Origin of the sequence: Bradyrhizobium sp. CSA112, from assembly GCF_029051645.1 — a bacterium.
Taxonomy (GTDB): Bacteria; Pseudomonadota; Alphaproteobacteria; order Rhizobiales; family Xanthobacteraceae; genus Bradyrhizobium.
In genome coordinates, this window is sequence record NZ_JAACFS010000024.1 from 56345 (window position 1) to 112425 (window position 56081).

The 56081-nt window shown below is 63.2% G+C and carries 58 protein-coding genes (2 of these 58 running past the window's edge); 36 read left to right on the forward strand and 22 right to left on the reverse strand.

The genetic code is table 11. The annotated features are described in order from the left end of the window. The 5 genes from sucC to GWE18_RS29215 form a co-directional block, all read right to left on the reverse strand. A protein-coding gene (gene sucC / locus GWE18_RS29195; RefSeq protein ID WP_275189175.1) for an ADP-forming succinate--CoA ligase subunit beta crosses the window boundary here: on the reverse strand, positions 1-614 show its 5' portion. It extends 583 nt beyond the left edge of the window; only the first 614 of its 1197 coding nucleotides appear in the window; it begins with the start codon at positions 612-614; its stop codon lies beyond the left edge, outside the window. Between the two features lie 133 nt (positions 615-747). After that, positions 748-1716, reverse strand: coding sequence for a malate dehydrogenase (gene mdh, locus GWE18_RS29200; protein ID WP_275189176.1), 969 nt, complete (start codon positions 1714-1716; stop codon positions 748-750). A 252-nt stretch (positions 1717-1968) separates the two neighbouring features. After that, complete coding sequence (zapE, locus tag GWE18_RS29205) at positions 1969-3153, reverse strand: cell division protein ZapE (protein WP_275189177.1); 1185 nt, start codon at positions 3151-3153, stop codon at positions 1969-1971. Between the two features lie 187 nt (positions 3154-3340). After that, positions 3341-3877, reverse strand: a complete 537-nt coding sequence (thpR, locus tag GWE18_RS29210) for an RNA 2',3'-cyclic phosphodiesterase (protein WP_057855043.1) — start codon at positions 3875-3877, stop codon at positions 3341-3343. Between the two features lie 181 nt (positions 3878-4058). Continuing rightward, complete coding sequence (locus tag GWE18_RS29215; RefSeq protein ID WP_275189241.1) at positions 4059-4787, reverse strand: arylesterase; 729 nt, start codon at positions 4785-4787, stop codon at positions 4059-4061. Here GWE18_RS29215 and GWE18_RS29220 point away from each other — a divergent pair. The 4 genes from GWE18_RS29220 to GWE18_RS29235 all read left to right on the forward strand — a co-directional run bounded on the left by GWE18_RS29220 (position 4786) and on the right by GWE18_RS29235 (position 9906). Further along, the gene (locus GWE18_RS29220; RefSeq protein ID WP_275189178.1) at positions 4786-5499 is read left to right on the forward strand and encodes an ABC transporter ATP-binding protein; all 714 of its coding nucleotides are present in this window, start codon (positions 4786-4788) and stop codon (positions 5497-5499) included. The two genes, GWE18_RS29215 and GWE18_RS29220, sit on opposite strands and share 2 nt — an antisense overlap. Then, a complete protein-coding gene (locus GWE18_RS29225) occupies positions 5496-8066 on the forward strand; it encodes an FtsX-like permease family protein (RefSeq protein ID WP_275189180.1) in 2571 nt (856 codons plus the stop codon). Before GWE18_RS29220 ends, GWE18_RS29225 begins: the two co-directional genes overlap by 4 nt. A 243-nt stretch (positions 8067-8309) precedes the next feature. Next, positions 8310-9101 carry a Bax inhibitor-1/YccA family protein gene (locus GWE18_RS29230; RefSeq protein ID WP_275189181.1) on the forward strand — a complete coding sequence of 264 codons (792 nt, stop codon included), beginning with the start codon at positions 8310-8312 and terminating at the stop codon, positions 9099-9101. Positions 9102-9366: 265 nt separating this feature from the next. After that, on the forward strand, positions 9367-9906 hold the full coding sequence (locus GWE18_RS29235) for a GNAT family N-acetyltransferase (protein ID WP_275189182.1): 540 nt from the start codon (positions 9367-9369) through the stop codon (positions 9904-9906). Positions 9907-10002: 96 nt separating this feature from the next. Here GWE18_RS29235 and GWE18_RS29240 read toward each other — a convergent pair whose 3' ends face one another. The 3 genes from GWE18_RS29240 to acnA form a co-directional block, all read right to left on the reverse strand. Continuing rightward, positions 10003-10374: a DUF2794 domain-containing protein gene (locus GWE18_RS29240; protein ID WP_275189183.1), complete on the reverse strand. Its 372-nt coding sequence runs from the start codon at positions 10372-10374 to the stop codon at positions 10003-10005. 636 nt (positions 10375-11010) lie between these two features. Continuing rightward, entirely contained in the window at positions 11011-11772 is a 762-nt protein-coding gene (locus GWE18_RS29245; RefSeq protein WP_275189185.1) for a DUF1223 domain-containing protein, read from the reverse strand. A gap of 168 nt (positions 11773-11940) precedes the next feature. After that, positions 11941-14661 carry an aconitate hydratase AcnA gene (gene acnA, locus GWE18_RS29250; RefSeq protein ID WP_275189186.1) on the reverse strand — a complete coding sequence of 907 codons (2721 nt, stop codon included), beginning with the start codon at positions 14659-14661 and terminating at the stop codon, positions 11941-11943. 224 nt (positions 14662-14885) lie between these two features. On the opposite strand from acnA, the gene ccmA reads away from it, so the two are divergent. The 6 genes from ccmA to GWE18_RS29280 all read left to right on the forward strand — a co-directional run bounded on the left by ccmA (position 14886) and on the right by GWE18_RS29280 (position 18361). Beyond that, positions 14886-15488 (forward strand): heme ABC exporter ATP-binding protein CcmA, encoded by a 603-nt coding sequence (gene ccmA / locus GWE18_RS29255; protein WP_275189242.1) that lies wholly within the window; start codon positions 14886-14888, stop codon positions 15486-15488. Continuing rightward, positions 15485-16153 carry a heme exporter protein CcmB gene (gene ccmB / locus GWE18_RS29260; protein ID WP_275189187.1) on the forward strand — a complete coding sequence of 223 codons (669 nt, stop codon included), beginning with the start codon at positions 15485-15487 and terminating at the stop codon, positions 16151-16153. Before ccmA ends, ccmB begins: the two co-directional genes overlap by 4 nt. A gap of 108 nt (positions 16154-16261) precedes the next feature. Beyond that, positions 16262-16993 (forward strand): heme ABC transporter permease, encoded by a 732-nt coding sequence (locus GWE18_RS29265; protein ID WP_057855054.1) that lies wholly within the window; start codon positions 16262-16264, stop codon positions 16991-16993. Position 16994: 1 nt separating this feature from the next. Beyond that, positions 16995-17174: a heme exporter protein CcmD gene (gene ccmD, locus GWE18_RS29270; RefSeq protein ID WP_275189188.1), complete on the forward strand. Its 180-nt coding sequence runs from the start codon at positions 16995-16997 to the stop codon at positions 17172-17174. After that, on the forward strand, positions 17174-17764 hold the full coding sequence (locus tag GWE18_RS29275) for a DsbE family thiol:disulfide interchange protein (protein ID WP_275189189.1): 591 nt from the start codon (positions 17174-17176) through the stop codon (positions 17762-17764). The genes ccmD and GWE18_RS29275 overlap by 1 nt, the downstream gene beginning before the upstream one ends. 237 nt (positions 17765-18001) lie before the next feature. Then, the gene (locus GWE18_RS29280; protein ID WP_275189191.1) at positions 18002-18361 is read left to right on the forward strand and encodes a helix-hairpin-helix domain-containing protein; all 360 of its coding nucleotides are present in this window, start codon (positions 18002-18004) and stop codon (positions 18359-18361) included. Positions 18362-18533: 172 nt separating this feature from the next. On the opposite strand, the gene GWE18_RS29285 is transcribed toward GWE18_RS29280, so the two are convergent. Together GWE18_RS29285 and ftsY are read right to left on the reverse strand one after the other, a co-directional pair. Then, a complete protein-coding gene (locus GWE18_RS29285; RefSeq protein ID WP_275189193.1) occupies positions 18534-19136 on the reverse strand; it encodes a septation protein A in 603 nt (200 codons plus the stop codon). Continuing rightward, positions 19136-20080 (reverse strand): signal recognition particle-docking protein FtsY, encoded by a 945-nt coding sequence (ftsY, locus tag GWE18_RS29290; protein ID WP_275189194.1) that lies wholly within the window; start codon positions 20078-20080, stop codon positions 19136-19138. The genes GWE18_RS29285 and ftsY overlap by 1 nt, the downstream gene beginning before the upstream one ends. Positions 20081-20300: 220 nt before the next feature. Here ftsY and GWE18_RS29295 point away from each other — a divergent pair, with 220 nt between their 5' ends. After that, entirely contained in the window at positions 20301-20936 is a 636-nt protein-coding gene (locus GWE18_RS29295; protein WP_275189195.1) for an RNA pseudouridine synthase, read from the forward strand. A 157-nt stretch (positions 20937-21093) separates the two neighbouring features. Here GWE18_RS29295 and mtaB read toward each other — a convergent pair whose 3' ends face one another. Both mtaB and dapF read right to left on the reverse strand, forming a co-directional pair. Then, positions 21094-22359: a tRNA (N(6)-L-threonylcarbamoyladenosine(37)-C(2))-methylthiotransferase MtaB gene (gene mtaB / locus GWE18_RS29300; protein ID WP_275189196.1), complete on the reverse strand. Its 1266-nt coding sequence runs from the start codon at positions 22357-22359 to the stop codon at positions 21094-21096. Position 22360: 1 nt separating this feature from the next. Continuing rightward, positions 22361-23233 carry a diaminopimelate epimerase gene (gene dapF / locus GWE18_RS29305; RefSeq protein ID WP_275189197.1) on the reverse strand — a complete coding sequence of 291 codons (873 nt, stop codon included), beginning with the start codon at positions 23231-23233 and terminating at the stop codon, positions 22361-22363. A gap of 346 nt (positions 23234-23579) precedes the next feature. Here dapF and GWE18_RS29310 point away from each other — a divergent pair, with 346 nt between their 5' ends. Together GWE18_RS29310 and GWE18_RS29315 are read left to right on the forward strand one after the other, a co-directional pair. Beyond that, the gene (locus tag GWE18_RS29310; RefSeq protein WP_275189198.1) at positions 23580-24254 is read left to right on the forward strand and encodes a GyrI-like domain-containing protein; all 675 of its coding nucleotides are present in this window, start codon (positions 23580-23582) and stop codon (positions 24252-24254) included. 5 nt (positions 24255-24259) lie between these two features. Then, positions 24260-24964, forward strand: a complete 705-nt coding sequence (locus GWE18_RS29315) for an SIMPL domain-containing protein (protein WP_275189199.1) — start codon at positions 24260-24262, stop codon at positions 24962-24964. Positions 24965-25188: 224 nt separating this feature from the next. Here the strand turns inward: GWE18_RS29315 and GWE18_RS29320 are convergent, their stop codons facing one another. Further along, a complete protein-coding gene (locus GWE18_RS29320; protein WP_275189200.1) occupies positions 25189-26253 on the reverse strand; it encodes an MBL fold metallo-hydrolase in 1065 nt (354 codons plus the stop codon). Between the two features lie 712 nt (positions 26254-26965). Here GWE18_RS29320 and ffh point away from each other — a divergent pair. From ffh to GWE18_RS42365, 8 genes are all read left to right on the forward strand, one after another. Further along, positions 26966-28513 carry a signal recognition particle protein gene (ffh, locus tag GWE18_RS29325; RefSeq protein ID WP_275189201.1) on the forward strand — a complete coding sequence of 516 codons (1548 nt, stop codon included), beginning with the start codon at positions 26966-26968 and terminating at the stop codon, positions 28511-28513. 221 nt (positions 28514-28734) lie between these two features. Then, positions 28735-29064, forward strand: a complete 330-nt coding sequence (gene rpsP, locus GWE18_RS29330; protein WP_275189202.1) for a 30S ribosomal protein S16 — start codon at positions 28735-28737, stop codon at positions 29062-29064. A 149-nt stretch (positions 29065-29213) separates the two neighbouring features. Continuing rightward, positions 29214-29738, forward strand: coding sequence for a ribosome maturation factor RimM (rimM, locus tag GWE18_RS29335; protein ID WP_275189203.1), 525 nt, complete (start codon positions 29214-29216; stop codon positions 29736-29738). 10 nt (positions 29739-29748) lie between these two features. Continuing rightward, positions 29749-30468 carry a tRNA (guanosine(37)-N1)-methyltransferase TrmD gene (gene trmD / locus GWE18_RS29340; protein ID WP_275189204.1) on the forward strand — a complete coding sequence of 240 codons (720 nt, stop codon included), beginning with the start codon at positions 29749-29751 and terminating at the stop codon, positions 30466-30468. A gap of 112 nt (positions 30469-30580) precedes the next feature. After that, entirely contained in the window at positions 30581-30961 is a 381-nt protein-coding gene (gene rplS / locus GWE18_RS29345; RefSeq protein WP_275189207.1) for a 50S ribosomal protein L19, read from the forward strand. 522 nt (positions 30962-31483) lie between these two features. Next, a complete protein-coding gene (gene leuC, locus GWE18_RS29350) occupies positions 31484-32890 on the forward strand; it encodes a 3-isopropylmalate dehydratase large subunit (protein WP_275189208.1) in 1407 nt (468 codons plus the stop codon). 160 nt (positions 32891-33050) lie between these two features. After that, positions 33051-33260, forward strand: coding sequence for a hypothetical protein (locus GWE18_RS29355; RefSeq protein ID WP_275189209.1), 210 nt, complete (start codon positions 33051-33053; stop codon positions 33258-33260). A 244-nt stretch (positions 33261-33504) separates the two neighbouring features. Further along, the gene (locus GWE18_RS42365) at positions 33505-33846 is read left to right on the forward strand and encodes a hypothetical protein (RefSeq protein ID WP_342804307.1); all 342 of its coding nucleotides are present in this window, start codon (positions 33505-33507) and stop codon (positions 33844-33846) included. Between the two features lie 329 nt (positions 33847-34175). Here GWE18_RS42365 and GWE18_RS29365 read toward each other — a convergent pair whose 3' ends face one another. Next, on the reverse strand, positions 34176-34484 hold the full coding sequence (locus GWE18_RS29365) for a hypothetical protein (protein WP_275189211.1): 309 nt from the start codon (positions 34482-34484) through the stop codon (positions 34176-34178). Between the two features lie 18 nt (positions 34485-34502). Here GWE18_RS29365 and GWE18_RS42370 point away from each other — a divergent pair, with 18 nt between their 5' ends. Then, positions 34503-34988, forward strand: a complete 486-nt coding sequence (locus GWE18_RS42370) for a hypothetical protein (protein WP_342804308.1) — start codon at positions 34503-34505, stop codon at positions 34986-34988. Positions 34989-35176: 188 nt separating this feature from the next. Here GWE18_RS42370 and GWE18_RS29375 read toward each other — a convergent pair whose 3' ends face one another. Then, on the reverse strand, positions 35177-35515 hold the full coding sequence (locus GWE18_RS29375; RefSeq protein ID WP_275189213.1) for a hypothetical protein: 339 nt from the start codon (positions 35513-35515) through the stop codon (positions 35177-35179). Between the two features lie 106 nt (positions 35516-35621). Between GWE18_RS29375 and GWE18_RS29380 the strand changes: the two genes are divergently transcribed. The 4 genes from GWE18_RS29380 to GWE18_RS29395 all read left to right on the forward strand — a co-directional run bounded on the left by GWE18_RS29380 (position 35622) and on the right by GWE18_RS29395 (position 37935). Next, positions 35622-36020: a metallopeptidase family protein gene (locus tag GWE18_RS29380; protein WP_275189243.1), complete on the forward strand. Its 399-nt coding sequence runs from the start codon at positions 35622-35624 to the stop codon at positions 36018-36020. An 85-nt stretch (positions 36021-36105) separates the two neighbouring features. After that, complete coding sequence (gene leuD, locus GWE18_RS29385; protein WP_275189214.1) at positions 36106-36711, forward strand: 3-isopropylmalate dehydratase small subunit; 606 nt, start codon at positions 36106-36108, stop codon at positions 36709-36711. Positions 36712-36771: 60 nt separating this feature from the next. Next, positions 36772-37560, forward strand: a complete 789-nt coding sequence (locus GWE18_RS29390) for a hypothetical protein (RefSeq protein WP_275189215.1) — start codon at positions 36772-36774, stop codon at positions 37558-37560. 243 nt (positions 37561-37803) lie between these two features. Beyond that, complete coding sequence (locus GWE18_RS29395; RefSeq protein WP_275189216.1) at positions 37804-37935, forward strand: hypothetical protein; 132 nt, start codon at positions 37804-37806, stop codon at positions 37933-37935. Between the two features lie 169 nt (positions 37936-38104). On the opposite strand, the gene GWE18_RS29400 is transcribed toward GWE18_RS29395, so the two are convergent. After that, complete coding sequence (locus GWE18_RS29400) at positions 38105-38983, reverse strand: CoA ester lyase (RefSeq protein ID WP_275189217.1); 879 nt, start codon at positions 38981-38983, stop codon at positions 38105-38107. A gap of 120 nt (positions 38984-39103) precedes the next feature. Between GWE18_RS29400 and GWE18_RS29405 the strand changes: the two genes are divergently transcribed. Further along, positions 39104-39751: a carbonic anhydrase gene (locus tag GWE18_RS29405; protein ID WP_275189218.1), complete on the forward strand. Its 648-nt coding sequence runs from the start codon at positions 39104-39106 to the stop codon at positions 39749-39751. Positions 39752-39863: 112 nt separating this feature from the next. Here the strand turns inward: GWE18_RS29405 and GWE18_RS29410 are convergent, their stop codons facing one another. Continuing rightward, complete coding sequence (locus GWE18_RS29410; protein WP_275189244.1) at positions 39864-40898, reverse strand: aspartate-semialdehyde dehydrogenase; 1035 nt, start codon at positions 40896-40898, stop codon at positions 39864-39866. 117 nt (positions 40899-41015) lie between these two features. Between GWE18_RS29410 and GWE18_RS29415 the strand changes: the two genes are divergently transcribed. Both GWE18_RS29415 and GWE18_RS29420 read left to right on the forward strand, forming a co-directional pair. Then, the gene (locus GWE18_RS29415; protein WP_275189219.1) at positions 41016-41822 is read left to right on the forward strand and encodes a hypothetical protein; all 807 of its coding nucleotides are present in this window, start codon (positions 41016-41018) and stop codon (positions 41820-41822) included. 216 nt (positions 41823-42038) lie between these two features. After that, a complete protein-coding gene (locus GWE18_RS29420) occupies positions 42039-42416 on the forward strand; it encodes a hypothetical protein (RefSeq protein WP_275189221.1) in 378 nt (125 codons plus the stop codon). 66 nt (positions 42417-42482) lie between these two features. Here GWE18_RS29420 and leuB read toward each other — a convergent pair whose 3' ends face one another. After that, complete coding sequence (gene leuB / locus GWE18_RS29425) at positions 42483-43595, reverse strand: 3-isopropylmalate dehydrogenase (RefSeq protein WP_275189222.1); 1113 nt, start codon at positions 43593-43595, stop codon at positions 42483-42485. Between the two features lie 230 nt (positions 43596-43825). Here leuB and GWE18_RS29430 point away from each other — a divergent pair, with 230 nt between their 5' ends. Next, positions 43826-45010, forward strand: coding sequence for a YbfB/YjiJ family MFS transporter (locus tag GWE18_RS29430; protein ID WP_275189223.1), 1185 nt, complete (start codon positions 43826-43828; stop codon positions 45008-45010). Positions 45011-45133: 123 nt separating this feature from the next. Here GWE18_RS29430 and GWE18_RS29435 read toward each other — a convergent pair whose 3' ends face one another. The 4 genes from GWE18_RS29435 to GWE18_RS29450 all read right to left on the reverse strand — a co-directional run bounded on the left by GWE18_RS29435 (position 45134) and on the right by GWE18_RS29450 (position 48401). After that, complete coding sequence (locus tag GWE18_RS29435) at positions 45134-45919, reverse strand: molybdopterin-dependent oxidoreductase (RefSeq protein WP_275189225.1); 786 nt, start codon at positions 45917-45919, stop codon at positions 45134-45136. A gap of 17 nt (positions 45920-45936) precedes the next feature. Next, on the reverse strand, positions 45937-46566 hold the full coding sequence (locus GWE18_RS29440) for a cytochrome b/b6 domain-containing protein (RefSeq protein ID WP_275189226.1): 630 nt from the start codon (positions 46564-46566) through the stop codon (positions 45937-45939). A gap of 178 nt (positions 46567-46744) precedes the next feature. Then, positions 46745-47299 carry a fasciclin domain-containing protein gene (locus GWE18_RS29445; RefSeq protein WP_275189227.1) on the reverse strand — a complete coding sequence of 185 codons (555 nt, stop codon included), beginning with the start codon at positions 47297-47299 and terminating at the stop codon, positions 46745-46747. A 340-nt stretch (positions 47300-47639) separates the two neighbouring features. Beyond that, positions 47640-48401 carry an SDR family oxidoreductase gene (locus GWE18_RS29450; RefSeq protein WP_275189228.1) on the reverse strand — a complete coding sequence of 254 codons (762 nt, stop codon included), beginning with the start codon at positions 48399-48401 and terminating at the stop codon, positions 47640-47642. Positions 48402-48490: 89 nt separating this feature from the next. Between GWE18_RS29450 and GWE18_RS29455 the strand changes: the two genes are divergently transcribed. From GWE18_RS29455 to GWE18_RS29480, 6 genes are all read left to right on the forward strand, one after another. Further along, positions 48491-50020: a malonyl-CoA synthase gene (locus tag GWE18_RS29455; RefSeq protein WP_275189229.1), complete on the forward strand. Its 1530-nt coding sequence runs from the start codon at positions 48491-48493 to the stop codon at positions 50018-50020. An 815-nt stretch (positions 50021-50835) separates the two neighbouring features. After that, positions 50836-51234: a succinate dehydrogenase, cytochrome b556 subunit gene (sdhC, locus tag GWE18_RS29460; RefSeq protein ID WP_275189231.1), complete on the forward strand. Its 399-nt coding sequence runs from the start codon at positions 50836-50838 to the stop codon at positions 51232-51234. A 14-nt stretch (positions 51235-51248) separates the two neighbouring features. Next, positions 51249-51623 carry a succinate dehydrogenase, hydrophobic membrane anchor protein gene (gene sdhD / locus GWE18_RS29465; RefSeq protein WP_275189245.1) on the forward strand — a complete coding sequence of 125 codons (375 nt, stop codon included), beginning with the start codon at positions 51249-51251 and terminating at the stop codon, positions 51621-51623. Between the two features lie 3 nt (positions 51624-51626). Then, positions 51627-53468, forward strand: coding sequence for a succinate dehydrogenase flavoprotein subunit (sdhA, locus tag GWE18_RS29470; RefSeq protein WP_275189232.1), 1842 nt, complete (start codon positions 51627-51629; stop codon positions 53466-53468). A gap of 126 nt (positions 53469-53594) precedes the next feature. Then, on the forward strand, positions 53595-54380 hold the full coding sequence (locus GWE18_RS29475) for a succinate dehydrogenase iron-sulfur subunit (protein ID WP_275189233.1): 786 nt from the start codon (positions 53595-53597) through the stop codon (positions 54378-54380). Positions 54381-54632: 252 nt separating this feature from the next. Further along, a protein-coding gene (locus GWE18_RS29480) for a hybrid sensor histidine kinase/response regulator (RefSeq protein WP_275189235.1) crosses the window boundary here: on the forward strand, positions 54633-56081 show its 5' portion. The gene runs 693 nt beyond the window's last position; only the first 1449 of its 2142 coding nucleotides appear in the window; its start codon is at positions 54633-54635; the stop codon falls past the right edge of the window.

A 56081-nucleotide genomic window follows, 5' to 3' on the forward strand; every position in this document is an offset into this window, starting at 1 on the left:
ATCGCCATGTCCTTGGCGGTGAAGGCGTTATAGAGCTGCACCACCAGCTTCTCCGCCTGCTTGGCGAGATCGCCGGAAAGATTGAGCGCCTTCGCCACCGTGCGGCCGTGGTGGCCCATGATGCCGGTCGCCGGATCGACCGAGAAGGTGACGATCTTCTCAGGATTGTTGTGCGCGACGTCCTCGATGTTGACGCCGCCTTCGGTCGAGACCACGAATGCCACTTTGGAAGTTTCGCGGTCGACCAGGATCGAGAGATAGAACTCCTTGTCGATGTCGGAGCCTTCTTCGATGTAGAGGCGGTTGACCTGCTTGCCGTGGGGGCCGGTCTGTACCGTGACCAGCGTTGCGCCCAGCATCTGCTTGGCGAATTCGTTGACCTCACCGACCGACTTGGCGATGCGGACGCCGCCCTTGTCGCCGGCGGTAGCTTCCTTGAACTTGCCCTTGCCGCGGCCGCCGGCATGGATCTGGCTCTTCACCACCCAGATCGGGCCGGGAAGCTGCTTGGCGGCAGCCTCAGAATCCGAGGCCTTCAACACAGGCACGCCGCGCGAAATCGGCACGCCGAATTCATGCAGCAAAGCCTTGGCCTGGTATTCATGGATATTCATCTGGACGCTCCCCAAAACCCTTAGCGGCGAGTTCTACAGTTCACCGGCATTGGTAGTTGGCATACCATATACCAACAGAACTGCAACCCTGAAACCGCTTTCGCCCCGGCGAAGGGGCGAAAGCCGAGCAAAATCAACGGCCGAGCAAGTCGGGCGCGATCTTCTTGCAAGCATCGACCAGGCCCTGAACGGCCCCAACCGACTTGTCGAAGGCTTCGCGGTCCTTGCCGGCCAGTTCGATCTCGACGATACGCTCGACGCCCCTCGAGCCGATGACGACGGGAACGCCTACATACATGTCCTTCACGCTGTATTCGCCGTTGAGATAGGCGGCGCAGGGCAGCACGCGCTTCTTGTCCTTCAGGTAGCTTTCCGCCATCGCCACCGCGGAAGCGGCGGGCGCATAGAACGCCGAGCCGGTCTTCAACAGGTTCACGATCTCGGCGCCGCCGTTGCGGGTGCGGTCGACGATCTCGTCGATGCGGGTCTGCGAGGTCCAGCCCATCTTGACGAGGTCGGGTAGCGGAATGCCGGCGACGGTGGAATAACGCGTCAACGGCACCATGGTATCGCCGTGGCCGCCGAGCACGAAAGCGGTGACGTCTTCGACCGAGACGTTGAATTCATCGGCCAGGAAGTAACGGAAGCGCGCGGAGTCGAGCACGCCGGCCATGCCGACCACCTTCTTGTGCGGCATACCCGAAGCCTTCTGCAGCGCCCATACCATCGCGTCCAGCGGGTTGGTGATGCAGATGACGAACGCGTCGGGGGCATATTTCTTGATGCCGGCGCCGACCTGTTCCATGACCTTGAGGTTGATGCTCAGGAGATCGTCTCGGCTCATGCCGGGCTTGCGCGGCACGCCGGCGGTAACGATGCAGACCTTGGCGCCATCGAGCGCCTCATAGGAATTGGCGCCGGTGAGATTGGCGTCGAAACCGTCGACCGGGGAAGATTGTGCGATGTCGAGCGCCTTGCCCTGCGGCACGCCCTCGGCGATGTCGAACATCACGACGTCGCCGAGCTCCTTCAGGCCGATGAGGTGAGCCAGCGTTCCGCCGATCTGACCGGAGCCAATCAAAGCAATCTTGTCGCGCGCCATGGGAAATTTGTCCTTCTGAGACGAAGATGAGGGTGGATAGTCAGCCGGATGGGTGGTTATCCCTTTCGAATGACCGGTTCAAGCCGGGGCGTGCCCAATTCTAAGGCCCAGCCTCGATTTCGGTCAGGTATGCCAGGAAGCGCTGTCATTCCGGGGCGATGCGCAGCATCGAACCCGGAATCTCGAGATTCTCAGGGGCGCAAGGGCGCCCCATAGTTCGCGCTGTCGCGCGCCCCGGAATGACAGAGAAGACTACGTCTCCACCAGCCCCGTACTCGACCCGCTCGCCGCGGAATCCTTCCGGCCATGCGGGAGCGCGAGGTAGGATTCCGAACTCATTTCGATCAGCCGCGAGGAAGTCCGCTTGAACTCGTTGGCCTCGACGCCATCGGTTGCCAGATACAACGACACCGGATCGGCCTCGGCCGACGCCATCAGCTTCACGGCGTTGTCGTAAAGCGTATCGATCAGCGAGATGAATCGCTTGGCGGCGTTGCGCTCGGCGTAGTCCATCACCGGAATGCGGTCGATCAGGATGGTGTGATAATCATGCGCCAGGCGCAGATAGTCCGAGGCGGCGAGCGGCTTTTCGCAGATATCGGCAAAAGAAAATCGCGCGACGCCGTGCGCTGAACAGGGCACGTGCAGAATGCGGCCCTTGATCGTGATGTCGCGCGGCTTGCACGGCGCATTGCCGGTCATCTTGCGCCAGGCGCGATCGAGCGCGGCGCCGGCCTCGTCATCCGGCGGCACCAGCCACATCTTCACACCGGCGAGCTTTTCCAGACGGAAATCCGTGCGCGCATCGAGCCGCAGCACGTCCATGTGATCTGCGATCTGCGTGATGAAGGGCAGGAACAGCGCGCGGTTGAGGCCGCCCTTGTAGAGGTCTTCGGGCGCAACGTTCGACGTCGCCACAACCACGGTACCGAGTTCGAACAGTTTGGCGAACAGCCGCCCGAGGATCATTGCATCGGCAATGTCGGTGACGTGGAATTCGTCGAAGCATAAAAGCCACGCCTCGTCGAAGATCGCGTTGGCTGTCAGCTCGATCACGTCGCCGTCTGCAATTTCACCGCGCGCGATGTTCTGGCGATAGGCGTAAATCTTCTCATGCGCCTCGGCCATGAATTCGTGGAAATGGGCGCGGCGTTTGAGCTGGACCGCGCTTTGCTGAAAGAACAGGTCCATCAACATGGTCTTGCCGCGGCCGACCTCGCCGTGAACGTAAAGCCCGCGCGGTGGCGGCTCGCTCTTGTCGCCGAACAGCCGGCCAAGCAGGCTTAGCTTGCGCGACGGCTTGTAGCTCGACAGCCGCTCTTCAAGCGCAGTGAACGCCTCGGCTGCCTCAGCCTGCGCGGGATCGGCTTCGATCGCTCCGGAGGAAACCAGCGCCTGATATTGCGCGCGGAACGAGGTGGGGTCGGTCGACAGCATGGCCCCCTTTCGGCCTCAAGCGTGCGGAAATTGCAAGCCGTGAATTGATGTTGGGGGTATGCAAACATAGCCTGTCACGCGCAGGCCCGTAGCCCGGATGGAGCGCAGCGCAATCCGGGACGGTCTCGCCAGCCGGCGGATTTATCCCGGATTTCGCTTTGCTCCATCCGGGCTACGTATCGGCATCTCACGCACTCAGCGCGTAGGAATCCTCGACCACATACGGCCCGCCGCCGGTGGAAGCGCGCGAGGAGAACAACACGAAGCGTGAAGCCATAAACGTCCGGCTCGGGAAGTAGCCGCGCACCGAGAGATAATCGGCAACGTCCTGGCTTGAGGCGTCGTGCAGCCGCGCCAGCGTCACATGGGGGATAAATTTTCGCCCCTCCGGATCGAGTCCGAGCCGCTGCATCAGCCGCTCGAGTTCGGCCTGCAGCTCGATCAGCGGCCGGCTCGGCTCGACGGACGCGACCACCGCGCGCGGTTTCTTGCCGCCAAAGCTCTGCAGGCCCTGCACCTTGACCTCGAACGGCTTGCGGTTGATCCGAAACAGCATCGAGGCGATTTCATTCGCCGACATGCCGTCGATATCGCCGATGAAGCGCAAGGTGACGTGATAATTTTCGGGATCGATCCAGCGTGCGCCAGGAAGGCCGCCGCGCAAATTGGAAAGGCTCTGGCCGATCTCGGCCGGAATTTCCAGTCCAGCAAACAAACGTGGCATCGCATGACTCCCGATGCTTGGGCATGACCTTGAAAAGGACCATGTCCTGTAACAGCGCCCGGTGACGAATCACCGATTACTAATTCCTACCCGACTTATATGACTCTGCGAAGCACGCGGGCCGCGCAGACCGGAAAGCTACGGGGAAAACCAGTGGTAACGTTATTCGTTTGCACCTTTTTCAACTCCGCTGCCCGGAGATCGTGCCGAGAAATGCCTCCACCATAGGCAGAATATTTTTGACGATGACATCAATACCCTCCGCGGTCGGATGCAACCCATCGGACTGGTTGAGCTTGGCGTCTGCCGCAACCCCTTCCAGAAAGAACGGGTAGAGCGGGACGCCGAAGGATTTGGAAAGCTCCGGATAGATCGCGTTGAAGCGGGCGGCGTATTCGCTGCCGTAATTAGGTGGCGCGAGCATGCCGCACAGCAGAACGGCGATCTTTCGCGCCTTCAGCCGCGTCAGGATTTCGGTCAATGCAGCACGGGTGACGGCAGGGTCGATCCCGCGAAGCGCGTCGTTGGCGCCGAGCTCGAGAATCACCGCCTCGGTTCCCTCCGGGATCGACCAATCAAGCCGGTCGCGGCCGCCGGACGTGGTGTCGCCGGACACCCCGGCATTGATCATATCGACCTTTATCCCCTTGTCGTTTAACGCTTTTTGCAGGCGGGCGGGGAACGCGGCCGGTGCCGAAAGACCAAGACCGGCGCTCAAGGAATCGCCGAGAACGACCATCTTGACCGGCTTGGCGGGCGCGGTGGCCGGGACTTGAGCCTTATCTTGGGCCTGAGCTTGGGCCAAAACCGCCCCGACCGTCATCAAAGCCATAATCAACACGCGTATGTGCGCAAACATCCGTTTCAAGCCCTCGACCCGAGCGGTGGAAGTGCCATATGACCGAGCCATGGACAGTCTCATCGAACCCTCTTCACTGACCGGCCTCGAGCCGGACACCATTTCCATTTCGAACGTCAACCTCTCGCTCGGCACAGGCGCCGCCCGCGTTCATATCCTGAAAGATATCAGCCTTCGTGTGGCATCGGGCGAGGCGATCGGCCTGATCGGGCCGTCAGGCTCGGGCAAATCGACCTTGCTGATGGTGATGGCGGGGCTGGAGCGTCCTGACAGCGGAGAGGTGGTGGTGGGCGGTACGCCGTTCAATGCCCTCGACGAGGACGCGCTGGCGCGCTTCCGCGGCCGCCAGGTCGGCATCGTGTTCCAGTCGTTTCATCTGATCCCGACCATGACGGCGCTGGAAAACGTCGCGGTGCCGCTGGAACTCGCCGGCAATCCCGACGCGGCGGAGCGCGCTGCGCGGGAATTGAAATCGGTCGGGCTCGGCGATCGCCTGCACCATTATCCGACGCAATTGTCGGGCGGCGAACAGCAGCGCGTGGCGCTGGCCCGGGCGCTGGCGCCCGATCCCGCCATCCTGGTCGCGGACGAGCCGACCGGCAATCTCGACGAAACCACCGGCAAGCAGATCGTCGATCTCCTGTTCACCAAGCATTCCGAGCGCGGCATGACGCTGGTGCTGGTGACGCACGACAGTTCGCTCGCGCAGCGCTGCGACCGCGTGGTGCGGCTGCGCTCGGGCCGGATCGACGGACATTCATGACCACCGTTTCCGAACCCGTCTACCGCAGCCGCGCGTCATCGCTGGCCCTGCGCTACGCGCTGCGCGAACTGCGTAGCGGCCTGCGCGGCTTTTACGTCTTCATCGCCTGTATCGCGCTCGGCGTGATGGCGATTGCCGGCGTCGGCTCGGTCGCCGCAAGCCTCAGCGAAGGTTTGACGCGCGAGGGTCGCACGCTGCTTGGCGGCGACGTGGCGTTCTCGCTGATTCAGCGCGAGGCCAAGCCGGAGGAAATCGCCTTCCTGCGGGCGCGCGGCCAAGTTTCGGTCGCGGCGGCATTGCGCGTGATGGCCCGCAGCAATGACGGAAAGCTGGCGCTGGTCGAACTCAAGGCGGTGGACGGCCACTACCCGATGCTCGGGGAGCTGACGCTCGATCCCAAGATGCCGATGGCCGATTTGCTGGCCGAACGCGACGGCGCGTTCGGTGCGGCGGTCGATTCCACGCTGCTGGCGCGGCTCGATCTGAAGCTCGGCGACCGCATCAGCATCGGCAATGCCGCGTTCCAGATCCGCAGCGTCGTCGGCGCCGAACCGGACAAACTCGCCGGCAATGTCGGGCTGGGCCCGCGCGTTCTGGTCAGCGAAGCGAGCCTGCGCACCACCGGATTGCTGCAGCCGGGCAGCCTGGTGCGATGGATCTACCGCGTGAAGTTGCCGGCCAATGCAGCCGACGACCGCGCCGCCACCCAATTGATCGACAGCGCGCGGAGCGCCCTGCCCGAGGCCGGCTGGTGGATTCGCAGCAGCAGCAATGCCTCTCCGCAACTCGAGCGCACCATCAACCGTTTCACCCAGTTCCTGACGCTGGTCGGCCTCGCCGCCCTCCTGGTCGGAGGCGTCGGCGTCGCCAACGCCGTCAAGAGCCATATCGATCGCCGCCGCGACGTCATCGCCTCATTCAAGGCGCTTGGCGCCACCGGCCGCGACGTCTTCACGATCTACCTGACGCAGGTGATCCTGCTCGCTGCGGTCGGTTCGATGATCGGGCTGGCGGCTGGCGCGGCATTGCCATTCATCATCGTCGGCGTGTTCGGCAAGCTGCTGCCGCTGCCCGTAATCCCTGCCCTGCACGCGGACGAACTGGCGCTATCCTTCGTATACGGCCTGCTCACCGCGCTCGCGTTTGGATTATGGCCGCTCGGCCGGGTGCATGACGTACCGGTCGCGGCGCTGTTCCGCGAGGAGGTGGCCCGCGAGTGGCACCGTCCACGCTGGAGTTACCTCGCGCTGATGGCCGTAGTGATTGCGCTCCTGGTCACAGTCGCCATCGGGCTTGCCTATGACAAGCGGGTCGCGGCCGTGTTCGTCGTCTCTTCGGTCGCGGTGTTCGCGCTGCTCCGCGGCGTCGCCGCCGGGCTGATGGCGCTGGCGCGCCGGCTGCCACGCAGCCGCATTACCATGCTGCGGCTGGCGATCGCCAATATCTACCGGCCCGGCGCGCTGACGCCCTCGGTCGTGATGTCGCTCGGACTTGGGCTCGCGGTACTCGTCACCATCACCCAGATCGACGGCAATCTGCGGCGGCAATTCCTGGCGGCGTTGCCGGAGAAAGCGCCCTCGTTCTACTTCATCGACATTCCGACCGCCGATGCCGACCGCTTCGGCACCTTCCTCAAGCAAGTGGCGCCGCAATCGACGGTGGACGATGTGCCGATGCTGCGCGGACGCATCGTCGGCGCCCGCGGCGTCAAGGCCGACGAACTCAAGCCGTCGCAGGATTCCGAATGGGTGCTGCAGAGCGACCGCGGCCTGACCTATACCAACGAAGTTCCCAAGGGCTCCAAGGTGGTCGAGGGCGAATGGTGGAGCGCGGACTATAAGGGCCCGCCGCTGGTCTCGCTGGAGAAGAAGATCGCCGACGGATTGAAGCTCAAAATCGGCGATGAAATCGTCGTCAACGTGCTCGGCCGGGATATCCCGGCCCGGATCAGCAATCTGCGCAACGTCGACTGGCAGGGGCTCGGCATCAATTTCGTGCTGGTGTTCTCGCCGAACGCGTTCAAGGGCGCCCCGCACAGCCATGTCGCGACCCTGTCCGAGGTCCATCCGGATCCGGCCGGCGACGCCCGAATCATCAAGCAGGTGGCGGACGCCTTCCCGATGGTCACCAGCGTTCGGGTCCGTGAGGCGCTGGAAACCGTCGGCACCGTCGTCACCAACCTGGTGCTCGCCATCCGCGGCGCCAGCGCGGTGACGCTGATCTCGGCGATCCTGGTGCTGGGCGGCGCGCTGGCCGCCGGCCATCGCCACCGGGTCTATGACGCGGTCATCCTGAAAACGCTGGGCGCGACCCGGGTGCGCCTGCTCGGCGCCTACGCACTGGAATACCTGATGATCGGCCTCGCCACGGCGGTGTTCGGCGTGATCGCGGGCTCGATCGCGGCCTGGCTGATCGTGACCCGGCTGATGACGCTCAGTTTCATCTGGCAGGCCGGCAGTGCCGCCGGCGTGGTCGCCGCCGCCCTGATCGTCACGGTGGGGCTGGGACTCGCGGGAACGTTGTTGGCCCTGAACCAGAAGCCGGCCAGCGTGTTACGGAATTTGTGACAATTTGTAGCGGCGGAAGGCGGGGTTAACACTGCATTTACGCGGAAATCTCGGCGAGAAGCGACATTCAGCCGCGCGTGGAAGCTTGCGTCGAATGTGTTAGTTTCCCACATACCAGCCAAGTTCAGTGGCCGGATTCATGACGTAAAAACTAACGTCGGCAGATCGGGACATCTGAGATAGAAATCTAACCGGCGCCGCAAACCCCTTGCGCTCCGCCGGGCAACCAACGGGAATTCGACCATGTCGGACCTAGACCGTAACTACGTTTCTCCTTTCGGCCGGGCCGCCGGGCGCGTTGATGCCGCGACCGTCGATGCCGGTCTGCGCGCCTACATGCTGCGCATCTACAACTACATGAGCATCGGCCTGGCCATCACCGGCCTTGCGGCGCTCGGCGTCTACATGGCCGCTGTGACGCCTGACCAGGCCGGCGCCGCCGCCAGGTTCGGCAACGCCTACCTGACGCAGTTCGGCTACGCGATGTATGTCAGTCCCCTGAAGTGGCTGTTCATCCTCGCGCCGCTGGCCATGGTGTTTGCGATCTCGGCCGGCATTAACCGGCTGCGCCCTGCGACCGCCCAGATGCTGTTCTGGGTGTTCTCGGCGCTAATGGGCATTTCGCTGTCGTCGATCTTCCTGGTGTATACGCACACCTCGATCGTGCGGGTGTTCTTCATCACCGCGGCGACCTTCGGCGCGCTGAGCCTCTACGGCTACACCACCAAGCGTGACATGAGCGGCATGGGGTCGTTCCTGTTCATGGGCCTGATCGGTGTCATCATCGCGAGCCTGGTCAACCTGTTCCTGGCGAGCTCGATGCTGCAGTTCATCGTCTCGGTGGTCGGCGTGCTGGTGTTCGCGGGTCTCACCGCCTGGGATACCCAGCGGCTGAAGAACGACTACATCTACGGGTACGCCTCTGAGGGCGGCGAGATTGCGGAGAAAGCGGCGATTACCGGTGCATTGTCGCTCTACCTGAACTTCATCAACCTGTTCACGCTGCTATTGCAGCTACTCGGCCAGCGCGACTAGGCGCTACCGACCAGGTACGAGTTGAAGCCCCGGCCTCGCGGCCGGGGCTTTTCTTTTGCGCGCTTCCTTCTTCCCTCTCCCCTTGTGGGAGAGGGTGGATCGAATGAGCGTAAGCTCATTCGAGACGGGTGAGGGGTTCTCTCCGCGGATAGAGACCCCTCATCCGGCTCGCCGCCGCTTCGCGTCAGCGATCCACCTTCTCCCACAAGGGGAGAAGGACGAAACCCGCTTCCCTTCTGCGCGAAAAAATCTAATCTTGCTCGGCATGTCCACACCTGAAATCCGGCCCGCCACCGAGGCCGACCTGCCCGCCATCACCGCCATCTACGAACACGCCGTGCGCTACGGAACCGCGACGTTCGAGCTGATCCCGCCCGATCCCGCCGAGATGACAAGGCGCTTCAGGGCGCTATCGGACGGCGGCTTTCCCTATTTCGTCGCCGCGGTCGAAGGCCGGGTGATCGGCTATGCCTATGCCGGCCCATACCGCCCGCGGCCGGCCTACCGCTTCACGGTGGAGAATTCGGTCTACCTGCAGCCCGCCATTCACCGGCGCGGTATCGGCCTGCAATTGATGCAGCGGCTGATCGCCGAGTGTGAGGCGCGCGGCTACCGGCAGATGATCGCCGTCATCGGCGATTCCGCCAACGCCGGCTCGATCGGCGTTCACACCAAATGCGGTTTCCAGATGATCGGGACGCATCCCAGTGTCGGCTTCAAGTTCGGCCGCTGGCTCGACACCGTGATGATGCAGCGCGCGCTGGGTGAAGGCGCGACGACCTTGCCGAAGGATGAGACGGCTTAGGCTTAGCCAGACCTGTAGCCCGGATGGAGCGAAGCGCAATCCGGGCTACGAACTCAAAATCGCGAAAACAACCCCATGCAAAGTAGAATGGGCCGGCTAGACCAGCGCCAGCTTGCGGTCGATCACCAGCAGCACGCGTTCGAGTTCGTGGCCGCGACGCAGAATCAGTCCGGTCGCCGAGATCACGCTGTACATGCCCTGCTTGCGCGCGAGCCGCGGATCTTTCTCGATGCGGTAGATCGGAACTTCGGAGGCACGGCGGAATACCGAAAACACCGCACGGTCCTTCAGAAAGTCGATGGCGTAGTCACGCCACTCGCCGTCGGCGACCATGCGCCCATACAAATTGAGGATACGGTTGAGTTCGAGACGATTGAACGTGACACGATTTGGCGGCGGGACTGCAGTGGCGGCGCGCGCCGCCGCGCGGCTCGCGTTTGGATCAGTGTCCTCCGATATCGAGCTCATGGAGCGCCTCCTGTCATCTCAGGCATGCCCTCGTTCCGAAAACCGGTCCCCACTTTTCGGGAGCATGTCTAATTTACATGATCGCGCTAACCGCAGGACGCCGCAAGAGGGCTGTAAATACAAAGGAAACTGCGGCGGATGGCCCGATATCGCGGAAATATCGATTCACGGGATCGTTAGCGGAATCTTATTGCTGCCCTACTTCCGCCCACCGCCCGCCCCGCTAGATTGAGAAAAGATAATCCTGCGTTGGCCCGGTCCTTTCGGTTCCGGATTCCTCAGCCCCCAGCCCCCCGGGGCCGTCAGGATCGGGCCTGTTCGCAGGAGGGAGTTAATCCCGATACTGGGCCAACGAAAGTTGGTCCTTTTTCGTTTGTGGGTCTGCTCCGGCAGACGCCACGCGCAACTCCGGCCTTGCCGCTGCAGCGCGACAGAAATCTTCAGCAGCGTAGCCTGGATGGAGCGAAGCGAAATCCAGGAATCACACGGGCGGAGAAAAGCGAATCACGCGGGCGGAGAAGCTGTCCCGGATTGCGCGGAGCCTGTCATCACCGTGCGAGCGCAATTGCGCTCGTCGCGGGCGCGCATTCGCGCGACCCGTTGGCTCCATCCGGGCTACGCGAGCGTCAGCGCCAATCAGCGCAGCGCCGTATAGGCGGCGCCGAGCATCGGGCCCGGCTTCTCGCGGTTGCCGTCCTGGACATAGACGACTGCTGCGTCGACCCCGTCGCGGGAAATATTCTCGAGCGGAATGGTCCAGCTTCCCGGACTGCCGTTCCAGTCGCCGACCTTCACGAGATTACGCACCACGTTGTAGTAGGTGACCTCCTGGCCGCGATTCTCGCCGCGCCCGATCATGATTGGGATCGCCTTCGAGACCGAACATATCCAGACTTCGCCGCGCGCCACGGTCGGCACCTTGCTCGCCTCCACCGAGACGTTGAGCAGCTTGCCCGACAACGTCATCGTCACCGGCACCGACATCACGCCATCGGCCTTGCTTGTATTCATGATCGCGCCTTCGATGCTGGCACGATCGCTGCCGATCACTTGCGTCGAGCCATTGACGATCATCTGCGGCGTATAGAGATTGCGATCGCCGCGTGCCTGCGAATAGGCTTTCTGACGCGCGCTGAACCGCTTGTCCGCCAGCGTGTCCTTCCAGCCGAGATAATCCCAATAGTCGATCGGCAGACTAAGCGCGATCACGGACGGATCCTTGGCGAGTTCGCCGATGATCTGGTCGGCCGGAGGACATGACGAACAGCCTTGCGAGGTGAACAATTCAACCACCGCGCGCGGCTCGGCATGGGCTGGGCGGATGACGGCGATGATTGCGCAAACGCCGAGCGCACCGGACCATCGCGAGATACAATTATAAGCCATCATCGCTGTCATAGTGCGGACCGATGGTTGTGTTTTCCATCCGTATTTGTACGGGGCATGATTTGATCCCAAGTGAGTGCCTCAAAGCGTACCCCAAACGCGCGAAAGCGGCCTTGTCATAGGCCGCCTTCTTCCTGCTCGCTACTCACTTCGCAGTGAGGCACTGATCACAAATCCGCGTCAGGCCGCGAGTTTGCGCAGCACATAATGCAGAATGCCGCCGTTTCGGTAGTACTCGAGCTCGTCGAGGGTATCGATGCGGCAAAGCAGCGGCACGCGCTGCAGCGAACCGTCGCCGGACACGATCTCGGCCGTCAGGGTCTGGCGCGGCTTCAAATCGCCCTGGAGCCCGCGAATCGTCACCGTCTCGTCGCCCTTGAGGCCGAGCGATGTCCACGACGTGCCGTCTTCGAAGGTGAGCGGCAACACACCCATGCCGACCAGGTTGGAGCGGTGGATGCGCTCGAAGCTCTGGCAGATCACGGCGCGCACACCGAGCAGCCGCGTGCCCTTCGCGGCCCAGTCGCGCGACGAACCGTTGCCGTATTCGGCACCGGCAAATACCACCAGCGGCACGCTCTCCTGCTGGTACTTCATCGCCGCGTCGTAGATCGACATCTGTTCGCCGTCGGGCCAGTGCTTGGTCAGCCCGCCTTCCGGAATATTGCCGTCGGCGCCCTTCAGCATGAAGTTCTTGATGCGGATGTTGGCGAAGGTGCCGCGCATCATGATCTCGTGGTTGCCGCGCCGCGTGCCGTACTGGTTGAAGTCGGCGGGTCGCACCTGGTGCTCGCTGAGGAATTTTCCGGCCGGCGAAGTCAGCTTGATCGAGCCGGCCGGCGAGATGTGGTCGGTGGTGATCTTGTCGCCGAACATCGCCAGAATCCGCGCATCGACGACGTCTACGATCGGATCGGGCTGTTTCTTCATGCCTTCAAAGTAAGGCGGATTCTGCACATAGGTCGAGCTCATGTTCCAGCGATAGGTCTCGCTCTCGACCGTCTTGATCTTGCGCCAGTTGGTGTCACCCTTGAACACGTCGGCGTAGCGCTTCTTGAAGATGGTCGCGGTGACGAACTTCTTCATGAAGGCGTTGATCTCTTTCGTGGTCGGCCAGATGTCCTTCAGATAGACCGGCTTGCCGTCCTTGCCGGTGCCGATCGGCTCGACCGCGAGATCCTTGGTGACACTGCCGGCCAGCGCATAGGCCACGACCAGCGGCGGCGACGCCAGATAGTTCGCCTGCACGTCCGGCGAGACGCGGCCTTCGAAGTTGCGATTGCCCGACAACACGGCGGCGGCAACGATGCCGTTGTCGTTGATCGACTTCGAAATCTCTTCCGGCAGCGGGCCTGAGTTGCCGATGCAGGTGGTGCAGCCAAAGCCGATCAGGTTGAAGCCGACCTTGTCGAGATCCTTCTGCAGTCCGGAATTGGAAAGATATTCTGCAACCACCTGGCTGCCCGGCGCCAGCGAGGTCTTCACCCACGGCTTGGCCTTCAGGCCCTTGGCGGCGGCATTGCGCGCCAAGAGGCCCGCGCCGATCAGCACGCTCGGATTGGAGGTGTTGGTGCAGGAAGTGATTGCCGCAATCACCACGTCGCCGTGACCGAGATCGAAGTCGCGGTTCTCGACGGCATAGCGGCTCTCGGCGCCCTCCGGCTTCTTGTATTCGCTGGCGAGTGCGGTCGCGAAGCCGGTGGAAACGGCGGGCAGTGCGACGCGGCCTTCGGGACGCTTCGGGCCGGCCATCGACGGCACGACATCCCCGAGATCGAGCGTCAGCGTTTCCGTGAACACCGGGTCGGCGGATTTCGCCGTGCGGAACAAGCCCTGCGCCTTGGCGTAGGCCGCCACCAGCGCGACGCGGTCAGCCTTGCGGCCCGAGGTCTTGAGATAATCGATGGTCGCGGCGTCGACCGGGAAGAAGCCGCAGGTCGCGCCATATTCCGGCGCCATGTTGCCGATGGTCGCCTTGTCTGCGACCGAGAGATAGTCGAGGCCGGGGCCGAAGAACTCGACGAACTTGCCGACCACGCCCTGCTTGCGCAGCATCTGCGTGACCGTCAGCACAAGGTCAGTCGCGGTGACGCCTTCCTTGAGCTGGCCCTTGAGCTTGAAGCCGACAACTTCCGGCAACAGCATCGACAGCGGCTGGCCGAGCATGCAGGCTTCCGCCTCGATGCCGCCGACGCCCCAGCCGAGCACGGCGAGGCCGTTGACCATCGTCGTGTGCGAGTCGGTGCCAACAAGCGAATCCGGATAGGCGACTTCGAAGGTGCCGGTCTTCTTGCCGACCGTCATCTTCTCCTTCTTGGTCCACACCGTCTGCGCGAGATATTCGAGATTGACCTGATGGCAGATGCCGGTGCCGGGCGGCACCACGGAGAAATTCGAGAATGCCTTCTGGCCCCATTTCAGGAATTCGTAGCGTTCCTGGTTCTGCTTGTATTCCTCGACGACGTTCTTGCCGAACGCCTTGTTGTCACCGAAGAAGTTGACGATGACGGAGTGGTCGATGACGAGATCGACCGGCACCAGCGGGTTGATCTTCTCGGCATCGCCGCCCAGCGCCTGCATCGCGTTGCGCATCGCGGCGAGATCGACCACTGCCGGCACGCCAGTGAAATCCTGCATCAGGACGCGCGCCGGGCGGAACGCCACTTCATGCTCGAGCTTGCGCTTCCGCAGCCACTTCGAAACCGCGACGATGTCCTGTTTTTTGACCGTGCGATCGTCTTCGTTGCGCAGCAGGTTTTCCAGAAGCACCTTCATCGAGTAGGGCAGCTTGGAAATTCCCTTCAGACCGTTCTTCTCGGCGGCGGGCAGGCTGTAATAAACGTAGGTCTTGCTGCCGACCTTGAGGGTCTTGCGGCATTTGAAGCTGTCGAGCGAGGTCATGTCAGGAAATCCCAAATTCTAGTTATACCCGGTAAGGGTATTTAAACACCGCCGGCGTTAGGCTGGCCTATCGGCTTGCAGCCGCCGATTGTGTGCTGCATCAAGTTCCGGGCTTATAGAATCTTTCTAGAAGCGCCGCCACACCGACAAGCGTGCTGCAGCAATGCGGTACCCACAAATTCTGACGCGGTACCCATCAATTTCAGAGGGCTGTGACGAAGCAAATGCGGCTCTCCGGGCGCCAAATCGACTGTATCAGGGGTGGCCGCGGCGTGTTCTCCGGGCTCGATTTCGAAGCCTCTTCCGGCGAGGTGCTGGCCGTGGTCGGCCCGAACGGCTCCGGCAAGACCTCGCTGTTGCGCCTGATCGCGGGTCTCCTGGTGCCGGCCGGCGGTTCGGTCGTCCTGGAAGGCGGCGAGGCCGAGCTGACTTTGCCGGAGCAATCCCACTATCTCGGCCATCGCGATGCGCTGAAGCCTGCGCTGAGCGTGCATGAGAACCTGTCGTTCTGGCGCGATTTTCTGGGCGGCAAGGTCGGCGACGTCAGCCAATGCCTCACCGCGGTGGGGCTCGGCCACGCCACGCATCTGCCGGCGGCGTACCTGTCGGCGGGCCAGCGGCGGCGGCTTTCGGTCGCGCGCCTCTTGGTGGTGCGCCGGCCGGTCTGGCTCCTGGACGAGCCGACCTCGGCGCTCGATACCGCCGGTCAGGACCTGTTCGTCGGCATCATGCGCGACCACCTCGCCGGCGGCGGCATCATCATCGCCGCCACGCACGCGCCGCTCGGGATTGGGGCCCGGGAACTGCGGATGGGGGGCGGGAAGTGACCGCCCTCGCCGCGCTGATTCGCCGGGACATCAAAATCGCACTTCGCGTTGGCGGCGGCGCGCTGATCGGCGTGCTGTTCTTTCTCACAGTGACCGTGCTGATGCCGTTCGCGATCGGGCCCGACATGGCGCTGTTGACGCGGCTGGGACCCGCGATCCTCTGGCTTGGGGCGTTGCTGGCGAGCCTGCTCACGCTTGACCGCTTGTTCACGGCAGACCACGAGGACGGGTCGCTCGACCTGATCGTGATGGGCCGGACGCCGCTGGAACTGGCCTGTGCCGCGAAAGCGCTGGCGCATTGGCTCGCGGCCGGCGTGCCGCTGATCGTGGCCACCCCCGTGCTGGGGCTGTTGCTCAATCTCGACGGCACCGCGACCTCGGCGGTGGCGTTGACGCTGCTGGTGGGAACGCCGGCGCTGACCTTCACGGGGATGATCGGCGCGTCGCTCGCCGTGACACTCCACCGCGGCGGCCTCTTGCTGGCGGTGCTGGTGCTGCCGCTGTCGATCCCGGTGCTGATCTTCGGCGTTGCGGCGTCGCAGGCGGCCATATCAGGTCCGCTATCGTTTGGAACACCGTTTTCGATCCTGTGCGCGCTGTCGCTGGTCAGTCTCGTCGTCGGGCCGTTCGCGGCGGCAGCCAGCCTGCGGCATGGTCTGGACTGACATGGCCTGGACTGACAATGACTTGACGCCGATCAACTCTCGCGGAAGGCCAAATGAAACAAACCAAGCCGCATTGCCTGCCCCGCCGCTGACGACTATCAGGATGCCATGACACTGATCGACCTTGCCAATCCCACCAAATTCCTGTCGCTGACGGCGCGCGTGCTGCCGTGGCTGGCGGGCGCGACCGCGATCCTGCTGCTGGTCGGCTTCTATCAGGCCGCGATGGCGCCCGACGATTACCAGCAGGGCGCCACCGTGAAAATCATGTTCGTCCACGTCCCGAATGCGTGGCTTGCGATGTTCGTGTGGGGCGTGATGAGCCTGGCGGCGCTGGGCACGCTGGTGTGGCGGCATCCGCTCGCCGATGTCGCAGCCAAGGCCGCCGCCCCGATTGGCGCGGCGTTTACATTTCTGGCACTGGTCACCGGCTCGCTGTGGGGACGGCCGATGTGGGGCACCTATTGGGAATGGGATGCGCGGCTGACCTCGGTGCTGATCCTGTTCCTGATGTATCTCGGCCTGATGGCGCTGTGGCGCGCGGTGGACGATCCGTCGCGGGCGGCGCGGGCTGCTGCCGTCTTGACGCTGGTCGGCGCGATCAATCTGCCGATCATCAAATTCTCGGTCGACTGGTGGAACACGCTGCATCAGCCGGCGGCCGTGCTGCGAATGGGCGGCCCTTCGCTCGACAAGGCGTTCCTGATTCCATTGCTGGTGATGGCGGTCGGCTTCTCGTTACTGTTCGTCACGCTGCATTTGGCGGCGATGCGCAACGAGATCCTGCGCCGCCGCGTGCGCAGCTTGCAGATGATGCAAGCCAGCCAACAGGCGGCGTGACGTGACATCACTCGGACCCTACGCTTCCTTTATCGTGACGTCCTACACGCTGGTGGCGGCGATCGTGCTGATCCTGATCGGCTGGATCACGCTCGACTATCGCCGCCAGAAGGAGCGCCTGCGCGAACTCGAGGCCAGCGGCGTGACCCGGCGCTCCGGCCGCCAGGCAACGGACATCTGATGACCGCGCCGCCCACAATATCGGATGGACCGCCGCGCCGCTGGCGCTGGCTTGTGGCGCTGCCGCTGGTCGGTTTCATGGCCGTCGCCGGACTTTTCCTGCTGCGGCTCTATAGCGGCGATCCCGCCAGAATCCCCTCCGCGCTGATTGGCCGCCCGGCACCGCAAACCGCGCTTCCAGCGTTCGAAGGCCTAACCCATAACGGGGCGCCGGTCCCCGGGCTCGACCCCGCGATGTTCAAGGGCAAGGTCTCCGTCGTCAATGTCTGGGCCTCCTGGTGCGTGCCATGCCATGACGAGGCGCCGCTGCTGACCGCACTCGCCAAGGACACGCGGCTGCAGATCGTCGGCATCAACTACAAGGATTCTCCCGATAATGCCCGACGCTTCCTCGGCCGTTACGGCAATCCGTTTACCGCCGTCGGCGTCGACGGCAACGGCCGCGGCGCGATCGAATGGGGCGTCTACGGCGTGCCCGAAACCTTCGTGGTCGGTCGCGACGGAACGATTCTGTATAAGCTGGTCGGACCAGTGACGCCGGCCAATCTCGACAGCGTGCTGAAGGTCGAGATCGAGAAGGCGTTGAAGTGACGACGACGTCGTCATTCCGGGGCATCGCGCAGCGATGAACCCGGAATCTCGAGATTCTCAGGGGCGCAAGGGCGCCCCGTAGTTCGATGCTTCGCATCGCCCCGGAATGACCCGTCAAAAATCAGCTTCAAATAATTCTACGCTTTTATCTATCGTTCATTTTGCAGCCATGGCGCCGCCACGAATTCGCAGCTAGCTTTATCGCGTTACTGAAACCGTCCTGGGAGGGACACCGATATGCGTCATTCCACGCTCGCTTCTCTTCTCGCCACTGCGCTGACCCTGGGGCTGCTGACGGCGACGCCGTCGATGGCCCAGACCGCGCAGCCCGCGCCCAAATCCGACAGCAAGATGGCTCCGGCGCCGAAGGGCTCGGAGTCGAAGATGGCGCCCGCGCCGAAGGCCGAGTTGCTGGACATCAATTCCGCGAGCGCCGACCAGCTCGACGCGCTGCCGGGCGTCGGCAAGGCCTATTCAGAGAAGATCATCAAGGGCCGCCCGTACAAGGGCAAGGATGAGCTGGTGCAGAAGAACATCGTCCCGCAGGCGACCTACGACAAGATCAAGGACAAGATCATCGCCAAGCAGAAGAGCTGAGGTGCTTTCTTTAACCTCTCCCCGCGCGTTGCGGGGAGAGGTCGAAATTCGCGCGAAGCGGGAATTTCGGATGGGGGGCCGGGCAGGCGCTCACCACAAGCAAGACTTTCTTCGACGAGAGAGCCCCTCACCCCAACCCTCTCCCCGCAAGCGCGGGGCGAGGGAGCAGAACTCAGCCCTTGCTCACGTCGCCCGCTTCGGCTTCGCTCGCTTCGAGCGAAGCCGGCTCCAGATGATAGCGCTTGATCAGCGGCATCTGGGTCACAGCAAACAGCATCGTCAGCGGCACCATGCCGAACACCTTGAAGCCGACCCAAAAGTCGGTGCTCTGGGTGCGCCAGATGATCTCGTTCAGTACCGCCATCGCAAAGAACCACACCGCCCAGCGCATGGTCAGGATCCGCCAGCCGTGCGGAGTGAGATTGAACATCTGGTCGAACATGATGGCGATGAAGGAGCGGTTGAACAGCAGGCCGCCAGCGAGAATGGCGGCGAACAGCGTGTAGACGATGGTCGGCTTCATCTTGATGAAGGTCTCATCGTGCAGGATCAGCGTCAGCGCGCCGAACACGATCACAACGACCGCCGTGACGATGGCCATCATCGGCACATGCCGCGTCACCATGTATGACGCAACCATTGCAGCCAGCACCGCCACCATGAACACGCCGGTGGCGATGAACAGGTTGGACTTGGCGTTGGCGACGAAAAAGATGAGAAGTGGGCCAAGCTCGGTCGCAAGCTTGAACAGCGGATGCGGTACTTTCTTGTCCATTACTCGATTCCTGCAATCGCGTTGGCGAAATCCCGTGCGGTGAACGGCGCGAGATCGTCGATGCCTTCGCCGACGCCGATGAAGTGCACCGGCAGTTTGAACTTCTCCGCCAGCGCCACCAGGATCCCGCCGCGCGCGGTGCCGTCGAGCTTCGTCATCACGAGGCCCGTGACGCCAGCGGTACGATGGAATGCCTCAACCTGCGACAGCGCATTTTGTCCCACCGTGGCATCGAGCACCAGCAACACCGCATGCGGGGCTGACGCATCGACCTTCTTGATGACGCGAACGACCTTCTCGAGCTCATTCATCAGCTCGGCCTTGTTCTGCAAACGCCCGGCGGTGTCGACCAACAGCACGTCGAGCTTCTGCTCCTTCGCCGCGGTCAGCGCGTTGAAGGCAAGGCTCGCCGAATCCGAACCCTGCGCGCCGGCAATGACCGGCGACCTGGTGCGCTCGCCCCAGACCTTGAGCTGCTCGATCGCCGCGGCACGAAACGTGTCGCCGGCCGCCATCATGACCTTGCGGCCCTCGGCGCTGAGTTTCGCGGCGAGCTTGCCGATCGTGGTGGTCTTGCCGGAACCGTTGACGCCGACCACGAGAATGACGAACGGCTTTTGTGCCGCGTCGATTTGCAGCGGCCTTGCCACCGGCGCCAGTACCTTCTCGACTTCGGTCGCCACTACCGTCTTCACTTCGTCGGCCGAGATCGCCTTGTCGTAGCGGCCGGCGCCGACCGCGTCCGCGATCCGTACCGCGACCGCGGTGCCGAGATCGGCGCGCAGCAGCACATCCTCGATGTCGTCGAGCATGGCGCGGTCGAGCTTGCGCTTGGTGACGAGGTCGGCAACGGCCGACCCGAGCGCACCAGAGGTTCGCTTCAGGCCGCCCGAAAGCCGCCGCCACCAGCTCAGCTTGGGAGTTCCGGGAGTGGTATCGCTCATGTCGGGGACGTGTTAGCGGTTTCGCGCCATGAGCGGAAGTCACAACAAATCCTTTGATGTTCCCGGGCCATCCCTTGATGTGCCCCGGCCATCCCTTGATGTGCCCGGGCCATCCATTGATGTTCCCAGGGCCTCCTTTGATGTCCCCAGGACATCAATTGATGTCCGGGCATTAACGGCAGATGAAATCCAGGCCCGGGTACTCCATCGCGACGGGCTGATGCTGGTCATCGACAAGCCCGCCGGCCTGCCGGTGCATCGCGGCCCCAAGGGCGGCGCCAATCTGGAAGCCTCGTTCGACGGCTTGCGATTCGGCCTGCCGCGGCCGCCGGTTTTGGCGCACCGGCTCGACAAGGATACATCAGGCTGTCTCGTGCTGGGACGCCATCGCAAGGCAACCGCCTCGCTCGGCCTTTTGTTCAAGCACGGCAAGGTCGGAAAGACCTATTGGGCCGTGGTCGAGGGCGGGCCTGCCGAGGACGAAGGCACCATCGACATGCCGCTGGGGCGGCTCAACGCCGAGCGCGGCTGGTGGCAGAAGCCGGATCCGGACGGCCAGAAAGCCGTCACCACCTGGAAAGTGTGCGGCCGCGGCGAGGGCCTCGCCTGGCTGGCGCTGGAACCGATAACCGGCCGCACCCACCAATTGCGCGTGCACACGTCAGCGATGGGCTGGCCGATCGTCGGCGACAATATTTACGGCAACGGTCCGCGCTTCGGCGAACCGATCCTGCATCTGCATTCCCGCGAGATTGTGGTTCCGATTTCGAAGAACAAGGAGCCGGTGCGCATCGTGGCGCCGGTGCCGGAACATATGCGGGAACGGTTGCGAAAGTGCGGGTGGAACGGGGAGTGATGGCGGCGGCTGCTTACTTCCCTTCTCCCCTTGTGGGAGAAGGTGGATCGCTGGCGCGAAGCGGCAGCGAGACGGATGAGGGGTTTGTCTCCGCGGATAGAGACCCCTCATCCGGCGCTTCGCGCCACCTTCTCCCACAAGGGGAGAAGGAAGAGGCTCACACCGTCAACCGCGCGCCATCATGTCCAGTGATCGCAAGCGTTCGTACCGCACCCGGCGCCTCCCCGCTGACCGCAACCGGCAGGAAATGCTCGGTGCGTCCCTGCGTCGCGCTCTCGATCAGCACCTGACGCGTCGCGCCGACTTCTGCCGCCAGCCGCTTCTGTAATGCCGCTTCGCCCACCAAGCGCAATCGCTTCGCGCGCGTTTTGATCGCCTCGCCAGCCACCTGCGGCATCCGCGCCGCCGGCGTGCCCGGGCGCTTCGAGTAGGGAAATACGTGCAGGAAGGTGAGGCCGCACTCATCCACCAGATCCAGCGAACGCGCGAACATTTCTTCTGTCTCAGTCGGAAAACCCGCGATGATATCCGCGCCGAGCGTGATGTCCGGACGCAGCCGCCGCACCTGCGCGCAGAACTCGATCGCGTCTTTCCGCAAATGCCTGCGCTTCATCCGCTTCAAAATCATGTCGTCGCCGGACTGCAGCGACAGGTGCAGATGCGGCATCAGCCGCTCGTCGCTGGCGATGACGTCGAGCAGATCACGGTCGGCCTCGATGGAATCGATCGATGAAATCCGCAGGCGTTTCAGCTCCGGCACATGCCGCAAAATCTGTTTGGTCAGTTGCCCGAGCTTCGGATTACCAGGCAAATCGGCACCGTAGCTCGTGAGGTCCACGCCGGTCAGCACGATCTCGGCATGACCGCGCTCGGCCAGCGCACGAACCTGATCCACGACCGCCCCCATCGGCACCGAGCGTGAGTTACCGCGGCCGTAAGGGATGATGCAGAAGGTGCAGCGGTGATCGCAGCCGTTCTGCACCTGCACGAACACCCGCGGCAGGCCGGCCTTGAATCCGTCAAGCAGATGCGGCGCCATCTCCTTGACTGCCATGATGTCGGCGACCGCGATTTTCTCGCTTGTCCCGATGCCGAAGCCCAGGTCGAACGCCGCGCGCGCATCGCGCCAGGCTTCGCTGCGCATCTTGTCGTCATTGCCGACGACGCGATCGACTTCGGCCATTCCCGCAAACATTTCTGCTTGCGTCTGCGCCGCGCATCCGGTGACGACGATACGCAAGTGCGGCCGCTCGCGCTTCAGCCGCCGGATCGATTGCCGCGCCTGCGCGACGGCTTCGTTGGTGACTGCGCAACTATTGATGACGACGGTATCGGACAAGCCCGCACGCTCCGCCTCGCGGGCAATCACCTCGGATTCGAAGGCGTTGAGACGGCAGCCGAACGTGAGGACATCGACGCTCATCTCACGCGACGTTGGCGAACAGCGCGGGATCGAAGCGGCCTTCATATTCGAAATCGGCCGTGCCGGTCATCAGCACATGGTCGTCGCGTTCGCGCCATTCGATCGAAAGCTTGCCGCCGGGCAGCGTGATCTCGACGCTGCGATCGGCGCGCTTCAGCCGGGCGGCGGCTACCGCGGTTGCGCAGGCGGCAGAGCCGCAGGCCTTGGTCAAGCCGACGCCCCGCTCCCAGGTGCGGATCGTGATGTGGTCGCGGTCGACGATATGGGCGAGCGTGATATTGGCGCGCTCCGGAAAGATCGGATGATTCTCCAAAAGCGGCCCGAAGCGCTCGAGATCGTAGGCGTTGACATCGTCGACCCAGAAGATCGCGTGCGGGTTGCCCATCGAGACCACCGACGGCGAATGCAGCACCGGCGCATCGATCGGGCCGACCTGAAGCTCGATGTAACGGGTGTCGCGAAATTCCTCCGCCAGCGGGATATCCTGCCAGCCAAATTTGGGCGCGCCCATGTCGACGGTATAGAGATCGGGGCCCGGGCCCTGCCAGCAGTTCAACAGGCCGGCGCGGGTCTCGAAGGTCACGGCGGTCTGGCCGGTCTTCTCGAACAGGCGGCGCACCACACAGCGCATGCCGTTGCCGCAGGCGCCGGCCTCCGAGCCGTCATTATTGTAGATGCGGATAAATGCCTCGGTGCCCGAGAGCCGCGGCGGCTGCAATACCATCAACTGGTCATAGGGCACGCCCGCGGGCGAGGCGATCGCACGCGCCTCCTCGGCCGTCACGGTGGCCTTGGAATCGCGCAAATCCACCACGACGATTTCGTTGCCGATGCCGTTCATTTTGGCAAATGCGTGGTTGGCCAGCGCGCCCATGGAATTTCCCAATTATGCCTGCCTTATATGGCGAATCTTGGCGCACTGGCTAGTGAGGTGAATTTGAAGTTCCTATCAGTTTTGCTGTAACCCCTTCATAGGAACTTCAAATTCACCTCACTAGAAACGACAAATTTGCTGGTGCTCCTCTTAATTCCGAAGTTCGCAACAGTGCCCGCCGCATATGCTTGCGAACTTCGGAATTGGAGCACCAGTCCGCAGGAGCATATGACGCATCTGTCATGGGACGAAAATCGACCTTGCGTGTTAGGACAATGGCGCCATTCTGGCGGGTGCGGACCGGGGACATGCCGCCGCCGGGTGGGGTGGATGGAGAATACCTGAAATGAACCGTATCAGCACTTTCCGTGCGGCTCTGGTCGCGCTCTCCATGGTTGCATTGGGCGGCGCCGCACTGGCGCAATCGCCGGCGCCCAGCCCGGCACCATCGGCGGTGCCGGTCCCGCCGCCGGCGGAAACCAAATCGCCCGCGGACGCCCCCACGGCGGAAAAGGCCCCGACGCCCGCGCCCCCTCCTCCGGCCGCCAGCGTCCAGAACGCCGACCCCTTCGGCGAGGAGTTCACGCTCGAGCCCAAGAAAGTCGTGGTGATGAAGGGCACGGCGAATTGGGATGCGGCGTTCGACACCTTGATCGATGCCTTCAAGGCGCTGACCGCCCTGCTCGACAAGCAGGGCATCAAGGCCACGGGCAATTCGATGATCGTCTACACCTCGACCGACGACACCGGCTTCACGTTCCTGGCCCAGCTACCGGTCGACCAGGACGTCAAGAGCCTGACCAAGGACATGAGCATGGGCAAGTCGCCGGAGGGCAAGGCGCTGAAGTTCGTCCATCGCGGCTCCTACGACAACATGGACAACACCTATGAGGCGATCACCAATCACCTCGACGACAAGAAGCTCGAAGCGAAAGACACCTTCATCGAGGAATACATCACCGATCCCCTGAAGACGGCGGAAGACAAGCTGGTGATCAACGTCTACGTGCCGCTGCGGTGATCGGCGTGAAACGTCCGCTCATCCTTGCCGCCGTTGGCGCCACGTTGCTGGCCGCGCCCGCGCTGGCGCAGACCGTGCCGCCGCCGGCGATCTCCGTAACCGGCGAAGCGAGCGTGTCGGTGGCGCCGGATCAGGTGCAGATCGACGGCGGCGTGACATCGGAAGCCAAGACCGCGCGCGAGGCCTCGGATGCCAACAACGCCGCCATGGGCAAGGTACTGCTGGCGCTGAAGGGCGCCGGCATCGAGGAGAAGGACTACCAGACCTCGCGGCTGTCGCTGCAGCCGCAATTTGCGACGTCGTCCAAAAGCGCGGAGCGCGCAGCAGGCATCGTTAGCTTCCGCGCCAGCAACCGTGTCACGGTCAAGATCCGCGATGTGACCAAGGTCGCGAACGTGATCGACGTGCTGGCGGGCGCCGGCGCCAACGACATCGGCGGCATCAATTTCAGCGTTTCGCAGGCGTCAAAACATCTCGACGAGGCCCGCGAGAAGGCGATTGCGGACGCCCGCCGCAAGGCCGAGATCTACGCCAAGGCCGCCGGCGTCACGCTCGGCGAGCCGATCAGCGTTTCCGAGGAAGGTGCGCCCGTGCCGCTACATCGCGGCAAGATGGCAGCCCCCATGGCCGCCGGCGCACCGGTCGCGCAGGGCGAAGAAACGCTTTCGGTGACGGTGAGCGTATCCTGGGCGATCAAGCCCGCGCAGTAATTGCCGTCGTCCCTGCGAACGCAGGGACCCATACCGCGTGATCTATCGGGGGAGCGCGATCGCAGACGCTCTGCCAACGACCGCCGCAGATTGCTGAAGCAAAGCCGTCTCCCCTCCTGCCCCTTTCGCCGGCCGCGGCGTATGGGCCCCTGCGTTCGCAGGGGCGACGAGCTGATGGGTTTCGGCCTTTCCCACAGTCGTTCCTGCTTTCGCAGGGACGACAGTCAGACCTCGAAAACCTGCCCCGGCTTCAGCGCCGCGAACCGCTCCGGCGGAACCTTCGCCTCTTTGAGCGCATCGGCCAGCGCATTGACCGGCGCGTCGATCGCCTCATCGGTGAGCTGGAACGTGCCGTGATGATGCGCCAGCGCCTGCTCGGCGCCGCAGTCGGCGAGCGCCTTCACCGCATCAGCCGGATTCATATGCTGGTCCTTCATGAACCAGCGCGGCTCATAGGCGCCGATCGGCAAAATCGCCAGCCGCAGCGGACCGTGCTTCTCGGCGACGCGCCGAAAATGCTCGCCCTCGCCGTAGCCGGAATCGCAGACGATGTAGAGTTTGCCCGCCGGCGTCTCCAGGACGAAACTCGCCCACAGCGCCTTGTTGCGGTCGAACAGGCCCCGCGCAGACCAGTGCCGCGTCGGCACCAGCGTCACCGCGATGCCATTGCCGAGCTCGACCCGATCCTGCCAGTCGAACCCTTCGGCTTTGATCGCCGCATCCGTATCGCGCATGGTGACGTCGTTGCCGAGCGGCGTGATCACGCGCGGCGAAAACTTTTCCGTAAGTTTCGACAGCGTCGCGATGTCGAGATGGTCGTAATGGCCATGCGACACCAGCACGACATCGATCTTCGGCAGCGCGTCGAAGGCGATACCGGGATCGTTGTGCCGCTTCGGCCCGGCGAAGGCGACAGGCGAAGCCCGCATCGACCATACGGGATCGATCAGGATGTTGAGGTCGCGGGTCTGGATCAGCCAGGTGACATGGCCGACAAAGGACAGCCGCACCTTGTCGCCGCTGACCCGCGCCGGCGGCGTATCGCTGTGCGCGTTCGCTACCCAATCCGGCCAGCTTGCGCGCTTGCGGTCGGCGCCGAACTGCCAGCGCAGCACCTCCGCCAGCGATCTTGGCGGCGCGCCGTCGGGATCGAAGAAGCGCGTGCCGTCGAAATGGTCGGAGACGGGGCCGTCATAGGTTTTCATATTGCTCATCCAGATAGACGGCACTCCGACGGCCGCCGCGGCGCCGGCGAGTACTCCAAAAATATGGCGTCGGGTGATGGGCACGGGGATCAATGAACTGTAAGGGAAGGTGGGCATGTGGCCTATATGGCGTCGGCGGCCGCAACATGGAACCTGCATCGGGATTTCCACTCTCGACTATCGCGCGATTCTCTTCATGCAAATAGGCTCGCTATCCGGAACGCTCTTGCAGTCCCAATCCGGACCAAAGCCCGTCGCGCCTGTGAAACCGGGAAATCGAATGTAGGTGAAGAGCAGAAGGCCGAGCACCGCCAGAACGAACAATGCGGCCACTACATCCCCGCGCTTCGGATACCACGGAATAAATCGCATGGTGTCCTTATACCATATCCAGTCAGCGCCCGGTGGGATCTCCGGCTAGCGGTTAACGACTTGCCAAAGCTCGCGAACGTGCCGTTTTCGACAAGTTTCCTTGACTTTCGCCCCTTCCGGGCGTTTAACCCGCCCACTTCTCGGAAAGATGTTCTTTTCGACCCGCCGCCCGGCCCATGAGACCGGAGGCCAACGCCCGACAGCGCGATGCGCCCTCGGGCGCGAAAGTGTTTGGACGATCGTTTTGGCGTTCCGCGTCGAGACATATTAGGTCGTCGTCACCCGCGAAAGCGGGTGATCCAGTATCCCAGAGCAGCTCGTTTGAACCGAGAGGCTGCGGCGTACTGGATACCCCGCTTTCGCGGGGTATGACGGTGGTGAACCAAGGCAGCGCCTGCAAAGGCAGGACAAAGGACAAACGGCATTGTTCGACAATCTGTCGGAAAAGCTTGGTGGGATACTCGATCGGCTGACGGGCCGCGGTTCGCTGTCGGAGGCGGATGTCGACGCCGCGATGCGCGAGGTGCGCCGCGCGCTGCTGGAAGCCGACGTCTCGCTCGACGTTGTCAGAGGTTTTACCGATCGCGTCCGCGAGCAGGCGGTCGGCGCCACCGTCGTCAAGTCGGTCACGCCCGGCCAGATGGTGGTCAAGATCGTCCATGACGAGCTGATCGCCACCCTCGGCGCCGACGGCCAGACCATCGATCTCAACGCCGTGCCGCCGGTCGCCATCATGATGGTCGGTCTCCAGGGCTCCGGCAAGACCACCACCACCGCAAAGCTCGCCCGCCGCATGACCCAGCGCGACAAGCGCAAGGTGCTGATGGCTTCGCTCGACATCTACCGCCCGGCGGCGATGGAGCAATTGGCCGTGCTCGGCCGCGACCTCGACATCCCGACGCTGCCGATCGTGGCGGGACAAAAGCCGGCGCAGATCGCGAAGCGCGCGTTGGAGGCCGGCAAGCTCGGCGGCTACGATGTGGTGCTGCTCGATACCGCCGGCCGCACCACGCTCGACGAAGAAATGATGAGCGAGGCGGCTGAGATCAAAACCGCAGCCAGTCCGCATGAAGTGTTGCTGGTCGCGGATTCCTTGACCGGCCAGGACGCGGTCAATCTCGCGCGCGCCTTCGATCAGCGCGTCGGCCTCACCGGCATCGTGCTGACGCGCGTCGACGGCGATGGCCGCGGCGGCGCGGCGCTGTCGATGCGCGCGGTCACCGGCAAACCGATCAAGCTGATCGGCACCGGCGAAAAGACCGACGCGCTGGAAGATTTTCACCCGAGCCGCATTGCCGGCCGCATCCTCGGCATGGGCGACGTGGTGTCGCTGGTCGAACGGGCGGCGGCGAATATCGACGCCGAAAAGGCCGCGCGCACCGCCGAGCGGATGCGCAAGGGTCAGTTCGATCTCACGGATATGCGCGAGCAGTTGCTGCAGATGGCGAATATGGGCGGCATCAGCGGGTTGATGGGCATGATGCCCGGCGTCGCCAAGATGAAGAACCAGATCGCAGCCGCCGGGATCGACGACAAGATCATCAAGCGCCAGGTCGCGATCATCGATTCGATGACGCGGGCCGAGCGCAAGAACCCCGACATCCTCAAGGCCAGCCGCAAGAAGCGCATCGCCGCCGGCGCGGGCCAGAATGTCGAGCAGGTCAACAAGCTCCTGAAGATGCACCGGAACATGGCCGACATGATGAAGGCGATGGGTTCGGGCAAGCGCGGCCCGCTCGCCGGCATCGCGCAGGCGATGGGTTTTGGTGGCGGCATGAAGCCGCCCTCGCCGGAAGAGATGAAGGCACTCGCCGACAAGATGCAGGGCGGCGCCGGAGGCGGCCTGCCGAATTTGCCGAAGGATCTTCCGGTTGGCATGCGTCAGGGCCTGCCGAACCTGCCGGGTCTCACCGGCCTCAGCGGCAAGCCGAACCTGCCGGGCCTCGGCGGCTTTCCGGGGAAGAAGAAATGACCTCTTGCCAACACGCGCCGTCATCGTCCGCCTTGTGCGCAATTGCGCACTGGGGCGGACGATCCAGTACTCTGCGCTCCCTCGGTTCAATCGCTGATGCCTGCGATTACTGGATGCCCCGCCTTCGCGGGGCATGACGAGGGCGAGGCAATACGCAGCTCGCAATGACGCGAATTTACATCTTTCACATCACTGAGTTTTACATTTAACAGGAGAACCAAATGTCAGTCGTTATTCGCCTTGCTCGCGCAGGCACCAAGAAGCGCCCGGTCTATCACGTCGTCGTCGCCGACTCGCGTTTTCCCCGCGACGGCCGCTTCATCGAGCGTCTCGGCCATTTCAATCCGCTGCTGCCGAAGGACAATGAGGCGCGGCTGAAGCTCGATATGGACAAGGTGAAGTCCTGGCTCGCCAAGGGCGCGCAGCCGTCGGATCGCGTCACCCGCTTCCTGGATGCTGCCGGCGTCATCAAGCGCACCGCGCGCAACAACCCGGAAAAGGCCGTGCCGCGCAAGGAGCGCAAGGCCGCCGAAGCCGCCGCGAAGGCGTAAGCGATGATCCGGGCCTCGTGCTTCGAGACGCACGGCATTCGCCGTGCTCCTCAGCATGAGGAACTATCCCCTCGTCCCTGCGTAACGGCTTCGCCGTTATCGCTGGAGGAGTGCGCTTTAGCGCACCTCTCGAAGGATGAGGCCCACTGATGACCTCGCAAATTTGCGTCGCCCGTATCGGCACTGCGCATGGGGTGCGCGGCGCGGTGAAGCTGTGGACGTTCACCGAAGATCCGCTGGCCGTCAAACATTACGGCCCGCTGATGACCAAGGACGGCGCGCGCCAGTTCGAGGTGACGCATGTCCGCGAGGCCAGGGATCATCTGGTGGCGACGCTCAAGGGCATCGCCAGCCGCGAGGATGCCGAACGGCTCAACGGCCTCGAACTCTACGTCGCACGCGAAAAACTGCCCGAGACCGACGAGGGCGAATATTATCACGCCGATCTGATCGGGCTTGCCGCGGTCAACGCCGCCAACGAGCCGCTCGGCCGCGTCACCGCGATCCATAATTTCGGCGCCGGCGACATCATCGAGATCGCGCCGCCGCAGGGGCCGACCATGCTATTGCCGTTCACCAATGCGGTCGTGCCGACGGTCGATCTCGCCGGCGGCCGCGTGGTGATCGAACTGCCGCAGGAAGTCGAAGGCGACGAAGCCCCGACGCTCACGTGATGGGTTTGATATGACCTGGCGCGCCACTGTCCTCACGCTATTTCCCGAGATGTTTCCCGGGCCGCTCGGCGTCAGCCTGGCGGGCAAGGCGCTGGCGTCCGGCCTGTGGGAGCTGGAGGCGCGCGATATCAGGGATTCTGCCACAGACCGTCACCGCAGTGTCGATGACACCCCGGCCGGCGGCGGTCCGGGTATGGTGCTCCGCGCCGATGTATTGGCGGCGGCGATCGACGCGGCGGATGCGGACCAAGGCCGGCCCCACCTCCTGATGAGCCCCCGCGGTCGGCCATTGACCCAGTCACAGGTGGCGGAGCTCGCCGCCGGACCCGGCCCGCTGGTCATCTGCGGCCGGTTCGAGGGGGTCGATCAGCGGGTGATCGAAGCACGAAATCTCCAGGAGGTCTCGATCGGGGATTATGTGCTTTCCGGGGGCGAGATTGCCGCGATGGCGTTGATCGATGCCTGCGTACGGCTTTTGCCGGGGGTCATGGGTAAACAGGCTTCGGGCGAGGACGAGAGCTTTTCGGAAGGACTACTGGAATTCCCCCAATACACGCGCCCGCAGGAGTTCGAGGGCCGACCCATCCCGGAAATTCTCACTTCCGGCGACCATGCCAAGGTGGCGGCCTGGCGCCGGGCCGAGGCCGAGGCCCTGACCCGGGCGCGGCGGCCGGACTTATGGGCCGCGAGGGGCGGCCAAAAAGGCACAAAAAGCACGACAGACGGGTGACAAGCGCGGTCCGATGCCTTATACGAGCGCCAAATCCGCGCAATGGCAGGATAAAAGGACGTTCGCGCAGCCCGCGCTGGACCGGCTGGGCGCGCCGCCGATGGAGATTTCAATGAACCTCATCCAACAGCTCGAAAAAGAGCAATTCGAAAAACTGTCGGCGACCAAGTCGATTCCGGAATTCGGCCCCGGCGACACCGTGATCGTCAACGTCAAGGTGGTCGAAGGTGAGCGCACCCGCGTGCAGGCCTATGAAGGCGTCTGCATCGGCCGTTCCGGCGGCGGGCTCAACGAGAGCTTCACCGTTCGCAAGATTTCCTACGGCGAAGGCGTGGAGCGCGTGTTCCCCGTGATGTCGCCGATGATCGACTCGATCAAGGTGGTGCGCCGCGGCAAGGTGCGTCGCGCCAAGCTCTATTACCTGCGCGCCCTGCGCGGCAAGTCGGCCCGCATTGTCGAGAAGCAGGACCGCCCGACCGCCGTCGGCGAGTAACTTTTCCCGAACGGGATGTGACCAAAAGCGCGGGGTTTTGCCCCGCGCTTTTTTTGTTGCCCGGTACCTATATAAGGCTGGCGGCTCGTTCCTCGGTTGTCATGCGCGGGCTTGACCCGCGCATCCATCAGGAAAGAAGCGCTCTTGCTCGGAAGGATGGATTGCCGGGTCCCGGCTACGCCAAGGCTTCGCCGCGGCTTCCCGTGCTGGCGCGCCGAGGCTTTAGCGGAGGCGGCAAGCCCGGCAATGACAGACCGGCCCTGCCGCATCGATTGATTGTGGCGGCCGCGGGCCCTGTGTTAGAAATTCAGAATGGTTCTAGATCGTACCAGCGCCGCCTTTGGCACCGCCCAGCTAGTCGTCATCGACGACCGCTCGCGCCTGCCCGGCCGGTTCTTCGGACGGTTCGCGACCTCGGCGACGTCTGAGCTTACGCGCGCAGCTTGATGCTGCGCTGACGTCAGTTGCTTGCGCGTTCCGCGCTTAACCGCCCACACAGAATTTCTTTTGGAGCTTACGCTCATGTCCAAACCGACCACACTGTACGACAAGATCTGGAACGACCATCTGGTGCACGAAGCCGCGGACGGCACCTGTCTGCTCTATATCGACCGCCACCTGGTGCATGAGGTGACCTCGCCGCAGGCGTTCGAAGGCCTGCGCGCCACGGGGCGCAAGGTGCGCGCGCCGGAGAAGACGCTGGCCGTGGTCGACCACAACGTGCCGACGACCGATCGCAGCAAGCCCAATCCCGACCCTGAAAGCGCCGAGCAGATCAAGGCGCTGGCGGAGAACGCCAGGGAATTCGGCGTCGAATATTACAACGAGCACGACAAGCGTCAGGGCATCGTCCACGTGATCGGCCCCGAGCAGGGATTTACGCTGCCCGGCACCACCATCGTCTGCGGTGATAGCCATACCTCCACCCATGGCGCGTTCGGCGCACTGGCGCACGGCATCGGCACGTCAGAGGTCGAGCACGTGCTGGCGACGCAGACGCTGATCCAGAAAAAGGCCAAGAACATGCGCGCGGTGGTCGACGGCAAATTGCCCGACGGCGTCACCGGCAAGGATATCATCCTGGCCATCATCGGCGAGATCGGCACCGCCGGCGGCACCGGTTATGTGCTGGAATATGCCGGCGACGCCATCCGTGCGCTCTCGATGGAAGGCCGCATGACGGTCTGCAACATGTCGATCGAAGGCGGCGCCCGCGCCGGCCTGGTTGCGCCGGATGAAAAGGCGTTCGAATTCCTGAAGGGCCGCCCGAAGTCGCCGAAGGGCGCCGACTGGGACGCCGCGATGCGCTACTGGGAGAAGCTGCGCTCGGACGAAGGCGCGCATTTCGACCACGAGATCCGGCTGGACGCGGCAAAGCTGCCGCCGATCGTGACCTGGGGCACCTCGCCCGAGGACGTGGTGTCGATTTCCGGCTTTGTGCCCGATCCCGACAAGATCGAGGACGAGGCCAAGCGTCTGTCGAAGCACCGCGCGCTGAAATATATGGGGCTTGCCGCAGGCACGAAGATCACCGACATCAAGCTCGACCGCGTCTTCATCGGCTCCTGCACCAACGGCCGCATCGAGGATCTGCGGGCGGCGGCGAAAATCGCCGAAGGCAAGACCGTCAACGCCAACGTCAATGCGATGATCGTGCCGGGCTCCGGCATCGTGAAGGAGCAGGCGGAAGCCGAAGGCCTCGACAAGATCTTCATCAAGGCGGGCTTCGAGTGGCGCGAGCCGGGCTGCTCGATGTGCCTGGCGATGAATCCCGACAAGCTGAAGCCGGAAGAGCGCTGTGCCTCGACCTCGAACCGCAACTTCGAGGGCCGTCAGGGCTTTAAGGGCCGGACCCATCTGGTGTCGCCGGCCATGGCGGCGGCCGCCGCGATCGCAGGGCACTTCGTCGACGTCCGGGAGTGGCGTTAAAGCGTTTTCAAGCAACCCGGGACCGGGTCGCGTGAAGAAAACGCGTCAAAACGGGAAGTCCCTCCCTTTGTCTAGATAGCGAAGCGTTCTGGCAACGCCGCGTTAACAGGCAAAGGCGCAGACTGATCCCTTGCGAACAGCCTTCGCGAGGGACCCGGCCGTGACGGACAAGTCTGAATTTGTCGATATGATCAGCGAGGCGACGCGGCAGGTGCGGCGCCGCACGACGCCGCGCATCGTCGACCTCGTGCCTGTGGTCAAGGAAGCCTCGCGCCTCAGTCACTGGCCGCCGGCGCACTGGCGACAGTGGCGGATGGAGACGCTGACGCCCTGGAAGCTCAAGCCTTGGCGCGGCAAGGATTGGGATTGAGTGAGTTTTTCCCGCTCGAAAAAACAGGCGCCCGTCTGGGCGCCTGTTTCGTTTCAGCCTGACCTTACCAATACCGGTATGCGTAATAGCGGTGGCGCCACCACGGACGACAGATCTTGCGCGGTCCGTAATAGGTCAAGATGATCCGGCATCGGCGCGGATAATAGTAGGCCGGGTAATAGGCCGCGTAGTAGGCCGGCGCGATGTAGAAGCGGCTGTGGAAGTGGCGCCGGAAGTGCGGCCGATGGTGGAAGTGCGGCCGGTAGAACGCGTGACGATGTGCGAAGCGATGTCCGCCGCCATGGAAGACAGGCGCCGCACGAAAACCGCCACGGTGGATCGCCATCCCACCACCTCTGAACCCACCGCCGTGAAAGGCTGCGCCGCCACCGCGGAAGCCGCCGCCATGAAATGCCGCTCCGCCGCCGCGGAAGCCGCCGCCATGGAAACCACCGCCGCCACCGCCGCGGAAACCAGCGCCGCCGCCGAAACCACCACCGCCGCCGCCGCCGCGGAAACCACCGCCGCCCATTCCGCCGCGGTGTTGAACCTGGGTCGTCAGGTCGTCGGTTGCGTATTTCGCTGACGGCGCCGTAGCGGGACTCGCTAGCGAGAGTGCCTCGGCGCGCTGTTGTGATGCCGCTGCGAACGCGAATACCGCCGCAGCCGTAACGCCCAGACAGCGGACCAGGCCGCGTCCGGGATCCGATATCGACATGGATGAATCCTCCCTAACCGGCGACGGCGCGCCCAAACCGTTCAACGGCTGGTCCCCGTCGCTACTTTGCGGTCGCTCCCAGCGTTACGTTAGAGACAGGCACGTGAACGCGCCATGAATGCGCCGACCGCAAGGATGAATGCGCAGGAAAGTGCGCTGAAGAGATTTTTGCGGCTGACAGAAGTTGTGCACGCTCGCTACCAGAACGGTCCAAAGCCGATGCCGAAGGTGAACGGCGCGGGCGCGTAGTAAGGATACGGCCGGTAGTAGACGGGCCGCCCGTAATAATAGGGCCGGTGGTAGTAAGGGCGATAATACGGACGGTAGTACGGACGATAATATCCGTAGTGACGGTAGTATCGCCGCTGCGCGCTGAAATCGGTGGCGTTGGATGTTCCGGCACTTGGTGCTCTTGCCTGCGGCGCCGCCGCGGCGCTATCGATCGCGCCCGGCCCGGCGACCGCGAACGCGCCGGCGACAAGGGCTGCAGAGATCAGACTCCTCACGATGGACTCCTCTTGCGGATGCTGACGTCAGAGATTACGGGCGGCAATCTCGCCAGTTTCAAGGCGACCGCTGAAATCGAAACAGGCCCGCGACGAAGCGGGCCTGTTTGCATCTGCGCCAAGCTGTCGCACTTACCACCGGTGCCAGTGACGATGATGGTGGTGATGATGGCGATGATGGTGATGGTGCCAGCGATGCCACCGATGATGATGGTGGTGATAGCCGTGATGGTAGCCGTGATGTCGCCAATGCACTTGCGTCGTCGCCAACCTGGCATCCTCCTGAACCGCCGCGGCGGCGCCGGGATTGCTGAGCGACAGCGCATTGGCACGCTCGGCCGGAGCGGCAAACGCCAGCAAGGCGCCAACGGCCGCAAGCCCAAAAACCTTCACTACCTGCATATCCAGTCTCCTCGGGTCGTCGGATGCACGTCTGCGCCGAATGGCTTGCATCAACTAACGGCATCGCCGCGACACGTGCGCAGACTGAAGCAAGCGACTTGAATGAGGTGTGAATGACTGCGCCATGAACATGAAGAATACGCCACGAACATGAACGGATGCTGCTTGCCGCGATCTCGCGCGCACGGTTTGCGCAGATCGCCGTCGGCAACGTCGACAGCGTTTGTCCACAGAGCCCTACTCGGCGCCTGTCGGAAAATGCTCGACAGAAAAATAGAGAGGGGACGAATCTAGCCCGGCCGCCACCAGCAGTTCATGCGCGGGGTGATCACCGTGCCGCTCGGCCGGTACTCCTGCACGTAATGCGCGGTGCAATCCCGCACGGCGTTGGGGCCCGGATTGTAGCGCGGGTAGACGCTGGGCGCCCACTCCTCGCTATAGATCGGCACGCGCCGCAGCGGGCGCCGGCGCTGGGCGGACAAGTCAGTGACGACCGGGCTCGGCGCCTGTGCGATCCGCAGTTCGGATGATACCGCCTGCGCCTCCGCAGCCGCCACGTCCGGGAGCAAAAGCCCGGCCAAGACAGCCGAGAAGGCAGCCGATATGGCGACCGTCACAATCCGCTTCATTGAAGTCCCCAAAACTGATCCCCCGACACGGTCACCGATTGGCGCGCCAAAATCAACTCGCAAAACCAGTATGCGCCCGGGCATAACACACGCTAAATACGACGTGATGTGGACCGAAGCAAAAGCCCCCTCGCTCGCCGAAATGGAAGCCATGGCGCATGAGGTGTTCGAGCGCCTGCCCAAGGGATTTCGAACCCTGTGCGAGGGCGTGATCATCCGCGTCGACGATTTTCCGACCGACGAGGTCTTGGACGAGATGCAGGCCCAGAGCGAGTTCGACCTGCTCGGCCTGTTCCAGGGCATAGGCCTGCCGCAGCAGAGCAACGACGACGTCGCCCGCCTTCCCAACATGATCTGGCTCTACCGGCGGCCGATCCTCGATTACTGGGCCGAACATGACGAGACGCTCGGCCATATCGTCCGCCACGTCCTGATCCACGAGATCGGGCACCATTTCGGGCTGTCGGACGCCGATATGGAGACGATCGAGGCCAGCGCGGGCTAGGATTGCGTATTTGGGTCTTTTGCCGGGGCCATATTCGCGATAAATCAGCGGCCTGTCCCCAGATTTCAACCGGGAAGTGCGATCGATGGAAAAGTTCACCACACTGGAAGGCGTCGCGGCGCCGTTGAAGATCATCAATGTCGACACCGACATGATCATCCCGAAACAGTATTTGAAGACCATCAAGCGCACCGGCCTCGGCAAGGGCCTGTTCTCGGAACAGCGCTACAAGGACGACGGCAGCGAGAACCCGGATTTCATCCTCAACCAGCCGGCCTATCGCAACGCCAAGGTGCTGGTCGCCGGCGACAATTTCGGCTGCGGCTCCAGCCGCGAGCACGCGCCGTGGGCGCTCTTGGATTTCGGCATCCGCTGCGTGATCTCGACCTCGTTCGGCGACATCTTCTACAACAACTGCTTCAAGAACGGCATTCTGCCGATCCGCGTCACCCAGGACGACCTCGACAAGCTGTTCGACGACGCCGAGCGCGGCGCCAACGCGACGCTGACCATCGACCTCGCCAACCAGGAAATCCGCGGTCCCGATGGCGGCAAGGTGAAGTTCGAGATCGATCCGTTCCGCAAGCACTGCCTGATGAACGGCCTCGACGACATCGGCCTGACCATGGAAAAGAAGTCGTCGATCGACGATTACGAGGCGAAGCTGAAGAAAGAGCGCGCCTGGGCCTGATTGTGCTACGAGAGCCCCGACCAAATCGGGGCTCTTTTTATATGTGCGGAGGCGACGCGAATGCGGCCTGACGTCGTCACCTTCTGGCACGGCGCGCTCGACGGACTACGGCTGACCTGCCTGCGGTCGCAGGTCGCCGCCGGCCACAAGGTCACGGTCTACAGTTTCGATCCATTGCCGGGCCTGCCCGACGGCGTCGGCAATGCCGAAGCGGAAGCGATCCTGCCGCATTCCTTTTCCGAGCGGCTTCGTCCGCCCGAGCCGGATGGAAGCTGGCGCGACTGGACCGTTCTGCAGTTCAGCGATTTCTTCCGTATGCGGCTGATGGCAGAGCAGGCCGGGCTGTGGCTCGACGCCGACGTTCTGCTGTTGAAGCCGGTCGAAATTGATCCGGCAAAGCCTTACTTCGCGTGGGAGCGCCGGCGCCAGCTCGGCAACTCGGTCCTGTATCTGCCCGCGAAGGACCCGATCGTGCGGGCATTCGAGGATCTGATGGAGCAGGAGGACCTGACGCCGGACTGGCTGGCGCTGCGTCATCGCCTCACCTTCATGCTGCGCCAGCTACGACGCCGATCGAGCCGTCTCTCCGACATCCGCGTCGCGATCTACGGCCCCGCCGCGCTCACCGCGCTCGCGCGCCGCTCCGGTGCATTGCAGCACGCACTGCCGAAGCAATCCTTCTACGCCGTCCATGCTGAGCCGAAACTGTTCTTCGAACAGACGGATTTTTCAGGCCTGCTCACCGATCCTGAAATCATCGGCCTGCACATCTCGCCAAAGGGCCGCGGCAGCGAGAAGCCGATTCCAGGCAGCCTCTATGCCTGGGCGGCGGAGAAGTTCGGTAAATAGCGGCGGCTTTCTTCCTTCTCCCCTTGTGGGAGAAGGTGCACTCGCGAAGCGAGGGCGGATGAGGGGTTTGTCTCCGCGGATAGAGACCCCTCATCCGGCGCTACGCGCCACCTTCTCCCACAAGGGGAGAAGGAAGACGGAGCGAGCCGCTCACATCGCGTTCCCCAATTTGATCCAGCGCAACGACCCCTGCCCGATTTGCGCTCACCTTGGTCTGTCAGAGCTACCCACGGGAGCCGTGCCATGACCGTTCAGGAAAAGCGCTATCCCGTCGTCGGCTGCGTGATCGACGCCTTCGGCGAATGGCTGAAACACCGCCGCGAGCTCGGCAATGCCGACACGATCGACGGCCTGGGGCAGCGGATCAATTCGTAGCGCAGATGCCCTCTTCCTTCTCCCCTTGTGGGAGAAGGTGGCGCGAAGCGCCGGATGAGGGGTTCTCACCGCGGAGACAGACCCCTCATCCGTCTCGCTGCCGCTGCGCGCCAGCGATCCACCTTCTCCCACAAGGGGAGAAGAAGGAAGAACTCGCCGAGCAAATATTTCAATTCCCCATCGCCGCGATCGCGTCCGCGATCGCAATCGTCCGCCTTGCCATATCGGCGTGCAGCCGCTCCACCATCCGACCGTCGAGCTGGATGGCGCCGCGTGAGGCGTTTTCCGGCCTCTCGAATGCCGCGATGATCTTGCGTGCTTGCTCGACCTCTTCCGCCGGCGGCGTGAAGATCGCGTTGCAGGCCTCGATATGGCTCGGATGGATCAACGTCTTGCCGTCGAAACCGAGGTCGCGGCCCTGCGCGCATTCGGTCGCAAAGCCGTCGATGTTGCTGATATCGCTGTAGGGACCGTCGAGAATTTCCAGCCCATGCGCGCGCGTCGCCAAAACGCAGTGCGTGATCATCGGGATCATCGCCTCGCGGCCCGGCTGCATGCGGATCCGGGTCTCCCGCGAAATGTCGTTCGGTCCGAACACGAAGCCGGCGAGCCTGGTTTCGGAGTCCCTGGAAGCCGCCGCCAGCTTGTCGGCATCCAGCACAGCGCGCGCGGTTTCGATCATGGCCCAGACCCGGATGGACATGTCGGCGTTGATGTCGCTCAGGCGGTTGGCGATGGCATTGAGATCGGCCACGGTGGAAATCTTGGGAACCAGAATGCCGTCGGGCCTGGCCTTGCCGGCCATGGTGACGTCGTCGACCCACCAGGGCGTATCGAGGCTGTTGACCCGGATCAGCACCTCGCGCTTGCCGAATCCGCCGGCCGCGACGGCCTTGGCGATCTGGTCGCGGGCCATCGCCTTGGCGTCCGGCGCCACCGAATCCTCGAGGTCGAGAATGATACCGTCAGCCGGCAGGTTGCGCGCCTTTTCCAGCGCCCGCGCGTTCGATCCCGGCATGAACAACAGGCTGCGGCGCGGACGGGTCATGGCGGATTTCCTCGAAGGTCCTTTTGAACCCCACGCGATACCACCTCGCGCCGCCGCCCGAAAGCCTTGTTCCGGTCATCGGCTTATGGTTAGGCATGGCCCGAGACAGGCACAGAGATTATGGCATCGTCATTCCCGCAACATCTGCTCGACGGCTACCGGGCCTTTACCTCACAGCGTCTGCCGACCGAGCAGACGCGCTACCGGGAACTGTCCGAGCGCGGCCAATCACCGGCCGTGATGGTGATCGGCTGCTGCGACTCCCGCGTCTCACCGGAAGTGATCTTCGACGCCGGCCCCGGTGAACTCTTCGTGGTACGCAACGTCGCCAATCTGGTGCCGGTTTTCCAGCCGGACGGCGGCGCGCATGGCGTCTCGGCGGCGCTGGAATATGCGGTACAGGTCCTGCGCATCAAACACATCGTGGTGCTCGGCCACGCGCAATGCGGCGGCATCCGGGCCTTCATCGACGACATCGATCCGCTGACGCCGGGCGACTTCATCGGCCGCTGGATGGCGATGTTCATCAAGCCGGGCGAGAAGGTCAGCCAGCGCGAGCATGAAACCAGGCAGGACTTCACCACGCGGATCGAGAAGGCCGCGGTGTTCCGCAGCCTCGAAAACCTGATGACGTTTCCGTTTGTGCGCACGCGCGTCGAGCGCGGCGAGATGGAATTGCACGGCGCCTATTTCAGCGTTGCCGAAGGCTCGCTGTTCGTGCTCGACCAGCAGGCGAAGGAATTTCATAGCGTCCGGGACGCGGCATAAATCGGCCGCGTAGGGTGGGCAAAGGCGCAGCGCGCCGTGCCCACCATCCATCCTCGATCGCAATGCTGAACGGTGGGCACGCTTCGCTTTGCCCACCCTACGAAATCTTAACTCATGCCGCCTTCTTTTTCGCGGTGATCAGCTTGCGGTTGATCAGGCATTCGGCGATCTGGATCGCGTTCAAAGCGGCGCCCTTGCGCAGATTGTCCGACACGCACCACAGCGACAGGCCGTTCTCGACGGTGTTGTCCTCGCGGATGCGGCTGATGTAGGTGGCGTCTTCGCCCGCCGCCTCATACGGCGTGACGTAGCCGCCGGGCTCGTGCTTGTCGATCACGAGGCAGCCCGGCGCGTTGCGCAGGATGTTGCGCGCTTCATCGGCCGTGATCGGATTTTCGAACTCGATGTTGACGGCCTCCGAATGGCCGACGAACACCGGCACGCGCACGCAGGTGGCGGTCAGCTTGATTTTGGGATCAAGAATCTTCTTGGTCTCCATCATCATCTTCCACTCTTCCTTGGTGTAGCCGTCCTCCATGAACACGTCGATCTCCGGGATGACGTTGAAGGCGATACGCTTGGGGAATTTCTTGTTGATGAGCTCGCTGTTGGTGTAGACCGCCTTGGTCTGCGAGAACAGCTCGTCCATCGCATCCTTGCCCGCGCCCGAGACCGATTGATAGGTCGCGACCACGACGCGCTTGATGGTCGCCTTGTCGTGCAGCGGCTTCAGCGCCACCACGAGCTGCGCGGTCGAGCAGTTCGGATTGGCGATGATGTTCTTCCTCGCGAAACCGCCGACCGCGTCCGCGTTCACTTCCGGCACGATCAGCGGCACGTCCGGGTCCATCCGCCAGGCCGACGAATTGTCGATCACGACCGCGCCGGCGGCGCCGATCTTCGGCGACCATTCCTTCGACACCGAGCCGCCCGCCGACATCAGGCAGATGTCGACGTCCGAGAAGTCGTAATGCTCGAGCGCTTTGACCTTCAGGGTGCGGTCGCCATAGGACACTTCGACGCCGACGCTGCGACGCGAGGCCAGCACCACGACCTCGTCGGCGGGGAATTTGCGTTCGTCGAGAATGTTGAGCATTTCGCGCCCGACATTGCCGGTCGCACCGACGACAGCGACTTTGTAACCCATCATTCACTCTCCGAGGAAAAATGCCGCCCTGCCGCGTCAAGCGGAAAGGGAGAAGGCAGCGCTTCTATGCGAGAAACGCCGATATGACAACGTTTGACGGTTGCGTTTGGGCGTTTGATGCATTCGTTTCCGGCCGGTCCGGCCCCTTCCTACTATGCGCTGAGAATTCGACCGGCGCTGACCAGCGTCGTGGACGAGGTTTGCGGCACGCTGGCACGGCTCTGCGCCTATCTGATGGCGCTGGCGCTGATCGCTATTGGCGGTATCGCGCTATGGGACCATCTGCCTGATGTCACGGTGCTGGAGACGTCGCCCAAAGACGGCTGGAGCTTGGCCGCCCGCCCGGTGCCGGCGTTTGCCGTAAGCCAGTTCGTTTTTCCAGGCAAAACAGAGATTTACGAGATTCTTCGGCATCCTCACGGCGGCCGCAAGGATGTGTTCCGCTGGAGCGGCTCAGCCGGCACGCCGGTCGCCGAACTCGAGATCTACCGGCCGGGCGGCGAATACGATCAGGCCGGCCCGGCGCTTGGCAACGCCATCGTGCGGATGGAGCCGAACGGTCCGCGCGAGCTGGAGGCCGCGGGTTTCATCGACAGCAAGTTCGGCACTGTATCCTTGTTCCGTCAGGCCGGCGGCACTGGGGCCGCCCGCTCCTGCCTCGGATTTTCCAGGCGCGTCGATGAATTCGGCTTGCAGCTCTCCGGCTGGTCATGCCTCGGCGAAGATTTGCCGACCCGCCGTGTCGCAATCTCCTGCATGCTGAACCGGCTGGTCCTGCTGGCGGCCGGCAACGAAGCGAAACTCGCGCAAACATTCGTCAATGCCGAAGCCAGGCGCGGCGATTGCACAGCTTCCGGCGTGCCGGCGCTGTCGGCCGATTGGCTGACGGGCGCCGATAACCCGCGGCTGCGCGGCGCCATGTAATCCGCCGTTGCCGGGGCCGGCTTTCCGCCGCCCCTCACAATTGTGGCAACAAGCAGCCGAGACACTTGTTTTCATGAAACTTTTTCGCTTCGCACCGCATTATTCCATCGTGGTGTGGCGCAATTGACCTAGCGACGATGGTCCCGCCGTGGCTACAATGCATGCAGATAGATTTGGCGATCCGCCAGCCCATGGGCGGACAATGACGAGGATGCAATGACCCGAAAATTCCCCGCTGCGAGCAAGCTCGCGATGTTGCTTGCCGCGGCCGCCCTCGTCGCGATTGGCACAACTTCCGCCAGCGCCCAGTCCAGGCAGCAATATGACCGGGACGGCCGCCCCTATTACGGCGCGAACGGTCCCAACCGGTCGTACCAGCAGGGCCGGACCCGCGTCTACGTCACCACGCGCTCCTGGCTCGATGCCGGCACCGAAGTGCTGCCCGGCGATCGCAAGTTCCAGGACTACGCCTTCCCGCCGGATCTTGGATATCCGTCGTTCGCGCGCGAAAATCTCAACCGGCCGATCGACCGTCAGCCGCTCAACCCGCCGTCTGACATGGGTGGCTATCCGCAGCGCTTCCCGCTGTATTGAGCGCGCCAACCACTTGACGAAAAATGCCCGGTCTCGACCGGGCATTTTTTTGTGACGTTCGCGCGGCTACGCGTGCAGCTTCTGCAACTCCTGCAGGATCGCTTCGCCCATCTGCGTGGTTGAGGCAGCCGTCGTGCCCTCGGACTTGATATCAGCGGTGCGAAGTCCGCTGGCGAGTACCGCCGCGATTGCCGCGTCGACCTTGTCGGCCAGCGCGCCCATGTCGAAGGAATAGCGCAGCGCCATGGCGAACGAGGAGATCATCGCGATCGGATTGGCGAGGCCCTTGCCCGCGATGTCAGGTGCCGAGCCATGCACCGGTTCGAACAGCGAGCGGCGCTTCTTGGTCTTGGCATCGACTTCGCCGAGCGAGGCCGACGGCAGCATGCCGAGCGAGCCGGTGAGCATCGCCGCGATGTCGGACAGCATGTCGCCAAACAAATTGTCGGTCACGATCACGTCGAACTGCTTCGGCGCCTTCACCAGCATCATGCCGCCGGAATCGGCGAGCTGATGTTCGAGCGTCACGTCCTTGTATTCGCGCGCATGCACGGCCGTCATGACCTCGTTCCAGAGCACGCCCGACTTCATAACGTTGCGCTTCTCCATCGAGGTCACCTTGTTGCGGCGCTTGCGCGCCAGATCGAAGGCGACGCGGCCGATGCGCTCGATCTCATAGGTGTCGTAGACTTGGGTATCGATGGCGCGCTTCTGGCCGTTGCCGAGATCAGTGATCGTCTTCGGCTCGCCGAAATAGACGCCGCCGGTCAATTCGCGCACGATCATAATGTCGAGGCCTTCGACCGCCTCGCGCTTCAGGCTCGAGGCATCCGCCAGCGCCGGATAGCACACCGCCGGGCGCAGATTGGCGAACAGGCCGAGATCCTTGCGCAGCCGCAACAGACCGGCCTCGGGGCGCACCTCGTAGGGCACGCTGTCCCACTTCGGCCCGCCGACCGCGCCGAAGATGATGGCATCAGCGGCCATAGCCTTGGCCATGTCAGCTTCCGAGATCGACACCTTGTGCGCGTCATAGGCCGAGCCGCCGACCAGACCTTGCTCGGTCTCGAATTTCGCGATGCCCTGCTTGCTCAGCCAGTCGATCAGGCGCTGCACCTCCCCCATCACTTCGGGGCCGATGCCGTCGCCGGGGAGAAGCAGCAGTTTATGGGTCGCCATGGAAGGTCCTTGCGATGTTCGTCATTCCGGGACGGCGCAACGCGCCGGACCCGGAATCCAGAGATTGGATGCAACGAGATTCCGGGTTCTCGGCTTCGCCGAGCCCCGGAATGACGGGTCGGCGGAGTGCTAGAGCGGCATTGCGCGATTGGCAAGACACCATTGCGGCCGCACGGCCTGTGCAACCGCCTAATGGCCTGCCAGAGTGCCGAACCGCCGGAGCCCCCTTTTTGCACGTCCCAGACCTTCACCAGACTTACGCCCATCCCGCGCGGCTGATCCTCATCCTGTCGCTGGCGCCGACCGTCGGTCTCGGCATCGGCCGCTTCGCCTATGCGCTGGTGCTGCCCGACATGCGCGATACGCTGGCGTGGTCCTATTCCGCGGCCGGATTCATGAACACGGTCAACGCGGCGGGCTATCTCGCGGGCGCCCTGCTCGCCTCGCGCATGATCAGGACTTTTGGGCTTGCCGCATCGTTGCGATGGGGAACGCTGGCTTGCGTGCTGTCGCTGGCGCTGTGCGCCATGTCAGGCAATTTCTACGTTCTGAGTTTCGCCCGGCTGTTGGCGGGGGTCGGCGCCGCGGCCGGATTCGTCGGTGGCGGCGCGCTGGCTGCGACGATCGCGCAATCGCGCCCCGAGCGGGCGAACTTCCTGCTCAGCCTGTTCTATGCCGGACCCGGCATCGGCATTCTGGCGTCGGGGTTGGTCGCGCCGTTCGTGCTGCAGGGCTTTGGTCCGGGTTCATGGTGGATCGTCTGGTGGGCGATGACAGGGCTGGCTGTCGTCATGACGATCCCCGTGCTGCTCGCGCCGCTCCACGCCGATACCACCGCCACCGAAACAGCAGCGGCCAGATTCGCAATTGCACCGGTGCTGATCTACCTCACCGGCTACTTCCTGTTCGGCGCGGGCTACATCGCCTACATGACCTTCATGATCGCCTATGTCCGCGACGCCGGCGGCGGCGCGGCAGCACAGAGCGCATTCTGGAGCCTGATCGGCTTAAGCGCCTTTGTGACACCATGGGTCTGGCGGCGCGTGCTCGCGCTCGATCGCGGCGGCCTCGCCACCACGATCATTCTCGGCGTCAACGCGGTCGGCGCGGCGCTGCCGATCTTCGGGCAGTCGGTATGGCTGCTGGCGCTGTCGGCACTGGTATTCGGCGTCGCCTTCTTCGCAGTGGTCGGCTCCACCACCGCCTTCGTCCGCTTCAACTACCCGCCGCAAGCCTGGCCGACCGCGATCGCGGCCATGACGATTTCATTCGGCATCGGCCAGACGCTGGGTCCGATCGTGGTCGGCGCGATCACGGACGCGATGGGCAGCCTGTCGTTTGCGCTGAATGTCTCGGCCGCGATGCTGGCGCTGGGGGCGGTGCTGTCGGCGTTTCAGCGGAAGGTGGGGCCATGAGCCGATGCCGTCATTCCGGGGCTCGCGAAGCGAGAACCCGGAATCCATCGCGAGGCCAACCGTGTGGTTGAATGGATTCCGGGTCTGCGCCTCACCGCGCATCCCGGAATGACAGGACGAGCACTAACTCCCGCTGAACGAATTATACCCCTGATCTTCCCAGAAGCCGCCCTTGTAGTCGTTGGTGACTTCCATCGACATCACGTATTTGGGATTCTTGAAGCCGAGCTTGGTCGGCACGCGGATCTTCATCGGAAAACCGTAGGCGCGCGGCAGTATCTCGTCGCCGAATTTGAATGTCATCTGGGTCTGCGCATGCAGCGCGCTTTGCATATCGAGCGGTGAGTTGTAGCCGTCCTTGTCGGCGCACTGGAACCAGACATATTTCGCGCGGGTGTCGGCGCCGATCAGTTTCAGAAAATCGCGCAGCGGCGTGCCGGTCCAGCTTCCGATCGCGCTCCAGCCTTCGACGCAGATATGGCGCGTGACCTGCTTGACCTGCGGCAATTGATAGAGCTCGTCCAGCGTCCACGATTTCTTGTTATCGACCAGACCGCGCACCTCCAGCTTCCACGTCTTGCCGTCGACTTCGGGCGCCTCATCGAGATCATAATAGGCGTTGAACGGAAACGGCCTGGTGATCGCGCTTTCCGGAAAGGTCGGCGCCATCGCATTGGGATTGAACATCCACGCCTGCACGCCGTCATTGAACTTCGAAACCTGTTTCAGCATCTCCTCGGCCGAAAAACTGTCCGTCACGTCGCAGCCGGTGAGCAGCGTCAGCGCGCCGAGGCTGGCGCCGCCGGTGATGAAGCGCCGGCGCGTCAGATCCGGCATGGTCTTGATCGCGTCCCTGACCAGAAGCGTCTTGTCGACGCCGGGGATCAGGAGGTTGCGCATGCGGCCCATGGTCATACTCCCTCGAATTAGCGACCGATGATCATCGCGCGCAGGCTCTTCGGCACCAGAAGCGCAAGCACAACATGAACCACCATGAAGGCGACAATCGCCGCCATGCAGAAGAAATGGACGTAACGGGCGCCCTCGTAGCCGCCGAACAAGGCCGCCAGGTATTGCAGTTGCACCGGCTTCCAGAGAGCCAGACCTGACAGCACGATGAGGATGCCGACGATGATGATGCCGGCGTAGAGCAGCTTCTGCACGTAGTTGTATCTGGTGAGATCGTCGTGCGACAGCTTGCCGGTCAGTGCAGCCTTCGTGTCTGAAATCACGCCCTCCGGCGTGATCGGCAGCAGCTTCTTGCGAAAGCGGCCGGTGACAAAACCCAGCACCAGATAGATCAGGCCGTTGACCATCAACAGCCACATCGCGGCGAAATGCCAAAGTAGCGCGCCCGCGAGCCAGCCGCCCAGCGTGATCGAGCGGGGGAACGTAAAGCCGAATAGCGGCGAGGCGTTATAGATCTGCCATCCCGACATAATCATCAGGACCATCGCAAACGCGTTGGTCCAATGTAGCGCCCGCACCCAGGCCGGCTGAATGACCTTCGCCTTGGTTGAATTAGCTTGCTCGTCGCTGACTGTGACGGCCGACATGGCTCTTCCCCACTCGTAGTTCGGTATCGATTATACGCACGGAACTCGATTTTCGTTACTGCCAAGACGCTATCAGATCGATGCCTGGCGCGTATCGAATTCACAAAAAAGCGAGCCGGGTTGCCCCGGCTCGCCAATCCACACGCCCTGTTGGGACCAGTCAGGGGCGCGCAGGAGTTCAGGACGCCGGCATCAGCACGGTGTCGACCACATGGATCACGCCGTTCGACTGATTGACGTTCGAGATCGTGACCGCCGAGGTTCCGCCCTTGGCGTCGACGATCCAGACCTTGCCGTCCTGGAGCTTGACCGACAGTTGCTCGCCTTCGGCGGTCTTGAGCTTCATGCCGTCCTTCAGGTCGGACGCGGCGAGCTTGCCGGGTACGACGTGGTAGGTGAGGATTTTGGTCAGCGTCGCCTTGTTCTCAGGCTTCACCAGTGTGTCGACCGTGCCGGCCGGCAGCTTGCCGAAGGCGGTGTTGGTCGGCGCGAACACCGTGAACGGGCCCTTGCCTTGCAGGGTTTCGACCAGGCCGGCAGCCTTCACGGCGGCGACCAGCGTGGTGTGGTCCTTCGAGTTGACGGCGTTCTGGATGATGTTCTTGGAGGGGAACATCGCGGCGCCACCGACCATCACGGTCTTTTCTTCCGCGCTGACGGGCGCAGTGATGGTGGCGGTGAAAGCCAGCGCGCTGAACACGGCGGCAGACAGAAGTGCAATACGTTTGGACATGGAATCTTCTCCCGAGGATTGCGATGGCCGGCGGACATCCGCCGGGGATGAAAACAACGACGCTGGTCGATGGACCGGTTGATTTCGTCGTCGTTGGCCGAGCTACGGGAGGTTTTAGGGGTGGTTTCGGGGAATAATTTATCGTGATGCTTGAAACTTTTGAGCAAGCGGATCGTGTGGCGGTGGGGCGCAACCAGATCTCGGTGTCGTCCCTGCGAACGCAGGGACCCATACTGCGTGATCTCACGGTAGAGCGTTGTGGCAGACGCCTTCCGAAAAACCAAGGCTTGTGGTTATGGGTCCCTGCGTTCGCAGGGACGACCGTGGGAGAGAGTTCGCTTTAATCCCGATTATGCGGCGTCTGGATGAACCCGCGATTATGCGTCGGGCTGATCAGGATCTCGTTCACGCAGACCCGCGGCGGCAGGCTGGCGACGAAGGCGATAGTGCGACCGCAATCTTCCGGTTGCAGCATTTTTGCCTGCTCCTCTTCCGACGGCACGACGGGGCGCGATTTGAGGATCGGGGTCGCGACCTCGCCGGGCGACAGGCAGCAGGCGCGCAGGCCGTTGACGCATTCATCCATGTTGAAGGAATGGGTCAGCGCCAGCACCGCGTGTTTTGTGGTGGTGTAGGCCGGGCCCGGCATCTTCGAGACGTGACGGCCGGCCCAGGACGCAACGTTGATGATGCAGCCGTCCTTCTGCTTCCTCATCGCCGGCAGCACCGCGCGCATGCAGTAGAGCACGCCGTTCAGGTTGATATCGACGACCTTGTCCCAGCCGTCCACTTCCATGTCGGCCCAGCTCCGCTTCGGCACGTTGATGCCGGCACTGTTGACCAAGAGGTCGATCCGGCCGTGCTTTTCCAGGATCTGCCCCGCCGCCTTGTTGACATCTTCCTTATTGCTGACATCGAGCGCGATCGCCTCGGCCTTGCCGCCCTTCTTGGTGATGTTGGCCACGACCTTGTCCAGCGCGTCTTTCCGCCGTCCCGAAACGACCACGATCCAGCCATCCGCCGCCAGGAATTCCGCCCCGGACTCGCCGATCCCGCTGCCACCACCGGTCACCCAGGCCACGCGTTTCCCGCTATTTGTCATGCAAACTGTCTCCGTTGCTTTATGAAGGGCGTTCTTGCTATTCCAGCCGGCGAAATTCCGCGGGCCAGCGCCCTCTCAGGGAATGTTGCATGAACACAACCGCCAACGCCAACCTGTTTTCCCGCCTGTTCGATACGCTCGACGATCCGAACCGGCTCGCGATCGAAATGCTCGATGGCACGCGTATCAGCTATGGCGATCTGATCGCCCACGCCGGCCAGATGGCGAACGTGCTGGTTGCGCGCGGCGTCAAGCCCGGCGACCGCGTCGCCGCCCAGACCGAAAAATCGGTGCCGGCGCTGGTGCTCTATCTGGCGACGGTGCGCGCCGGCGGCGTCTATCTGCCGCTCAACACCGCCTATACGCTCAACGAGCTCGACTACTTCATCTCCGACGCCGAGCCTGCGCTCGTGGTGTGCGACCCCTCGAAGGCCGATGGCATCGGCGCGATCGCGGCCAAGGTGAAAGCCAAGGTCGAAACGCTTGGACCGGACGGCAAGGGATCGCTCACCGATGCCGCCGCCAAGGCCGAAGCCGCTTTCGCGACTGCCGCGCGCGCCAATGACGACCTCGCCGCCATTCTCTACACGTCGGGCACCACCGGCCGCTCCAAGGGCGCGATGCTGACGCACGACAATCTGGCATCGAACTCCTACAGCCTGGTCGACTATTGGCGCTTCACGGACAAGGACGTGCTGATCCACGCGCTGCCGATCTATCACACCCACGGCCTGTTCGTGGCGAGCAACGTCACGCTGTTCGCCCGCGCCTCGATGATCTTCCTGCCGAAATTCGACCCTGAAATGATCATCAAGCTGATGGCCCGCGCGACCGTGCTGATGGGCGTGCCGACCTTCTACACGCGGCTGTTGCAGAGCCCTGCGCTTTCGAAAGAATCGACTGCCCATATGCGGCTGTTCGTTTCGGGCTCCGCGCCGCTGCTCGCCGATACCCATCGCGAGTGGTCCGCGCGCACCGGCCACGCCGTGCTGGAGCGCTACGGCATGACCGAAACCAATATGAACACCTCCAACCCCTATGACGGCGAGCGCGTGCCCGGCGCCGTCGGCCATCCCCTGCCCGGCGTTTCCGTCCGCGTCACCGATCCCGAGACCGGCAAGGAACTCGCGCGCGACGATATCGGCATGATCGAGGTCAAGGGCCCGAACGTGTTCAAGGGCTATTGGCGGATGCCGGAAAAGACCAAGGCCGAATTCCGCGACGACGGCTTCTTCATCACCGGCGATCTCGGCAAGATCGACACCAAGGGCTACGTCCACATTCTCGGCCGCGGCAAGGATCTCGTGATCTCAGGCGGTTTCAACGTCTACCCCAAGGAAATCGAGAGCGAGATCGACGCCATGCCGGGCGTGATCGAATCCGCCGTGATCGGCGTGCCGCATGCCGATTTCGGCGAAGGCGTCACCGCGGTGCTGGTCTGCAACAAGGGCGCCGACGTCACCGAGGCGGGCGTGCTGAAGGCGCTCGATGGAAGGCTCGCCAAATTCAAGATGCCCAAGCGCGTCTTCGTTGTCGACGAACTGCCGCGCAACGCCATGGGCAAGGTGCAGAAGAATATTTTGCGGGATACGTATAAGGACATCTATTCGAAGGCGTAAGCATTCGTGATCTACAAGAGGTGTCCCGACATGCGACCGCCTAGCCGAGAACCGTCCCACATCATCAGCACGCTTCGATGGGATGAGGTTTCGCTTCCGCCTTCCGTAACGGTCGCCGAAATCGACGAGCACATTTTGTCATGCATGAAGCCGGAATGGCGGAAGACGGCCATGGTGGTTGGCAATACGCTAGCGCGGAGCAAGGAGACTGGATTGCCCGTCAGCGATCAAATAATTGCTGCCCGCATTGAGGCTCTGGCGGAAGCCGGCTGCATCGAAAACCAAGGTGACGTCCGAAAATGGCGTCATAGTGAGATACGACTAAAGAGCTGATTGCCCATTGGCTTTGCGCAGCGCCCGGCAGCGCCGAATGGCGCTTCGCCGACCGCAGCAAGGCGGCCGCAAAATCTGCATATCCGGTCCGCTCTGGATGAATAGCCCCGACGCACTTGCAGCCGTCGCGGAGGAGGGAACCGGCATCGTGCTCGTTTCGTCATGGCAGTCCCGAAGCCCAACCTGGCCGCCGGGCCAGTTGGTGCGTCTGCTCGTCGATTACCTCGTCCAGCGGTGGCATCAAACCGTTCGGGACGCAGCGATCAATAAGTGAATCATTGTTTAATTCTTCAATGGTGCCAGATGCCCGTGGTATACCAAGCCGCTGAACAAACAAGTTTCATAGACCGCTAGCAATGAACGGCAGTTCGATTTCAAGCCATTTGATCGTTGCGCGGACGGACTCGACTCCGTAAATAGAATTCATCTACCGCGTTCCCCGATGGGCCGGCCGCGGTCCCACGCAACATTAAAGCCGCCGAATGACCACCAGGATCGAACGACCGCTATCGCCCCATTTGCAGACCTATCGCGTCACCCTGACCATGGCGCTGTCCATCGTCCACCGCGCCACCGGGATCGCGCTCTATTTCGGCACGCTGCTGCTCGCCTGGTGGCTGATCGCGGCGGCGTCCGGCCCCGGCGCCTACGCCAACGTCCAGGCCTTCACCGGCAGCATCATCGGCAAGCTGATTGTGTTCGGCTACACTTGGGCGCTGCTGCACCACCTGGTCAGCGGTATCCGGTACTTCTTCTGGGATCTCGGTTACGGCTTCAAAGCCAATGAGCGCGAGGCGCTTACCTGGGGAGCGCTGATCGCGGGCATTTCGCTGACCGTCCTGGTCTGGATCATCGCCTACACGGTCGGAGGCGGACGATGAGCCGCCCTTCCTCGATGCGCACGCCGCTCGGCCGCGTCCGCAATCTCGGTTCCTCGCATTCCGGCACCACTGATTTCTGGCGCCAGCGTCTCACGGCAGTGGCGATGACGCTGCTGATCGTGCCCGTTATCGTGATCGTCTTGATGCTGATCGGCCGCAATCAGGCCGGCGCCGCGCAAATTCTCGGCTCGCTTCCGATCGCGATCATCCTGGTCCTCTTCATCATCGCCAGCGCCTGGCACATGAAGATCGGCATGCAGATCGTGATCGAGGACTATGTGCACAACGAGACGGTGAAGCTCGTCAGTGTCATGGCCAATAACTTCTTCTGCATCGCGGTGGCCTTGGCCTCGATTTACGCGATCCTTAAATTGTCATCGGGAGTTTAACCCATGGCTGCACAAGGTAGCGGCAAGGCCACCAACGGCAGTGGCCCGGCCACCAACGGAAAAGCCTATCCGATCGAGGACCACACCTACGACGTCGTGGTCGTCGGCGCCGGCGGCGCCGGCCTGCGCGCCGTGGTCGGCTGCTCGGAAGCGGGCCTGCGCACCGCCTGCATCACAAAAGTGTTCCCGACCCGCTCGCATACGGTTGCGGCGCAAGGCGGCATTTCGGCCTCGCTCGGCAACATGCATCCGGACGACTGGCGCTGGCACATGTACGACACCGTCAAGGGGTCGGACTGGCTCGGCGACCAGGACGCGATCGAATACATGGTGCGCAACGCGCCGGAAGCCGTGTACGAGCTCGAGCACTGGGGTGTGCCGTTCTCGCGCACCGAGGACGGCAAGATCTACCAGCGCCCGTTCGGCGGCATGACCATGGACTACGGCAAAGGCCAGGCGCAACGCACCTGCGCGGCCGCCGACCGCACCGGCCACGCCATGCTGCACACGATGTACGGCCAGGCGCTGCGCCACTCGGCTGAATTCTACATCGAGTTCTTCGCCATCGACCTGATCATGGACGACCAGGGCGTCTGCCGCGGCGTCATCGCGCTCAAGCTCGACGACGGCACGCTGCATCGTTTCCGCGCCCAGACCACCATCCTCGCGACCGGCGGCTATGGCCGCGCCTATGCTTCCTGCACCTCGGCGCATACCTGCACCGGCGACGGCGGCGGCATGGTGCTGCGCGCCGGCCTGCCGCTGCAGGACATGGAGTTCGTCCAGTTCCATCCGACCGGCATCTACGGCGCCGGCTGCCTCGTCACCGAAGGTGCGCGGGGCGAAGGCGGCTATCTCGTCAACTCCGAAGGCGAGCGTTTCATGGAGCGCTACGCACCGTCCGCCAAGGACCTCGCCTCGCGCGACGTGGTCTCACGCTCGATGACGATCGAGATCCGCGAAGGCCGCGGTGTCGGCAAGAAGAAGGATCACATCTATCTGCACCTCGATCATCTCGATCCGAAGGTGCTGCAGGAGCGCCTGCCCGGCATTTCCGAATCGGCCAAGATCTTCGCCAATGTCGACGTCACCCGCGAGCCGATCCCGATCGTGCCGACGGTGCACTACAACATGGGCGGCATCCCCACCAATTATCACGCCGAGGTGCTGACCAAGAAGGACGGCGACGACAATGCCGTGGTGCCCGGCCTGATGGCGATCGGCGAAGCTGCCTGCGTCTCCGTGCACGGCGCCAACCGGCTCGGCTCCAATTCGCTGATCGATCTCGTGGTGTTCGGCCGCTCGGCTGCGCTGCGGCTTGCGGAAAAGCTGACGCCGAACGGCAAGCAGGCGGAATTGCCGAAGGATTCCGCCGACCTGGCGCTCGGACGGCTCGATCACTACCGCCATGCCTCGGGCGGCACGCCGACCGCCAAGCTGCGCGACAGCATGCAGCATGTGATGCAAAACAATTGCGCGGTGTTCCGTACCGGCGAGATCCTGACCGAAGGCCAGAACCTGATCCACAAGGTGCATGGCGGCATCGGCGACATCGCGACAACCGACCGCTCGCTGGTCTGGAACTCCGATCTGATCGAGACCCTCGAGTTCGACAATCTGATCGTGCAGGCGGTCGTCACCATGGATTCGGCGGCCAACCGCACCGAAAGCCGCGGCGCCCATGCGCGCGAGGACTTTTCCGAACGCGACGACAAGAACTGGATGAAGCACACGCTGGCGTGGATCAGTGAACGTGGCAACATCACGATCGATTACCGCCCGGTGCACGACTACACGATGACGAACGACGTTCAGTACATCCCGCCGAAGGCGCGGGTTTACTGATGACCAACACCGTCATTCCGGGGCGATGCGAAGCATCGAACTATGGTGCGCAATTGCGCACCAGAGAATCTCGAGATTCCGGGTCTGGTCCTTCGGACCATCCCGGAATGACGAAGGGTTAGAATAATGGCTGAATTTACGCTTCCCAAGAACTCAAAGATCACCGGCGGCAAGACCTGGCCGAGGCCGGCGGGCGCGACCGAGACGCGCGAGTTCAGGGTCTATCGCTGGAATCCGGACGACGGCAAGAACCCGAGCGTCGACACCTACCATGTCGACATCAATGATTGCGGGCCGATGGTGCTCGACGGGCTGATCTGGATCAAGAACAACATCGACCCGACGCTGACCTTCCGTCGCTCCTGCCGCGAAGGTGTCTGCGGCTCCTGCGCCATGAACATCGACGGACAGAACACGCTGGCCTGCACCAAATCGATGCACGACGTGGCCGCGGGCGGCGCCGTGAAGGTCAATCCGCTGCCGCACCAGCCGGTCGTGAAGGACCTGGTTCCCGACCTCACCAATTTCTATGCGCAATACGCTTCCATCGAGCCATGGCTGAAGACGACCACGCCGACGCCGCAGAAGGAATGGAAGCAGAGCCACGAGGACCGCGAGAAGCTCGACGGCCTCTACGAGTGCATCCTGTGCGCCTGCTGCTCGACCTCCTGCCCGAGCTATTGGTGGAACAGCGACCGCTTCCTCGGACCGGCCGCGCTCCTGCAGGCGACGCGCTGGGTGAAGGATTCTCGCGATGAAGCCACCGGCGAACGCCTCGACAACCTCGAAGACCCGTTCCGCCTCTACCGCTGCCACACCATCATGAACTGCGCCAAGGCCTGCCCGAAGGGCCTGAACCCGTCCGAAGCCATCGCCGAGCTCAAGCTGAAATTGGTCGAGCGCCAGATCTAGGCGTGATGCCGCGGCCCGGATGGAGAAGAAGCGAAGCGCAATCCGGGATTCTCACAGTGGATAAACCTGTCCCGGATTACGCTTCGCTCCATCCGGGCTACATGTCTCTACCCTGGCCCGGCCAGGCGCGGATGATTATCAATTTATCGATCCGCATTAACGCCGTCCGGGAAAGCAGAGAGTTCCGCTTTCAACACGCTTGGTTCACAGCAGAAGTTTGCGTTAAGCTCTACGCGTGTAGCCGGAGCGAGTGTGCAGACCGCGCAACGTAATTCGCTGAGATTGCTGCAATGGATGATGGTCGCTTCGCTGGCCCTTCCGTTGGCGCTGTTTGTATTTGCGTCCGCCGTCTCCTGGGTCTCGATCCGCGAAACGGCTGACCGCGAAATCGAACGGGCGCTGGATGTCGCGCACGAGCATGCGCTGAAAGTGTTCGAGACCATCGACCGCAGCCTGTCGGAGGTCGCCGAGATCGTCCGCGGCGTTCCCGATGCCGACATCATTGCCCGCGAACAAGCGCTGCATTTGCGGCTGAAACAATTGGTCGCTTCGCTGCCGCAGGTGAAGTCGGTCTGGATCTTCGACGCCAAAGGCCACGCGCTCGTCAACAGCCTCGTCGTCCCGCCGCCCGCGATCGATTTTTCCGACCGGGACTATTTCAAGTCCCACGTCGCCGGCGATATCGGAACCTATATCGGTGAAGCGTTGACGCCGCGGCCGCCCTATCAGGGCGCTGCGTTCTTCGGCGTCAGCAGACGGCGACCGAGCGAGGACGGCGGCTTCGCGGGCGTGCTCCAGGCTTCCGTGTTCCCGGAATATTTCGAGAATTACTACGCCCGGATCGGCCGGGAGCCCGGCAGCTACTTCGCGCTCGGCCGGACGGACGGCGCCGTGCTGGCGCGTTTCCCCGCCATCGACCGCGACATCCGTCTCGACCCCAATGGCCCGATCGAGAAAGTAGTCGCGGCCGATCCAACGGCCGACCTCGTCACCGTGACGTCGCCGACCGACGGCATCGAACGCCGCCTCGGATATCGGCGGCTCGCCGAATACCCGATCTATGTTGGCGCCGGCCTCGAGACCTCGGCGATCCGGGCGCGCTGGTTGTCCACCGTGAGCCAGCATTTGATCTTCGGCGCGCCAGCCACCGCGCTGCTGTTTGCTCTGCTGGGGCTGGCCTTGCGCCGGACGCGGCATCTCCATTTCGAAGCCGAGAAGCGGGAGGCGGCCGAGGAAGCGCTGAAGCACGGCCAGCGACTTGAGGCGCTTGGCCGGCTTACCGGCGGCGTCGCGCACGACTTCAACAATCTGCTCACGGTGATCCGCGCTTCCGTGGACCTGCTGCGGCGCCCCGACCTGCCGGAGCCGCGGCGGCTACGCTATATCGATGCGATCTCCGACACGGTGACCCGTGCCGCCAAGTTGACCGGGCAGTTGCTGGCCTTCGCGCGGCGGCAGACGTTGAAGCCGGAGGTATTCGACGTCGGGCGGAGCGTACAGACGCTGAGCGAAATGATCGGCACCCTGATCGGTTCGCGCATCGAGATCGTTATCCTTGGGCCGGAAGAGCCGTGCTTCGTCAATGCCGACGCCGGCCAGTTCGAAACCGCCATCATCAACATGGCCGTGAACGCACGGGACGCCATGGAGGACCGTGGACGGTTGACGATTGCAGTGGGAATGGCCGCCAGTCTACCCAAC

Excerpts from the sequence above, each read along its gene's own strand:
- GWE18_RS29240 (WP_275189183.1), bottom strand. The coding sequence starts at position 10,374 with ATGAGCTCGATATCGGAGGACACTGATCCAAACGCGAGCCGCGCGGCG.
- leuD (WP_275189214.1), top strand. The coding sequence starts at position 36,106 with ATGGAAAAGTTCACCACACTGGAAGGCGTCGCGGCGCCGTTGAAGATC.
- dapF (WP_275189197.1), bottom strand. The coding sequence starts at position 23,233 with ATGGGCGCGCTGGCCAACCACGCATTTGCCAAAATGAACGGCATCGGC.
- GWE18_RS29405 (WP_275189218.1), top strand. The coding sequence starts at position 39,104 with ATGGCATCGTCATTCCCGCAACATCTGCTCGACGGCTACCGGGCCTTT.
- GWE18_RS29420 (WP_275189221.1), top strand. The coding sequence starts at position 42,039 with ATGACCCGAAAATTCCCCGCTGCGAGCAAGCTCGCGATGTTGCTTGCC.
- sdhA (WP_275189232.1), top strand. The coding sequence starts at position 51,627 with ATGGCTGCACAAGGTAGCGGCAAGGCCACCAACGGCAGTGGCCCGGCC.
- GWE18_RS29415 (WP_275189219.1), top strand. The coding sequence starts at position 41,016 with ATGCATTCGTTTCCGGCCGGTCCGGCCCCTTCCTACTATGCGCTGAGA.
- rpsP (WP_275189202.1), top strand. The coding sequence starts at position 28,735 with ATGTCAGTCGTTATTCGCCTTGCTCGCGCAGGCACCAAGAAGCGCCCG.
- GWE18_RS29230 (WP_275189181.1), top strand. The coding sequence starts at position 8,310 with ATGTCGGACCTAGACCGTAACTACGTTTCTCCTTTCGGCCGGGCCGCC.
- acnA (WP_275189186.1), bottom strand. The coding sequence starts at position 14,661 with ATGACCTCGCTCGACAGCTTCAAATGCCGCAAGACCCTCAAGGTCGGC.
- GWE18_RS42370 (WP_342804308.1), top strand. The coding sequence starts at position 34,503 with ATGCTGACGTCAGAGATTACGGGCGGCAATCTCGCCAGTTTCAAGGCG.
- ftsY (WP_275189194.1), bottom strand. The coding sequence starts at position 20,080 with ATGAGCGATACCACTCCCGGAACTCCCAAGCTGAGCTGGTGGCGGCGG.
- sdhC (WP_275189231.1), top strand. The coding sequence starts at position 50,836 with ATGACCACCAGGATCGAACGACCGCTATCGCCCCATTTGCAGACCTAT.
- rplS (WP_275189207.1), top strand. The coding sequence starts at position 30,581 with ATGAACCTCATCCAACAGCTCGAAAAAGAGCAATTCGAAAAACTGTCG.
- leuB (WP_275189222.1), bottom strand. The coding sequence starts at position 43,595 with ATGGCGACCCATAAACTGCTGCTTCTCCCCGGCGACGGCATCGGCCCC.
- GWE18_RS29410 (WP_275189244.1), bottom strand. The coding sequence starts at position 40,898 with ATGGGTTACAAAGTCGCTGTCGTCGGTGCGACCGGCAATGTCGGGCGC.
- GWE18_RS29380 (WP_275189243.1), top strand. The coding sequence starts at position 35,622 with ATGTGGACCGAAGCAAAAGCCCCCTCGCTCGCCGAAATGGAAGCCATG.
- ccmA (WP_275189242.1), top strand. The coding sequence starts at position 14,886 with ATGCGGCTCTCCGGGCGCCAAATCGACTGTATCAGGGGTGGCCGCGGC.
- GWE18_RS29265 (WP_057855054.1), top strand. The coding sequence starts at position 16,262 with ATGACACTGATCGACCTTGCCAATCCCACCAAATTCCTGTCGCTGACG.
- leuC (WP_275189208.1), top strand. The coding sequence starts at position 31,484 with ATGTCCAAACCGACCACACTGTACGACAAGATCTGGAACGACCATCTG.
- GWE18_RS29215 (WP_275189241.1), bottom strand. The coding sequence starts at position 4,787 with ATGGCTCGGTCATATGGCACTTCCACCGCTCGGGTCGAGGGCTTGAAA.
- GWE18_RS29440 (WP_275189226.1), bottom strand. The coding sequence starts at position 46,566 with ATGTCGGCCGTCACAGTCAGCGACGAGCAAGCTAATTCAACCAAGGCG.
- GWE18_RS29375 (WP_275189213.1), bottom strand. The coding sequence starts at position 35,515 with ATGAAGCGGATTGTGACGGTCGCCATATCGGCTGCCTTCTCGGCTGTC.
- GWE18_RS29275 (WP_275189189.1), top strand. The coding sequence starts at position 17,174 with ATGACCGCGCCGCCCACAATATCGGATGGACCGCCGCGCCGCTGGCGC.
- mdh (WP_275189176.1), bottom strand. The coding sequence starts at position 1,716 with ATGGCGCGCGACAAGATTGCTTTGATTGGCTCCGGTCAGATCGGCGGA.
- GWE18_RS29245 (WP_275189185.1), bottom strand. The coding sequence starts at position 11,772 with ATGACAGCGATGATGGCTTATAATTGTATCTCGCGATGGTCCGGTGCG.
- GWE18_RS29450 (WP_275189228.1), bottom strand. The coding sequence starts at position 48,401 with ATGACAAATAGCGGGAAACGCGTGGCCTGGGTGACCGGTGGTGGCAGC.
- GWE18_RS42365 (WP_342804307.1), top strand. The coding sequence starts at position 33,505 with ATGGTGGAAGTGCGGCCGGTAGAACGCGTGACGATGTGCGAAGCGATG.
- GWE18_RS29225 (WP_275189180.1), top strand. The coding sequence starts at position 5,496 with ATGACCACCGTTTCCGAACCCGTCTACCGCAGCCGCGCGTCATCGCTG.
- GWE18_RS29395 (WP_275189216.1), top strand. The coding sequence starts at position 37,804 with ATGACCGTTCAGGAAAAGCGCTATCCCGTCGTCGGCTGCGTGATCGAC.
- GWE18_RS29235 (WP_275189182.1), top strand. The coding sequence starts at position 9,367 with ATGTCCACACCTGAAATCCGGCCCGCCACCGAGGCCGACCTGCCCGCC.
- GWE18_RS29455 (WP_275189229.1), top strand. The coding sequence starts at position 48,491 with ATGAACACAACCGCCAACGCCAACCTGTTTTCCCGCCTGTTCGATACG.
- GWE18_RS29295 (WP_275189195.1), top strand. The coding sequence starts at position 20,301 with ATGCTGGTCATCGACAAGCCCGCCGGCCTGCCGGTGCATCGCGGCCCC.
- GWE18_RS29285 (WP_275189193.1), bottom strand. The coding sequence starts at position 19,136 with ATGGACAAGAAAGTACCGCATCCGCTGTTCAAGCTTGCGACCGAGCTT.
- sdhD (WP_275189245.1), top strand. The coding sequence starts at position 51,249 with ATGCGCACGCCGCTCGGCCGCGTCCGCAATCTCGGTTCCTCGCATTCC.
- zapE (WP_275189177.1), bottom strand. The coding sequence starts at position 3,153 with ATGCTGTCGACCGACCCCACCTCGTTCCGCGCGCAATATCAGGCGCTG.
- trmD (WP_275189204.1), top strand. The coding sequence starts at position 29,749 with ATGACCTGGCGCGCCACTGTCCTCACGCTATTTCCCGAGATGTTTCCC.
- GWE18_RS29435 (WP_275189225.1), bottom strand. The coding sequence starts at position 45,919 with ATGGGCCGCATGCGCAACCTCCTGATCCCCGGCGTCGACAAGACGCTT.
- GWE18_RS29280 (WP_275189191.1), top strand. The coding sequence starts at position 18,002 with ATGCGTCATTCCACGCTCGCTTCTCTTCTCGCCACTGCGCTGACCCTG.
- thpR (WP_057855043.1), bottom strand. The coding sequence starts at position 3,877 with ATGCCACGTTTGTTTGCTGGACTGGAAATTCCGGCCGAGATCGGCCAG.
- GWE18_RS29310 (WP_275189198.1), top strand. The coding sequence starts at position 23,580 with ATGAACCGTATCAGCACTTTCCGTGCGGCTCTGGTCGCGCTCTCCATG.
- mtaB (WP_275189196.1), bottom strand. The coding sequence starts at position 22,359 with ATGAGCGTCGATGTCCTCACGTTCGGCTGCCGTCTCAACGCCTTCGAA.
- GWE18_RS29400 (WP_275189217.1), bottom strand. The coding sequence starts at position 38,983 with ATGACCCGTCCGCGCCGCAGCCTGTTGTTCATGCCGGGATCGAACGCG.
- GWE18_RS29445 (WP_275189227.1), bottom strand. The coding sequence starts at position 47,299 with ATGTCCAAACGTATTGCACTTCTGTCTGCCGCCGTGTTCAGCGCGCTG.
- GWE18_RS29390 (WP_275189215.1), top strand. The coding sequence starts at position 36,772 with ATGCGGCCTGACGTCGTCACCTTCTGGCACGGCGCGCTCGACGGACTA.
- GWE18_RS29475 (WP_275189233.1), top strand. The coding sequence starts at position 53,595 with ATGGCTGAATTTACGCTTCCCAAGAACTCAAAGATCACCGGCGGCAAG.
- GWE18_RS29220 (WP_275189178.1), top strand. The coding sequence starts at position 4,786 with ATGGACAGTCTCATCGAACCCTCTTCACTGACCGGCCTCGAGCCGGAC.
- rimM (WP_275189203.1), top strand. The coding sequence starts at position 29,214 with ATGACCTCGCAAATTTGCGTCGCCCGTATCGGCACTGCGCATGGGGTG.